Here is a 48,658-nt window from a genome sequence, read left to right as displayed (position 1 = left end):
ATTTTGATATCAAAACAGTATCCGCCAAAAGAGCCATTAACTGCAAAGGGGGAAGCAGAGGAAAAGAGCCAAACGAGGTTATTGTGAAGAATTATTGATGTAATACAGAGCGTTCCAAGATACTAAAAAACTCCCTTAAAGCTGCCACATACCAGTCTCACCATAAAAAAACCGCCCCTATAATGAGAGGGGCGGCCTTATACGGCGTAATACTACCTACATATCAATGAGCGCGCGTCATCTCCAAATAACGCTCCCTGCGGGATGGCAGCAAATCCTCTTTAGGGATTGCCTTCACAGCGGCCAAAGCCTCTGCGATGGCCTCACCAACACGGTCAATCGCCTCGGCAGGCATACGCTGTGCACCACCAACAGGCTCCTCAATAATCTGATCAATCAGCCCTAATTTCTTCAAATCATGAGCTGTCAATTTCAAAGCTTCAGCGGCATTAGGGGCCATCTTCGGGTCCCGCCACAAAATAGAAGCCGCCGCTTCTGGCGAAATAACCGAGTAAATCGCATGTTCTAACATCAACACACGGTCCCCTGCGGCAATGGCAATCGCCCCACCAGAGCCACCCTCACCAATTACGGTAGCAATCAACGGCACTTTTACTTGCAGGCATGTATCAATCGCCCGCGCAATCGCCTCGGCCTGACCGCGTGCCTCAGCATCAATCCCCGGCCATGCGCCAGCAGTATCCACAAAAGTGAGAATCGGTAGGCCAAAACGCTCTGCCAGACGCATCAAACGCTGCGCCTTACGATACCCCTCTGGCCGTGCCATCCCAAAATTATGACGCAAACGGCTCTCTGTATCAGAGCCACGCTCTGTGCCAATCACCACAACAGGCTGACCCCGAAAGCGCGCAAGCCCCCCGATAAGAGCTTGGTCATCCCCAAAAAGACGATCCCCCGCAAGAGGGGTGTATTCTGTCATGAGGGATTCGATGTAATCCAAAGCGTGAGGCCGCTGTGCATGGCGTGCAACTTGTACCTTCTGCAATGGCGTTAATTTGCCATACAAAGTGCGAAGCTGCTTATCCGCCTTTTCAGACAGACGGGTCATTTCCTCATCAATATTCAGACCATCCAGGCCGGCCCCATTTTCTTGGCGGCTAACCTGACGAAGTTCACCGATCTTGGTCTCAAGCTCGGCAACTGATTTTTCAAAATCTAGGAACTGGCGCATACCCTGCCCGATAGCACGCCAAGAGAGCCTAAAATAGCCCTTATTTGCATTTCCTAACGAGAAACTCGTCCCCTCATCCCCCTCGTCCTAAGGGATGATATTGCCGAACTGTTTCTTTCAACCGTTCTGTCATCACCTGTGTGTAGATTTGCGTGGTCGTAATATCAGCATGACCTAACAACATCTGTAACGCTCTAAGGTCAGCACCGCGATTGAGCAAATGTGTGGCAAAGGAATGACGCAATACATGCGGACTAACCCGTTGCGGGTCTATTCCCGCTTGAAGCGCACAAGCGTGCAAAATCTTATCAAAACCCTGCCGGGTTAAGGGCTTTTGGGGGTTACGACCGGGGAACAGCCACGGGCTATCCAACACGCTATCATAAGCTATCAAGGCCTCTGCCGCTTCTCGCGCAGCATGAGAGAACGGCACAAGCCGCTCCCGCCCGCCTTTGCCGCGGATGGGCAACATCCCTCCCTTATGACGCACTGCCTGCGCAGGAAGGGTGAGGAGCTCGCTAATCCGCAGGCCCGTTGTATAGAGCAGCTCTAACGCTACGCGAGCCAGTAAATCGCGCCGCACATCAGCATGGCCACGCGTGCCTTTCTCTAACAGTTTTTGCACCTCAGCTTCGCTAAGCGGATGAGGCAAGCCCGCCTGATAACGTGGCGTTGCTTGGCCTGCTGTAAAATCATCCTCACGCACACCCATTTGAAGCAAAAAGCGGGCAAATTGTTTAAGGGCAGAAAGCCGCCGCGCTTGTGTGCGTGCGGCAAGCCCCGCGCGCCCTAACGCCGCAAAATAGGCGTGAACACGCATTGCTGGCACTACAGCTACGGACTCCGGCGCACACCAACGGGCGAAATCCTCCAAATCAGCGCGATAAGCTTGCCGCGTCTTTTGAGCCGCCCCGCGCTCGGCCAACATCGTCTCCAAGAACGAATCTATAAGAGCCGCAGACTCCACCATAAAAGTGCGATGCTTCAATGCCCTCCAACAGGGGGTAGCTCCGGCAAGCTTGCCCCCCCGCTTATCTGTGCTGGCGCGCTAGGTGCAGCATGGGGCACTAAGTCATGATGAACCATAACAGGAGCAGGAGCATGCTCCCCATGCGTTAAGATATAGCCGCCCCCTGCCAGTATAATCAGGACCAATAAGGCCACAGCCAAACGCACAATGACTTTCATAAAATCACTCCCCAAAGGATATGACACGCTTATAAAGGGAAGAAGCCATTTTAAAAACCCTCCTTCTCCAACATGCTCTTAAACATAGAGGAGACCTACCCCCGCCTCTTTAGCCGTGATAGAAAAACGCTATGTCGCACTCTCCTTCCCCGCGCGCTTCGTCAGAGAAGCCCCCTTTTCATATTATTGTGCTTGTTGGCCTCATGGGGGCTGGCAAAACCACGCTAGGCCGCCAACTTGCCCACTATTACGGTATCCCTTTTATCGATACTGATGCCGAAATTGAAAAAGCAAGCCGCCAAAGCATTGCAGAAATCTTCTCCCAACATGGAGAGGCCCATTTCCGTGCGGGAGAGCATCGGGTCATACGCCGCCTCCTCAAGGGGGGGCCATGTATCCTTGCCACAGGCGGCGGAGCGTGGATGCACCCACGCACCCGCGCCCTTAGCCATAAACGAACAGACATTTGCACTATATGGTTGCATGTCCCCATGCCAACCCTCCTCAAACGTCTCCTCCATAATCGCCATAACCGGCCTCTCTTAGCCCAAGGCGACCCAGAAGCAACCCTCCGCCGCCTCGCCCAAGAGCGTTACCCTTATTACGCAGAGGCCGACCTTATCATCGAATGTGGAGATGAAAGCGTGGAACACGCCACACACACCATCACAACCCAACTCGCCACAGCCACACCACCGCATCATGTTCCCGTTACATTGGCAGGCCATAGCTATGAAGTACTCACCGGCCCTCAGCTTTTGCATGATGCAGGCTTACGCATCCGCCCTCACCTGCCCAATAACCGCGCTGTTATCCTCACAGATAGCACGGTCGCCTCCTTGCATCTCGCTGCGCTAGAAGAAAGCCTCACCCGCGCTGGCATCCATTTTGCCACCATCACCGTACCGCCCGGGGAAAGCAGCAAATCCCTCAAGCGATTTGAAGACGTCATTGAAACGATTCTCGCCCAAGGGATAGAGCGCGGCACAACCATCATAGCCTTTGGCGGTGGTGTTGTAGGGGATCTTGCTGGCTTTGTTGCTGCAAGCATTTTGCGCGGCGTACCCTTTATCCAAATCCCCACCACATTGCTTGCTCAAGTTGATAGCTCTGTCGGCGGGAAAACCGGCATCAACGCAAAAGCCGGGAAGAATCTCATCGGAGCCTTCTGGCAGCCTAACCTCGTTCTAGCTGATACAACCGTGCTGGACACACTCCCCCCACGCCAGCTCGTAGCGGGGTATGCAGAAATCGTTAAGTCAGGCTTAATTGCGGATGAAAGATTATTCGCATGGTGTGAGCAACATGGCCATGCCGTCTTAAAAGGCGACCCTGCCGCTCTAGGCGAAGCGGTACGCCGTGCCTGCCTCTTTAAAACCGGAGTCGTACAAGACGATGAGCGGGAATCTGCCCACTCTGGCGGGCGCGCCTTGCTTAATCTGGGCCATACCTTCGCCCACGCTTTTGAGGCCGAGTTTCATTATGATGGGCGGCTCTTACATGGGGAGGCTGTATCTATCGGCCTACATATGGCTCTTGCTCTTTCGGTCAAAATGGGACTCGCCCCACAAGACGATCTCGCACGCCTAGATGCCCATCTACATAAGCTCAATATGCCTGTAGGAAAGGCCGACTTGCCCCATAATCTCAGTACAGCGACTCTTCTGGCACATATGGGGCGGGATAAAAAACTCCGCGAAGGAAAAGTAACCTTCGTCCTCCTCCACGGCATTGGCAAAGCCTTCACCTGTCGTGATGTCGCCTTGGAGGATGTTCGCGCTCTCCTTCTTGCCGAAGGGTTCGCCCCTTAATCAATCTGTGTTCAATTAGACACAGTATCTACTTCTTCGCAACAGAGATGCCTAAAAGCTCTTAACTTTGAGGCATCTTTCCCCTAAATCAGACTCATCGGCCGCGCTGGCTTCACACGGTGATCATTCCGATGCCCGCCAACCGTAATGGCCGTATGTTACACAATGTTAAGGACTGATGAAGTAAATGCGTATTCGTAATGCACTTCTCGCCATGACCTCGATGGTGGCTCTGCCCTCCCTCGCCATGGCCAGCACGATCACCGGCCCGTATGTCGATATGGCAGCCGGCTATAACCTGGTTCAGCACCAGAGTGCCCGCGTTGGCACAGGCCGCAGCATCAAGCGCGATGCTACGCAAGACTACGGCAAAATGCACTCCGGCACAGGCTTTAACGGCTATCTGTCCGCTGGTTATGGCTTCGGCAACGGCCTGCGTGCTGAGGTTGAGGGTAACTACAACCAGACGCATATCAATCGTCTGACAGGCACCTTCGCTGATGGTGGAACACGTCACGCTCATGGTAAGAGCGAAGGCTATGGCGCGTTCGTCAACGTCCTGTATGACATTGACCTCGGCATGTTCGGCCTGAACAACTTCCCTGTCACACCGTTCGTTGGTATCGGTGCTGGCTATATGTGGCAGAACTACCGTAAGGTTTACAACCGCGGCACAAACTATCCTAACTTCAACAACACCACAGGTGGCCTCGCTGCTCAGGGTATTGTTGGTGCGGCTTACGACATCCCAGGCGTTCCCGGTTTGGCTCTGACCACCCAGTATCGTTTCATCGGTCAGGCTGGTTCTTCAGGGGGGGGCTCCAACGGCCGTCACTACCTGCATCATGACGGTGAACGCGGTGATCGCGTTGGTTATGGCACACGCTATACCCACCAGTTCCTCTTCGGTGTTCGTTACGCCTTCAACAGCGCACCGCCAGCTCCGCCTGCTGCACCGCATGTTGTCGTTCCGCCGCCGGCTCAGGCTGCTCGCACTTACCTCGTCTTCTTCGACTGGGATAAGTCCAACCTGACAGGTCGCGCTCGTGAGATCGTTGCTCAGGCTGCTCAAGCTTCCACACACGTCCAGACAACACGCATCGAAGTTAACGGTTACACCGATAACTCCGCTGCTCATCCTGGCCCGCGTGGTGAGAAGTACAACATGGGTCTCTCCATCAAGCGCGCTAACAGCGTGAAGGCTGAGCTGGTCCGTCTCGGCGTGCCTGCTACAGCTATCGACATCCACGGTTACGGCGATGCCAAGCCGCTGGTTACAACAGCTAAAAACACACGTGAGCCGCAGAACCGTCGTGTTGAGATCATCCTGAAGTAAGTTCAGATGAACACTCAGCGGACCATCTAAGGTTTGTGAAAGAGGGCACCTCCGGGTGCCCTTTTTTGTGGGCTTTTTATCTCTAAAACCGTTCTAGAAATCCTTACGTCTAGAGCCAAGCTATGCTAAGCCCCTAGCTATTCCATCCCTCACAGCGTTGGCACCTAAAAGAAGCAATGCACCTCATCAAACAAAACTGGCAAAAATATTATCCCCTCCTCCAACGGTTCTTCTATTTTGGTATCGTTGGTGCGATAGGCTTCCTGGTAGATTGGGCTACATTATCGCTCTTTCGTCATGCCCTTGGCCTGCGCCTCGCCGCTTTGCTTGCTTATATTGTGGCCTCTAGCAATAACTGGTTGTTAAATCGTTATTGGACATTCCGCGACCGTTGCCGCGAAAGCTATACACTTCATCACCAATGGGGACGATTCATCCTCGCTAACTTACCCGGATTTATCATCAATCGCGGAATTGTGCTGGCTCTGTTCAGCCTCTGGCCCCTTACACGCCATTATACTTTTATCGCCCTTCTTTGCGGCACGGCTGGCGGCATGTTCATCAATTTCGCCTTCTGTCATCATTTCGTCTTTCACAAAAAGAAAGACTAATCCGACTAAGAATCCTGCCATTTCCAATAACGCGGGAATCCTCTAACATACGGAAAGCATTCCTCCTTTCCGCCCTTCGGACTTATAGGCTCATGATCAGCACCAACGATATCCGCTCTCAATTCCTCAGCTACTTTGAATCTCACGGTCATCAGATTCTACCCTCTGCGTCTCTTGTGCCACAAAATGACCCATCCCTTCTTTTTACCAATGCGGGGATGGTCCCTTTTAAAAACGTCTTTACCGGGCAAGAGAGCTTACCCTTCAAGCGTGCAACAACAGCCCAAAAAGTCGTCCGGGCGGGCGGGAAGCATAACGACCTTGATAATGTTGGCTATACAGCCCGGCATCATACTTTCTTTGAGATGATGGGTAATTTCAGCTTTGGAGACTACTTCAAAGCGGAAGTGATTGAATTCGCTTGGACACTCCTAACCAAGGGCTTCTCCATCCCTGCGGAAAAGCTGCTTGTTACTGTCTATGCAGATGACCATGAAGCCGCAGAATTGTGGAAAAAAATCGCAGGTCTTACGGACGAAAAAATCATCCGCATTGCTACCTCTGATAATTTCTGGCGCATGGGCGATACTGGCCCTTGTGGCCCCTCCTCCGAAATCTTTTACGACCACGGCCCCTCTGTTGCTGGGGGCCCTCCCGGTAGCCCTGATGAAGATGGCGACCGCTTTGTCGAGATTTGGAATCTCGTCTTTATGCAATTCTTTGAGGAAGGTGAGGGCAAACGCTCCAACCTCCCCCATCCTTCTATTGATACCGGCATGGGGCTAGAGCGGTTCGCTGCCGTTATGCAGGGTAAGAAGGATAATTACGATACAGATACCCTCCGCGCTTTAATTGAGGCCTCTGCGGAGTTAATGCATCAAGATGCTGATGGGCGTTTTAAAACCAGCCATCGCGTTGTGGCTGACCATTTACGCTCTACAGCCTTCCTCATCTCCGATGGTGTTCTCCCCTCCCGCGAAGGGCGCGGCTATGTCTTACGCCGCATTATGCGCCGTGCCATGCGCCATCTCCATCTCATGGGCGCGAAGGAGCCCGTTTTTTATCGCCTCCTCCCCGCGCTCATCCAACAGATGGGCCATGCCTACCCAGAGCTAAACCAGCATAAAGCCCTCATTGCTGAGACCATGAAAGGCGAGGAAGAACGCTTCACCGCCTTACTTGGCCGTGGGATGGCTCTGCTGGAAGAGGAAATGGGACGACTCTCCAGCAAAGGGCAGCTCCCCGGTGATGTGGCTTTTAAGCTTTACGACACATTTGGCTTCCCGCTGGACCTTACCCAAGATGTCCTCCGTGAGCGCGGCCATAAAGTGGATGAGGCAGGCTTTGAAAATGCCATGGCTGAGCAACGCCAACGTGCCCGTGCGGCCTGGGTGGGCTCTGGCGATAGTGCTGTAGAGACTGTGTGGTTTGATGCGCGCGACCGCTTCGGGGGGACGGAGTTCCTCGGCTATGTAAGTGAAGCCGCGGATGCCCAAGTGCAAGCTATCTTCCGCGGTAGTGATGAACTCGCCGAGGCAAAAGCGGGTGATGAAGTCGCTATTCTTCTCAACCAATCGCCTTTTTATGGGGAGAGTGGTGGGCAAGTGGGCGACCACGGCACGCTCACAGGCCCCGGTTTGAAAATCGACATCACCGATACGCAAAAGAAGAACGGCACGCTCATCGTGCATTATGGCCGCGTGGTGGAGGGTGTCCTCAAACCCGGTATGGATGTCCATGCCGAAATCGACCATACACGCCGGACGGCCGTGCGCGGGCATCACTCTGCCACACATTTATTGCATGAGGCCTTGCGCCGTCACATTGGCGAGCATGTCACCCAAAAAGGTAGCCTCAACACGCCGGATCGTTTGCGGTTTGACATCAGCCAGCCCCGTCCCCTCACTGAGGAGGAGCTAAAGCACATTGAGGCTGAGGTTAATGCGCGCATCCGGCAAAATAGCCCGGTTGAAACGCGCCTCATGACGCAGGAGCAAGCCATTGAGAGCGGGGCTATGGCCCTCTTTGGTGAGAAATATGGCGACGAGGTGCGCGTTGTCTTCATGGGGGATGAGGATGAGAAAAACCGCCAAGCCTACTCCATCGAGCTTTGCGGCGGAACGCATGTAAACCGTCTGGGTGAGATTGGCCTTTTCCGCATCCTGTCCGAAAGCGGGGTCTCATCTGGTGTGCGCCGCATTGAGGCCGTATGTGGGGCCGCAGCAGAACAGGCTATTCGCACTAGTGAGGACCGCCTTGCCGAGATGGCCGCTCTGCTCAAGGTCACACCGGCTGAGGCTCCCGCTCGTCTTGCCGCTTTGTTAGAGGAGCGCAAAGCCTTAAATGCGCAGATTTCCTCTCTGCAACATAAGCTAACAACGGGGGATGGTGCGGCATCAAGCGAGACAATCAACGGTGTTACGCTTGCAGCCCGCTTCTTGGAGGATGTAAACCCCAAGGACCTCAAAGGACTAGCTGAGGGGCTGCTCAAACAGATTTCCTCCGGCGTTGTCGCGTTAATCTCCGGGGCGAATGAGCGTGGCAGCATCGTCATTGCCATTAGCAAAGACCTCACCACACGTTTTGATGCTGTAGCCCTTGTCCGTGAGGCTTCTGCCCTCATGGATGGTAAAGGTGGCGGTGGCCGTCCCGACATGGCCCAAGCCGGTGGGACTGAACCCGCTGCTGAAGCTGTGTTTGAGATGATTCGCCGTAAACTTACAGAGGGTTAAGGTCTTTTCAGCTAGACGGAGATTAAAAATCTTTTTAAGGGTGCGGAGCGATAGGGCTGTATCTCTCTATCGCTCCACCTGCCATTACGCCATCTTTTATTTTTGTATGAGGCGTCTTAACCGGGGAAACAAAAATATGGTCTTTCACCGTAACACTCTGCTAGAGCTGCTGGATGGCGTGCAGACTTTCGAGAGCGAAGTGTATCCACAAAAGCAGGATCTATTCCAGAGTCTAGCTTACGATCAGACCCCGCCAACCTTGTTCATCACCTGTGCGGATAGCCGCATCAGCCCTAGCCTGATTACACAGACAGAGCCGGGTGAGCTGTTCCTCATCCGCAATGTCGGTAATATCGTCCCCGCCTATGGCAATATGGTTGGGGCAATCGCCTCAGCCATTGAATATGCTGTCGGTGCGCTCAAGGTAAAGAACATCATCATCTGCGGTCATTCTAACTGCGGGGCTATGTCGGCTCTCATCGACTTAGCTACGGAACCGGACAAGCTAAAACATATGCCCACCGTCCGCCGTTGGTTGCATAATGCAGAGGCCGCCGCTGCGACTATTAGTGACCTCCGTGCCGAAGATGTCGGCCCTAAGGATGTGCGCGACCTTGCGGAAGCAAATGTTCGTTTGCAGATTACACATCTAAAAACCCATCCCATCGTTGCCAAAGCCCTCTCCCGTGGGGAGCTAAATGTACAAGGATGGTATTACGATATTAAGAAGGGCCGTGTTTATATTCTTACTGAGGATGCCAAAACAGAACATTCCGTCAAAGAGGCTATCGCTATCCTTAGAAAAAATAAAAACCCCAATGATGTTTAATCATGCCATCATGACAAACTATAAAAACCGCCTGCGCGCGCTCGTAGGCGGTTTTTTATGTGCCATGCTCTTTGGCTTCCTCTCATCCGCTCAAGCCTCTACCCCGCTTAAACTCACAAGCTGGAATATGGATTGGCTCACCCTCCGCCCCGCTAATGACCCCGCCTTACCGCCCAACGTCCCTACCCGGACACAGGCCGATTTTGCTGCCTTGCGCGCTTATGCAGAGAAGCTCCAAAGCGACCTTATCGCCTTTGAGGAAGTCGATGGCCCAGACGCAGCACGACAGGTTTTCCCCCCGCAGGATTATGATCTGTTCTTTGCGCCTGACCCCATCATCCAGCAAGTCGGCCTTGCTATGCGGCGCGATAAGGGGCTGACAGCAACCCTCAACCCGGAGCTTACGGCCCTCAATATACTACAAGAGGGCCATCACCATCCCCTAAGAGGGGGGCTAGACATCACCATCCATCATGGGGATGCCCATTTACGCCTCCTCATCCTGCACTTAAAAACAGGCTGCTGGGCCCAGCCACTGACCTCTAAAAAACGGGCTTGTCGGCTGCTTTATCAACAATTTCACGTCATTGAAAATTGGATTTTAGACCGTCAAGATGACGGTATCCCTTTTGCCATTCTAGGCGATTTTAACCGCCGCCTCACCCCGCTCGACCCACTTATGCAAACCCTGCAAAGCGATGCCCCCCTCACCCTGACCACTGCTGGCTTCTCCAGCCCATGTTTAGGAGGGCGGCAATTTATCGACCATATTATCCTCGGCAACCAAGCGCGGGAGTGGCTTATTGCCGATAGTCTAAGGGTTATGGTCTTTCCCCATACAGCACGGGGCATAACCCTCTCGGATCATTGCCCCGTTTCTGTCCAGCTAGCTTTGCCTTAAGCCTTCTCAACAAGCCCAATCTGCTTAATATCATGGAAGCTGAGGGCCTCATTCATCTCCATAGCGCGATTCATCATAAAGCCTGAACCAGCGAGAAAGACGGGGTCTCCATCCAAATCATCAGCCATGGCACTACGATTGACAGCCGTAAATTGCTCCAACGCCGCCTTTTCGCCCGTAACCCAACGCGCTAGAGTGAAGGGCGTGCTCTCAAAACCAACAGGCACGTTATATTCAGCATTCAGGCGGGATTGTAGAACATCAAGCTGCAAGGTACCCACCACCCCGACAATCGGCGGTGCTCCATCTTGAGGGCGAAAGAGCTGGACAACCCCTTCCTCTGCTAATTCAACCAATGCTTGGCGGAGTTTCTTGGCCTTCATAGCATCATCTAAACGCACACGGCGAAGAATTTCTGGTGCAAAATGAGGCACACCGGTAAAGCGCAGCTCCTCGCCATCGGTTAATGTATCCCCAATCCGCAATGTGCCATGGTTCGGGATGCCCACCACATCACCTGCAAAGGCTTCCTCCACCAACTGACGGTCTTGGGCGAAGAAGAATTGCGGCGTGTGCAGGGCGAATTGTTTACCAACCCGCACATGTTTAAGGCGCATACCACGCGTTAAACGGCCAGAGCACACACGCGCAAAGGCCATGCGGTCCCGATGGTTAGGGTCCATATTGGCTTGAATCTTAAAGATTAAGGCCGTGACATTCTCCTCCGTTGCCTCAACCTCACGCGTCTCAGAGGATTGCGCGCGCGGTGGCGGCCCGTACGCAACAAGCGCATCCAGCAAATCCGTAACGCCAATTTCCTTCATCGCGGAGCCGAAAAAGACGGGCGTTAAATGGCCCTCATCAAAAAACTCTTGCTCAAAGGGGGGCAATACGCCCTCAGCAAGCTCTACCTCCTCCCGCATCAGCTGCAAGCGTTCATCATCCTCTGCTAACTCCCCTTTGAGATGCAGAGATTTGGTGCGGATATCATAAATCCCGGCAAATTTTGCAGCACGCCCAACCGGCCATGTCGCAGGGGAGACATCCAACGCCAATGCGCTAGAAATCTCATCAAGCAGCTCAAAGCAATCTTGTGCCTCACGGTCCATCTTATTGATGAAGGTGACGATGGGAATATCCCTCAACCGGCAAATCTCAAAGAGTTTCCGCGTCCGTGCCTCAATCCCCTTTGCCGCGTCAATCACCATCACGGCGCAATCCACCGCCGTTAGCGTGCGGTATGTATCTTCAGAGAAATCCTCATGGCCCGGTGTGTCTAGCAGGTTAAAGACACAGCCCCCGTAATTGAAGGTCATCACCGAGGTAACAACAGAAATACCACGGTCCTTCTCAATGCTCATCCAGTCCGAACGGGTGCGCCGCCGCTCCCCCTTGGCCCGCACATTCCCAGCTAGCTGAATCGCCCCACCAGCGCGAAGGATACGCTCTGTCAACGTGGTTTTACCAGCGTCAGGATGGGAGATGATGGCAAATGTGCGCCGGCGTGACACCTCCGCTGCAATATCACCAGCTTTAGGAGACTCGGACATAGGGACTTTCCTCACTTATGAGCATGAAACAGCAAACGCCGGACGGTACAAACCGCCCGGCGTCTCTTATACGGCTCAAAAACCGTCTCTTAGCGGGAGTAGAACTCGACCACCAGATTCGGCTCCATCTGCACCGGATACGGCACATCGGAAAGCTGCGGCACGCGGATGAAGGTACCCTTCATCTGGCGATGATCAACCTCGATATATTCAGGCACATCGCGCTCAGCACTCTGGACGGAATCCAGAACAATCGCGAGCTGCTTGGACTTCTCACGCACCTCAATCACATCCCCTTCCTTCACGAGGTAAGAAGGAATATTGACGCGCTTACCATTCACCAACACATGGCCGTGGCTGACAAACTGACGTGCAGCAAATGGCGTCATAGCAAATTTCAGGCGGTAAATAACCGCATCCAGACGACGCTCCAACAGACCAATCAGGTTCTCAGACGTATCACCCTTGCGGCGCACAGCCTCATCATAATAACGGCGGAACTGCTTCTCGCTGATGTTACCGTAATAACCCTTCAGCTTCTGCTTCGCCATCAACTGAACAGAATAGTCAGATGGCTTCTGACGGCGACGCTGCCCATGCTGGCCGGGGCCATATTCACGGCGATTAACGGGGGATTTTGCACGGCCCCACAGGTTAACGCCAAGGCGGCGGTTAATTTTATACTTGCTCTCAAGACGTTTTGACATCGGTTAAACCCGTATTCTCTCTCAGACGTACCGATTCTGCGCGGCAGCCCTTTGTTGCACCGGTAGGCTCTCTCCCCATGTTCAACAATGGTTAGACAGAACGGAATCGCCTACGACCATACGGAAGAACAACGCCACAGCGCGCTGCCTCCCAGCCAGACCATCCACATTCCCGGCAATGAGGTTGCGAGTACATGAAGGGATGAGGAATGTCAAGAAACAGGAAGCAATCGCTACCATCGCCTTATAAAAACTATAAAATTAAGATGCGTTTTTATAAGTCCATCTTGGAAAACGCCTTCGCTATCCCGTAATATTGCCCCATCATACCTCTTTGTCATTAAGGGAGAATGCTTCCTCATGGAGCAAACCCAAACCAACACCGGGCCACAGCTTACCCCACCACATGGGTTTGCCCCGGCCATTGCAGCCCTCATGCTGGGTACCTTCACCATTGGCACGGGCGAATTCGCCATGATGGGCATTCTGCCCGCCTTCTCCAAGGCACTTCATATCTCTGTCGAGCATGCAAGTTCCGTCATCTCCGCCTATGCCTTAGGGGTCGTCATTGGCGCACCTGTAATGGCGATTACTGGGGCGCATCTATCACGCCGTACCATTCTGCTTCTCTTGCTCACCCTCTTTTGCATCGGCAATATCGGCACTGTTCTTTGCTCCGCTCTACTTCCGATTGAGGTCATGCGCTTTATCACCGGGCTTCCACACGGGGCCTATTTTGGTATCGCCGCCTTGACCGGGGCTTCCATGACCGTACGCGCCCGGCGTGGGCGAGCCATTGGCATGGTCCTCTCCGGGATTATGATTTCCACCGTTATTGGAGCTCCCCTCAGCACCTTCCTCTCCCATTATATCTCATGGGAGGTCATTTATGGGGCTTTGTCCGTCCTAGGCCTGCTCTGTATTGCAGGAGTATGGGGTCTCATCCCGGCCGATAAACCGCGCCATGATAATAATGCCCTCTCAGAACTTACTGCCTTTAAAAACCCTCATGTTCTGCTCACCCTCCTTACAGGGGCTATCGGCTTTGGAGGGATGTTTGGGGTTTATACCTTCCTCACCTCCGCGCTTGCCCAAGTTACGCATCTAAGCCCTTGGATGGTTACGCTGTATCAAGTCATCTGGGGCTGTGGCATGGTCGCTGGCAATGCCTTTGGCGGGGCCATGATTGATAAAAACCTCGACCTCACAACCATTTTCAGCCTCATTGCTAGCATTATCTTCATGCTTGCCTTCTGGGTTTTTCTCCCATCCCCTGCGGCAATGGTTGTGATTTGTTTCTTCCTTCCTGCCGCTACGATTATCCTAAGCCCTGCTATGCAAGCGCGCCTTATGGATGTTGCAGGGAATGCGCAAACACTCTCCGCCTCGCTTAATCATTCCGCCTTTAATATTGCTAATGCATTAGGGGCATCCTTTGGGGCGTTCCTCGTTGGGCATGGGCTGGGGATGAATGCAGTCGGCTGGGGCGGGGCCATACTCTCCGCTGGAGGGCTGGTGATTTACCTTCTCACCCTCCATGTTGGCCGCCGCCATCCCCTTTAACCCCAAAACGCAGCGCGTGCCTTACGGATGTTGTGTTGCAATGGGCACTGGCTCTGGTGCTGTTTCAGCCAAAGAGCCTTCAATATCCGCCAAGGCTGCGCTGCTGCCCAACGTCCCTGCTGCATAAGCGAGGGATGCAGCAGCACTCAACATACCGTAATAGCTGTCAGAAACGGAAAGACGCGCATTAAGAAGTGTATTTTGCAGCTCTAGCATACGCGTCATCGTCCCATCACCAGAACGGTAAGCGGTCAGAGCAGCATCAAAGCCCGTTTGGCTAGCCTTTTGCAAGCTAAGAGCCGCTTGATAGGCGGTAATCCCCGTATGGAGCATCGCCTCCGCGCTCACGATAGTTCGTACTGCGTTATTTTGTGCATCTTGCAGCGCAGCACGGGCACTATCCTCGCGCTCATGAGCTTGCCGCAAACGGTTACGGCGTAGCCCACCATCATAAATTGGGACAGAAATCCCCGCCGTGATCGTACTCCCAAAGGCATGGATACGGTCATTCAAAGACGCAACCGGCCCTAAAGGTAAATCGCGAAAATGCAGGTCATCAAAATTATACCCCACATTCCCATTCATGAAGATTTGTGGCCGATAACTCGCCCGCGCCCCCTCAACAGCACTTTGTGCCGCCCGCAAACTTGTATAAGCAGCCAAAACATCCGGCCTGCGTGAGACAGCTTGATGAACCATCTCCTCACTAAGGCGAATATCATCAACCTTAATATCGCGCTTATTATCTGTCTGCACATGCAAAGGTTGCGAAGGATTCAACCCAACGGCTGTAAGCAGCTCTAGCCGATAGGTTTCGACATCGCCTTCCGTGCGTGCCAGAACCAACTCCGCCTCGGCAACGGCTTGTTCAGCCTGAGACGTATCCACCACAGTCCCTTCGCCATTGCGTAAATTAGCCGCCGCAGCGCGAGAAATCTCATGCGCGTTCTCAAGCGATTGCTTCACTAAGGCAACGTTATTTAACGCTGCAGAATAGCGATAATACGCCAACGCTACTTGATGAATAACCTTCTGATGCTCACCAGTAAAAAGAATATTCTTACCTAAGCTAATCTGGCTGGCTTCCTCCATCGTGGCACGACGTTTGCCGAAGTCGAACAATAGCCATTCCAGTCCCACTTGTTGCCGCTCGATTGTGCCATGAATCTTCGTATTACTATTCGTTGAGGCGTCACCGCGAATCCTGTTATGCGGCTCCAACACCATATATCCCCCCATAGCACTTGCCGTTAAATGAGGGAGATATTGCGAGCGCGCGATGCCTGTCTCCGCCGCGCTCTGACGTGCCGCATCCCACGCCATACGCGTTGAGGGGTTAAGGGACTGCGCTGCATCAATCAAATCCGCCAAATTATAAGCGTGATCGACCTGAACGGAAGCTAAAGCAGGAGCCTGAGGCATACTATGGTCCGCCGCCAACCTAAATCCCGCTGGCATACGCAAGCCCCGCGCGCCACGCTCTGCATGAGGGGTAGCCTCTCCCCCTGCAAGGAGATGACCTTGCGCATTAGTCCGCTGTGCCCAAGGGCGGTCTGGTGCCGTGGGCGCATCCTTCATCGCCCCTGTTTGGCAACCGCTAAGAGCTGTGCTGCCTACCAACCATGCACACAGCCACACCGCCTTGCGCCACCGCCCGCCCGGCGCGCTATATTGGCAAGATGACACAACTGGCCAGCTTTGTGCCTTTTGTCCTTTATTATGCCTCATGCGTTTTTCCCAATCCCTGCCCATCATCACGATTGCCCCTCTCCTTGTGCAGGGGCTGGCGCATCTTCTTTTAAAATCTGGTCCAACCGAATGACCTTTTTCTCCTGATGCTCTGCTGTGGCCCCAAATAAGCATCCTGCATTCATAACAGCCCGCCGTAAAAACACCTTATATTGCCGCAGCCTATGTTGTGTTGGGCGCATATAAGAAGGCTCTAACATAGCAGAACGCAACGAACTCATCGCACCACTAGCAGCCTCCTGCACCCGAGCGGCCTGAAGCATACGTTGGTCATGATTCCACTGCGTTACGTCTTGCCCTAATAAAGCATCTAACGCTTTGAGCTTTTTCATCGCCCCTGTCATCGCACTGCATGGCCAAAAGACCGTGTGCACAACAAAGGTAATGGTTAGTCCAATCAAAATCCCGATAATACGATCGCGCGGGATGGTAAGATCTGTCGCTGGGGCAAATTGCACAAGGTCCGATAAAGCAAAGGCTATGATCATCTGCAAACCCATATAGGAAATCCGCTGATCACCGGCCTTTACCCACGACCCGATAAAAATCATAATCCCAACAACGATCAATAATTCTGCCACACTCGTCAGGTGAGGCATCACCCACACGATGAGCCCCATCGCCATACTACAGCCAATCAGTGCCCCAAAAATACGAAGCCGCTGCTTATCCAACACAGCCCCCATTGTTGGGAGAGACACAACAAAGCAGGTGATGATGCACGTATGCACCCCTGTCCAATTCAACTGCTTATAAGTGATAATCGCTATACAGACAGAAACAGTCCCCTTGACGGCAAAGCGGACATTCTCCTTATCCCAAAACGCCCCCGGTATAAAGAAACCCGGCTTTTTGGGAGGGTTTTTTGCTGGCGGCTGATTAGGAGGGAGCTGGACCTCCTCTGCCGTGAGCGGTTGCGTAAACGCCTGAATTAATCGCTCTATCTCTTGCGCTAAAGGACCAGAGCAAACCGTTTGCTCGTCTATCTCGGTTGGTCGCCTATTCTCGGCAAAACAATCCCCCAATGCCTTCACCTTACCAGCAAGATGAGCGCAATCCTCATCGCTGATAGGCGCATTATTCGTCAAACATTGCTCAACGACTTGCAAAATACCAAAGCTATTTAAAGCAGCACGCCGTAGATAAGAAAGATCCATCCCCGTCCAGCGATGCTCTAACGCTGCAAGGCCGAGAACGCCAAACATACCGCTTACACCCTCACCGACACTATCGGTGATTGCCTCTTGCAAACCTATCGGAATTGGCTGGCCTTTTGCACGGCGGGTTAGGCATTTTGCTGATAAGAACAACCGCTCCACAATCTGATCGGTCAAAACATGCTCTGGCGAGGGCGAAAGCCAACTCCCAATGAACCCTATCAATCCCCCAATAATGAGGAACACACGCCACGCATAAAGTACAAGACGAGCAACTGCATCGCCTATTTGCATACTATCTAAGGTTACAAGCAGGTAAGACAACACCAACCCACCCACAACACTAATGAGACCTAATATGGTGGTGGTACTCAAAAAGAAAAACACAAAGCTCAGCAACAAGTTAAACACCAATGTTGCAAAGAAGTTGTTGATAGTTGTCGCCACACCAACGTAAAGGACACCCGTTACGACCGAGAAAAAGACCACATACATCACGGCGACTTTCATATTCGCCACTCTGTTATTCTGCCATAAGGCGGCCAAGCTCAAGGTAAGCAGGCTCAACATTGGCAGCTGCCATATCTCACCAATCAGCACAGCCCCCATACAAATGAGAGCATTGCGCAAGGCCAAAGCAGTGCGGCCGCGTGTCGGCCTAATCGCCAACCGCCATACCCGCAAAACCGCATCAATGTACGGTTTAAGCATGGCAAGCAGCACCATGGAGAATCTCCACATTGGCCGTCGCCCCTAATCGTAATAAATGTTGGTTTTCAGCGGCATGCTCAATCCGTATCCGCACAGGGAAACGCTGCGCAATATGCACCCAGTCCATTTGCCGCTCCACATACGGAGCCCCGCGGTCATTTTCCTTCATGTAATCAGTCAACACACCCCAACCGACACTCTCCACAACCCCACGGAGTGGGTGGCTACGGTCGATCATGGAATACACAGTGGCACAATCCCCTTCATGAATCGGGGCAAGATTGATTTCACGAATAGGGGCAAGAGCATACCATTGGTCTTTTGATACCAACGTAAACAGCACCTGATTGGCCGCAAGGACCTCCCCTTCCCGCACGCCTAGGCTGGTTACAAAGCCATCAAGATTCGCTGTAACGCGCGTTTGGCGTAGTTCATAACGAGCATGCTCCACCGCTGCGACAGCTTCTTTGAGAATCGCTTCAGCATGCTTCACATCACCAACGGCGACTTGGCTCGCCTGCTCGGCATGTTGGGCTTCGGCCAAGGCATCAACAGCCGAGTTAAACCGCGTCACAGCTTGGTCATAAACCTGCCATGAGACATAATGTTGCTCAGCCAAAGGTTTAAGACGCGTCACCGTGCGCCATGCAAGGTCTTTCTCATCCTCTGCTTGATGGTGCCTACGTTCACTTGTTGCAGCCTCTGCCATACGCACAGCCAAAGCACGGCGGGCGTCATTAAGGTCTGCCTCGGCTTGCGCTTGGCTCGCCTCGGCCCGATGCAAGGCAATCTCGTAAGGTTCAGGGTCGATTTGATAAAGCAAATCCCCCTTATGAACAGGCTGGTTAGGCTCCACAGCCAGATGCTGCAAACGCCCCCCTACCAGAGCTGCAACATGAACGCTCTCTGTATAGATAATCGAACTATCACTATCAGGATGCAGCCCTGATTCATGATCCACATACAGGGCCACAAGCAACGCCCCCACAAGGGCAGAAAGGGCCAACACGCTCCCCACAGGGAAGCTGCCTTTAATTCGTTCTGTTTTCATCAAAGCACCCTTACTGCCCAAAAAGCACCAGCCAGCCTATCAGACCGACCAATGACCCAAGGGAAAGATACGTCACCAAATGAAAGCGCAATAAGCCATCCACATGCAAAGCAAGGAAGATTGTCCGCAGCAAAACCGCCCCGATCCCCCCAATAACAAGGCAGATTAACCAAGCGGGGAAATACGCACCCACTATGGGAAAACTAGGCGCACCCACCCATGCCCATCCTTTTGATGGAACAAGACTTAAAGACACAACCCACCATGGTATGCCATCACGAGAGGGAAAAGCGACCTTAGGCAACTTCATACAAGATTCTACTCCAACCATCAGAAAAATACATACTGTCGCAATATGGGGTGCTTACCCTCTTGGATGAATACGCTACAGCGACCACACACGCTTTGTTCACTGAATTATATATGTTTTAGCAGGTACGATGCGTTAAGGATATAGAGGACCAAGCCGTCTTTCAAACAGATTGAACCCATCACATACACAAACCCTACCCCCTAAAGCCCTTCCTTATACAGTCCCTATAACGCTATGACGATACGCTCCCAACACGGCGATAGAGCAGCATATAGAGGCGTAACCCTAATGCCACAGCAGTAACCCCTAGCCCTGCTGCAAGGCCAATCCACAAACCTTTAACACCATAACCCTGACAAAAAGCCAGCCAATACCCCAAACCAATGCCGACCAAGCCATAAGTTACAATGCTAATGACCATGGGTACCACCGTATCACCACAGCCACGCAAGGCACCGTTACACACTGCTTGTATCCCATCTACAATCTGGAAAATCCCCGCTATTTTTAAAAGCAGAACCGTTGTTGCAAACGTCCCAGCATCGGGCGGCGTCCCCGTATAATAAAGCCGTGCAATCCAATCCGGGCTAAGCATCAATACAAGGCCTGTCAGAATCGTCCACAACAATACAAGCAGCAACGCCCCGCTAGAGGCCCGGCAGGCTTCTAATGGTCGTTTTGCCCCACGCCAATAAGCCACCCGCACATTCGCCGCTTGCCCAATGGCTAAACACACCATGAAAAAGAGGGAAATCGTGTTCAATGCCACTTGGTGCGCTGCCAGACTATGCGTCCCTAACCGCCCTGCATTTAATGTAGTGATTTGAAAGAGCAAAAGCTCTGCCGTGGCGGTCACCATCATCGGCAAACCAAGGTGCAAAAGCTCCTTAATAAGCGACAGACGCACCTTCATAGGCTTCAATAACGCCCGTAAATTGGCTTTACGCAGGCATAGCCCCAACAAAACAAGGCTCGCCCCCCACCCTGTGAGCATGGTGGCATGGGCCGAGCCGAACAGCCCATAAGCCGGTAGACCAAACCAACCATGAATTAGAGCCGCATTCAGCACCCCATTGCACACGGCCATAATCGGCATTGTCCATAATAAGAGCGATTCTGCTCCCAAGGACGGCAAGGCCACACGGCATAACCCTAACAGAACGAGATTCGGCAATAGGGCATAGAGCAATACATCAATAAACCGCCCCCCTTGCGTGACGACAAGGTCGGGCTCTCCCATCCATGTGAAAATCGGGCTGGAGCATAATAAAATCAACAAGCACGGTATAAAGGCCAGCAAGGCGACCATAACCCCAGCACTGATGATGCTACGTTTATCATGCCCTCCATGATGGCCATGCTCCACCCCACCACGCGCATGGGAGAGCAGCACGCCGACTCCACCCAACACCGCTTGGAAGGAAATCATGGTCGTAAAAAAGAAATTGTTGGAAATCCCACCAATGGCAACCGCATCGACCCCTAAACTCCCGAGAAGGATCGTATCTGTCACCCCCATGGCCATCTCTGCCAACTGAGCGAGGGCAAGAGGCAAACTAACCTGAATGAGAGTGCGAATATGCGCGGACATCCCTACTCTAGGGTGTTTTATGTGGATTTTTGATGCAGACATACCATTCTCTTAACGCATATAACCCAAGACGCAACTATGAAAGTCGTAATTCCCCTGTTGCACCAGACGCATCTCTGTCGCATTGAACAGATTATGACTACGAAGCAGAGCCACATCACCGTGCCCCCCGCCTTGTTCAGCCTAAAGCTGCATGACAGCCACCGCCGTGAGACTGTCCCCTTTCTTCCCGAAGACCCGGCGCATATCCGCCTCTATTTTTGTGGACCAACGGTTTATGACCGCGTCCATCTGGGCAATCTGCGCTCTATGCTTAGTGCAGATATTATGGTGCGCCTGCTTCATGCTCTTTATGAGCGCGTCACTTACGTCCGCAACATTACTGATATTGATGATAAAATCATTCAACGTGCCGCAGAGAATGGGGAGGACATCACCCACCTTACCGAACGCACAACAAAGGACTTCCACCAAGACCTCGCTGCACTAAATATCCTACCCCCCACTATTGAGCCGCGTGCTACGCATCATATCCCTGACATGCTGGCGATGATTGAGCGTCTCATCACCCAAGGCCACGCTTATGAAGCTGACGGGCATGTGTTGTTTGATGTTACCTCCTTCCCCAGTTACGGCGCGCTCTCTGGTCGGTCGCTAGAGGATATGCAGGCCGGAGCACGTGTGGAGGTTGCCGATTATAAACGCCATCCCGGTGATTTTGTCCTCTGGAAGCCTTCCAACGCAACAGAACCCGGCTGGGATAGCCCCTATGGGCGCGGGCGGCCCGGCTGGCATATTGAATGTTCCGCCATGGCAGAACGCTATCTAGGGGAGAGTTTTGATATTCATGGCGGGGGCAATGACCTCCTATTCCCTCATCATGAAAATGAGCGTGCCCAATCGCTTTGCTGCCATCCTCATAGCCATTTCGCCCGCCATTGGCTCCATACGGGGATGCTGCTCTCTGGTGGGGAGAAGATGTCCAAATCGCTGGGCAATTTCCATACAATCCATGAGGTGTTAGAGCGCGCACCCGCAGAGGCCCTCCGCCTGCTTTTCCTTGGGGCGCATTATCGCTCTACTCTGGACTTCACATGGGAGAAGCTGGAGGAAGCACGCCATATTATGGACCGCTTCTACCGTGCTTTGGAGAAAACCCCCACCACGAAAGACGATTCACGCCCTGTTGATGTCCTTAATGCGTTATGTGACGACCTCAATACACCACAGGCACTCAGTATTCTGCATCGTTATGCTGATGCGGCGTTAGAGGGCCAACAGGAGGCCGCTAATCAGCTCCTCGCAGGGGGGCAGCTTTTGGGCCTCTTTACCATGAGCCCGACTGAATGGTTCCAAGGGGGAACAGAGCTAGACCCTGCTACGATTGATGCCCTCATTGAAAAACGCCTCGCAGCGCGTAAGGTGCGCGATTTTGCCCTTGCCGACCAGATACGCAATGACCTCGCCGCCCAAGGGATTCTGCTCGAAGATGGCCCTAACGGCACCACTTGGCGCAAAGGATAAACAACAATGACAGGCCGTAATGGTGGGGCAGACCTCGCCCCACCCGCTCCATTCGACCCCGTTATCATCCTCGTGCGCCCGCAATTAGCGGAGAATATCGGCACCACAGCGCGCGCTATGGCTAATGGGGGATTATTTCACCTCCGCCTTGTTGCCCCGCGTGATGGCTGGCCCCAAGCACGCGCATGGTACGCGTCCTCTGGGGCTGACCGCATCTTAGAAGCTGCAACTGTTTTTGATACAGTCGATGACGCGATTGCAGACCTTCACCGTGTTTTTGCCACCTGTCCACGGCCTCGCCACGTCATTAAACCGGTGATGACAGCCCGTGGAGCGGCGGCTGAGTTACGCGCTATCAGTTCCCGCCACCTTAAAGCGGGCATCCTTTTTGGGCCAGAGCGCGCAGGGTTGGATAATGAGGATATGGCCCGTGCCGATACGCTCATCCGTTACCCGCTGAATCCGCGCTTTATGTCGCTTAATCTGGCACAAGCGGTCTTAGTCATGGCTTATGAATGGTATCTTACAGAAGATACCGTACCTGAGCGTTATTTTATGACGAATGAAACACACGTCGCCACAAAGGGGGAGGTTGAGACCTTTATGACCCACCTCATCCACGACCTTGACGAATGTGGCTTCCTCCATCATGAACAAAAGCGGCCCGGTATGGTCCGCAATCTCCGCCATCTCTTTGCCCGTGGCGAAGTGACTGAGCAAGAGTTACGGACCCTCCATGGGGTCGTCAGTGAACTCTCCCGCGCGCGTAAAGCCCGCCACTTGAAAAAGTAACGCTCTCTTTATGTTCTTCCAAAGCCCGCATGACCTCCTCCTACGTTATAAACAAAAGCGGCAACAACAACGCCCTCCGGCACAAAGTAGTTTTCTCTCGCAAGATAATATCTTTAACATCCCTGTAAAAAGGCGTACGGGGGTACGTCTCTTAGGGGACCTATATCATATCAGCCTAAGCATAGGCTGGACTGCCTTTTTTGCCGCCACCACAGGGGCTTATTTCTTCATCAATCTCCTCTTTAGCCTTTGCTTTTTTTGCCTACCCCATGGGGTTAGCAACGTCCAAAAGAACGATTTTTGGGCGGATTTCTTCTTTAGTGTGCAAACGCTCTCAACTGTGGGGTATGGTTACCTCTACCCGCAAGGCTATCTGGCGAATGCCATTGCCTCTATAGAAGTATTCGTTGGCGTGGTGTTTACCGCCATCATCACCGGCTTAGTCTATGCACGCTTTTCCCGCCCTCGTGCAGCCGTCCTCTTTAGCCGCGTGGCCACGCTTTCCCAGCGGGGCGAGCATATGTGCCTCAATTTCCGTGTTGGTAATTTGCGGCGCACCCCCCTCATCAATGTAGAGCTTGAAGCAATTATCGCCCGCACACAACAAGATGATACAGGCCGGGAGACCCTCCAGCTAGACACATTGCCATTAACCCATGGCCATATTCCGCTGCTCCCTGTTAGCCTCTCCTTCACCCATACCGTTACGGAAGAAAGCCCGATTTATGAGCGGGATAAAGAGGCTCTGCTGCAACAACAAGCGGTCATCCTGCTCACCCTCACCGCAACGGACCCCGTATCCGCACAAAGTGTGTTTTCATACCGCATGTATAAAGCCGATGACCTTCTCCCAAAGTCACGCTTTGTTAGTCTGCTCCAGCCAAATAATGATGGTGTCTTAGAGGTCGATTTCAGCCTCTTTCACTCGACCATCCCTGATGGCACAAGCGATACAAACAACGCACCTTCCCCACAAGAGCCGGTGGAGGCCCAGCAGCAACCAGAAGATGCTCCTACTCCTCCCTCCGAGCCGCAGGGATAAATTATCCCTGCACCGCGTCCTCTAAGCGTTGCAGCACACGCCCGCGGCCCATAAGCGGTAAAAGCGCAGCAAGCTCTGGCCCAGCATCCTCACCTGTTAGAGCCAAACGTAAGGGCAGGAAGAGCTTCTTGCCTTTACGGCCTGTCTCAGCCTTTATGAGGTCGATCCAGCGTTTCCACACTGTTTCATCCCACGGCTCTGCGGGTAAAAGCTGTGCTGCTTGGCGGAGGAACGCGCCATCTTCAGGCTGCGAGGGCGCGACAATATCCCCCTGCACCACAGCCCACCAATGTGCAATTTCTACCGCAAGGTCGATATTCCCACGGATGGCCAACCAGAATGCCTCATCAGCCCCCTCTGGCAAACGTGGCCGGATTTCCTCATACGACATGCTATGCAACACGCGCCGGTTCAACCCCAAAAGCTGTGGAACATCAAACCGTGCGGCAGAGCGTGATACATGGCTAATATCATAGCCTTGAATAATCTCCGCCATATCTGCCACTTGCGGGTCGTCCGAACTTCCCAACCGGGCAAGATAAGCCACTAAGGCCCGTGGCTCTATCCCATCATGCCGCAAGGTGGAGAGAGACAAACCGCCTAAACGTTTGGAGAGCTTACCGCCATCCTGCCCCAAAAGCAGCGGCAGATGCCCAAAGGTGAAATGCCCCACTTTGGTGCCGATAGCCTCGGCAATATCCAACTGCACACCCGTATTGGTCACATGGTCTTCCCCACGCAGAATATGGGTGATGCCCATATCCACATCATCAATAACAGAAGCCAATGTATAAAGGATGCTCCCATCCGCACGGACCAATACCGGGTCGGACACGGCACTTAACTTTACATGGCACTCCCCCATCACAAGGTCTTGCCATGTCCGCGTTGTCCCGCTGAGCTTAAACCGCCAATAAGGCACCTTGCCATTTGCCTCGGCGCGAGCGCGTTGCTCCTCTGTCATCCGCAGCATCGCACGGTCATAAAGCGGGGGCTTCCCCTCTCGCAGACGTTGCTCGCGCTTATATTTCAGCTCCAACTCACTCTCAAAACAAGGATATAACCGCCCATCAGCTTTAAGCTGAGCAATGACTTCCTCATAACGGGCTAAACGCTCAGACTGCCGAGCATATTCGTCCCAGTCTAACCCAAGCCATGTGAGGTCCCGGCCAATCCCCTCCTCATACGCTTTGCTGCCGCGTTGTGTATCTGTATCATCCATCCGCAGCAAAAAGCGGCCCCCATGCCGCCGCGCGAACAGCCAATTCGCTACGGCAAGACGTGCATTACCAACATGGAGCTGCCCTGTGGGCGAAGGAGCAAAGCGTACTTTCATAATCATTCCGTCTTTTGGTCTCATAAATCTAAAAACTAAGGGGCGGCGTTAGGGTTAGGATTCAGCCTGCTTGCGGCGGATGATTTCCGTCACAAAGGCCTCGTCATCATCCTCATCAGCAAGGTCATCATCATGCGCAGTGTCCGAAAAACCCTCAAGAGCGGCTTCATCAACAAGGCGGCGCGGGTCTAAGGCACGCCAATCACGCTCCATCGGAGTGGCAGGGCTGGAGACAAAATCATCCAGCTCCGTGCTGGCCTTCCATCCATCCTCACCAGCATCCACAACCTCAGCATTCTCCCCAAAGGCGAACCAACTTTCCAGCACATCGCGCTCTGCAGCCCCGGGGATACGGCACCGCTCTATACTATCGCGCACATAAGCACGCGCAAAAGCATTGGCATGGGCGAGGTCTAAAAAACCTTTGACCTCCTCCACCACGTCATCATCACCCGCACTCGCCCCGGATTGGTCGAGGATACGCACCACCCAGCCAGTCTCCCCCGGCTTGGCAGTGGCGGCTTGCTCTGGCTCCTCCCCTTCGCTCACTTCCCCGCGAATACCAGTGATGAAAGCGCGCTGCGCCTCTTTATCAGCCTCATCCATCATTTGGCTCTCTCCTGAAGTTTCTGCAAAAGGAACTCACGGCCAATCTTCACCCGTGGCACCTCATCATAAGCAACAATATCCGCCGTTGCATAAGTCTCCGACCAGCGATCAGGCAGAAAAGACCCAGTGCCCACAATATCAATCGGGGCAGACGCATCATGCATGGCTGTGCATTTAGCAATGCCAAAGCCAGAGGAGACAATAATCTTTACCTTTGTAAAGCCTGCCTCATCCAACGCTTCACGCATCCGCCATATCGCTGCGGCAGAGACCCCCGTCCCCACCAAATAACGCAGCTCTTTCTCCGAGCGATAACGCCGAATCGTACCCGGCGTGTGACGCTCCAACACTTCATAAGAGCGTTGCGGGTCTAACCCTTCTAAAAACCGCCCGCCATGCGTATCTAGCCGCACACTCACATTCCCCGCTGCTGCACGCTCTGGGAAGCGGCGGCAGACAGCCAGCGCATCGCTCACCTCTTGGCCAAAATAATCAACTAGAACGGTTAAACCTTCATCGGGGAAGCGTTCCACATACATTTCTGCGGCCCGCAAGGTAGAGCCTGCATAGCCAATAAAGGCATGTGGCATCGTCCCTAGCCCACGCTCCTGCCCAAAAAAACGTGCCGTATCGTGATTCGCATTGCCGATAAAGCCAACAGCCCCTTCCTTCTGCGCGGCGCGAGAGCCCACAGCGGCGGCATAAGCCATAAGCTCTTGCATCTCCGCCCCCGCGCAATGGCGTGCATCCATCGCGAGGAAGGGCACTTTGGGTAAGGCCAAAGCCATTTGATACGCGTTATGTGCCGCAACACAAGCCGCCCCTGTTTTTTGGAGCAACAATGTCTCTAACGGCGCAAGGGCCTCCAACGAGCCTGTAAGGTAAAAGAGCGGGTCACCCGCCCCAACCCATGTCCCCTCTGGATGGACCTCTGTAATCTCCACCGCAAAACCTTGATGCTGGGCAACATTCTCTACCCAGCGCAGAGCCAAGCCATAAGCCGCCACAACCGGGCGACGGATAAAGACGGCATAGGTTACTCGACTATCCCCAAACTGGCGGACAATATCGCGCATTCTTAAAAAATACGCATCCGTCCGCCCCTCAATCTGGGCCGTCTCCAACTCTTGCCGCGGGGTTTTTGCCTGTTTGAGGGCCTGATTCCAACTGCTCACACGACCACTCCCTTATAAAGAGCCCGCCAGCACGCGATGGGCTGGCCGTTCTGCTCACCCTTTTGCAAAGATACGCGCCATCCGCTCGGAGAGCTGGAAGGCAATCTCCAAAGATTGCTCCGCATTCAACCGTGGGTCACAGAATGTTTTATAGCATGTTGGCAAGTCAGCATCGGTCAAACCACGCGGACCGCCGGTGCATTCTGTCACGTTATAGCCTGTCATCTCCAGATGAATCCCGCCAGGGATACGCCCTGCTTGCTCAAACACATCCATAAAGCCGGTAATCTCCCCCAATACATGCTCAAACGCACGCGTTTTATACTTATTGGAGGATGTCGTGGTGTTACCATGCATCGGGTCGCACACCCATGTCACACGGCGGCCTGTTTGGGAAACAGCCTCCAATAAAGGCGGCAGAAGCTCCCGCACCTTTTGATGCCCCATACGGGAAATCAAGGTAATGCGACCGGCCTCATCCTCTGGGTTGAGAATATCTAAGAGTTTTTTCAAATCCTCCACTGTGGTGGTCGGCCCGACCTTGATCCCAATCGGGTTATCCACCCCACGGAGGAACTCCACATGCGCGCCATCAGGCTGGCGCGTGCGATCCCCAATCCAAAGGAAATGAGCCGAGAGGCCATAATGCCGCCCGGTCGTCTCATCAATACGTGTCAAAGCTTGCTCATAAGGCAGCAGCAATGCCTCATGAGAGGTAAAGAACTCCACCTCATCATATTGAGGGGCATTATCATCCACACCACAGGCCTTCATAAAAGCAAGGCTGCCTTCAATCTGGCTGGCAAGCTGCGCGTAACGCTCCCCTTGGGGGGATTGCTGCACATAATCCAACATCCAGCGATGCACATCATGCAGATTAGCAAAACCGCCATGGGAGAAAGCCCGCAGTAAATTCAACACACCAGCGGCTTGAAAATACCCCATCTCCATACGGGCTGGGTCTGCTTTACGCGCTTCAGCGGTGAAGTCCGGACTATTGACGTTATCCCCGCGATAGCATGGCAGCTCCACCCCATCGCGTGTCTCGATATCAGAAGAGCGCGGCTTCGCATATTGCCCGGCCATGCGTCCGATTTTCACCACAGGCACTTTGGCTGAAAAAGTCAGCACGGCAGCCATTTGCAACAGAACGCGGAAGGTATCGCGAATAATATCGCCGGTGAACTCCCCAAAACTCTCCGCACATGGGCCGCCTTGCAAGACAAAGGCCTCCCCGCGTGAAGCCGCTGCTAACCGCGCTTTGAGCCTGCGCGCCTCCTCCCCAAAAACGAGTGGTGGATAGCGATGCAACCGCGCCTCAACCTCGGCAAGAGCGTTCTGGTCCTCATAATGCGGGGCTTGGCGGATGGGCCGCGTGCGCCAACTCTCGGGAGACCATGAAGCTTTGCTCTGCCTATCTGACTGCTGCATCTTACTCTCCTACAACATGGGGAACGGGGCGGATTTACCATACCTTTTAGGGCATGATCAGGCTGTTGGCACCTTGTTTTATGGCTGAAATACGTTGCAAATGGTAGAGTTTGCAGCAAATTAATCGGCTATCTTCACGCAGATCTGCCATCTTTCTCTCTGAAAAAACTTGATTATTACGCCCCATATAGCGAGTATAATGCCCTAGAAGTAGCTTTACCACGCAGGACGTAATCACATATGGCTTCGCGCTTTTCTTTCCCCCTCATGCGGCTGACAACACTCGCAGCCTTGGGGCTTGCCACCTCTCTTAGCTCTCACGCTGTTGCGCAGAGCGTCCATTTTAGCACCCCTTATCAGGACGACTCCTCCAGCAAAGTTAGCAGCAAAAAATCGACACAAAAAACCACAGCACCTACCACCCATGGTGGTGAGCATTTCCACGCTACAGGCCATCGCCCCCCACCGCCGGGTTATCAGGATGTACCCTCCACAGAATTTGAGAATGGGCCAGACCCGGACCACGAAGCCCATCTGCGCTCTAACCGAGATGCTGTCACAGGGAGCAACCTTGGGCATTTCGGTAGCGCGTATCAAGATAGCAACCCCATCCAAGGCGGCAAAATGGGCGATGCAACAGGCAATGGCTGGGTTGCCCCGCGTGGCAACGGCTTTTAATCGCCCTGTGCCTCTCTAAAAGCAGGGCGTTACCCCCGATTACGCCCGCGTGCGAGTAGGAACTCATATTCTTTACGGAAGAAGTTTCTACTCGCCATATATTCAAAATGAATAATCCGCAACGAGCCAATCCCCACGGCTAGATCATGCCGTGTTGTACTTGTACTGTGGCTTTGCTGGTATTTTTCTATTAGGAACTGTTGTTCCTCTAAAAAAGCTTTACTGGTAGAGCGCGGAAGATGGCCGCCTGCTTCTGTCAGATGGATAATATCTTTCACCATCTGCTCACCTGTTTGTAGCGCATTTTCGGGCAATCGCTTTTGCAACGCCAAATCCCGCAAGGTGATGAGATGCCGTCCTACCGTCATCACCGCCAATGTCCCACGGACCATACTATTCACGTCATGCTGGGGTAATTTCCCTGCAAAACGTATGACCTGCTCCATGCGTTGTGTGGTTTGGCTTGTCCAGTCGTTTTGAGCTTTCTTACGGCCTTGCAAAGGCTGTTTAAGCTGGCGAATCTCCTCCACAAGCTGGCGGCGTAACTGCGCCCATGCTTGCTTAGTGGAAAATGGCATTACCGTTTTAAAAATCTGCACCCCACTGCATAACGCCAAAAGCAAAGCAAGGGATTGGTTAAACCACTCCACCTCATTTATGCGCGCCTGATTATCCAACCCCAACACCCAAGGGAAGAAGTTCACATAGGACGCCGCAATACCAATCGTTGGAGGATAGCGTAAAGCCACCCCGCCCAGAAACATAAACACCGCAAAAGGAAGAGAAAATACCAAGTAATTAGAGGTCAGCGGCATTACAAAAAAGACGGGAATAATACTGGCCAATACCGCCCATACCGCTCCGTAAAAGAAGGATTTACTCACTAGGATCATATTATCCATAATGGAGAAACGGGCGCAAACCACAGCCAATAGGCTTAAATAAGCCCACCCGTAGGACCATGCGGTTACTTCCCATATTAATGCACCTAAAATCATCGCCACTGCAGCACGCACCGCATTGGTAAAGGCCAACCTCCCATCCGCAATACGGTGAATATGATGCCGCACCAAGACATGCCGCTTCCGCTTCTGTAACCCCACAAATTGGGATTCCACAGCCGAGCGGAAATCCACCAACATGGCTTCCACCCCCACCCCGGCGATGCTTTGCTGGATGGAATCATCATCATTCAGCGGCAGGCAACGTTCTAATTCCTCCCGATTCTCCTGCAACATAACATCCAACCGCCCCAACCCCGCGACCACTTGGAGAATGTCTTTTTTCAATAAATTGGAGAGGTCATCCATTTCCTCAGCAACACGCTCCAGCCCCTTGGCTAAACGCTCTGGAATATGCGAGGCAGAAGCAAGGCGGGAGCTCAGCCCCACCCCACGCGCAAGAACAAGAGCTACACGCTCTAACGTGACATAAGCGCGGTCCGCATCTTCCCCTGCTAAGCGGGAATCAATACGGATAAACTCTAACTGGTCATTAAAACTTTGAAGTGAGCCAAGCAACCGCGTCAGCCTCTTAATCCCCTCATCATCACGTCGTAAAACATGCCCTAATGCGATGGCTGTTTGGCTCAACAACTCTGCAATACGCTTTTGCAATTCCGCCTGTGCCGCACGGTCCGCCCCCGGTACAGCAATCATTCCCGCGACCATCTCACAAACAACGCCGAGTAAAATATAAGAGCCGCGCGCCATGGCGATATAGAACACATGATCCGGTTGCTCGGCTGAGGCAAGGGCGATAATGGCCCCCGTATAGCCAGCGAGAACCATCGCATAACCACGGAAGTTATCCAGCAAACAGGCAATACCCGTACACCAGCCAACCCATCCTGCTAAAAGTAAGAAGAAAATCCATGGATGTTGCGGGGCAATGGCGATGAGGCCAATCCCCCCCACCATCCCCAGCATGGTCCCAGCAATACGCCACCGCCCTTTAGAGAGACTCATCCCGCGAGAATTCTGGGCGACAATCCACACCGTCATAGCCGCCCATTGCGGCCCGCCCATCTCCATCTTCAAAGCGATGGCAAGAGCGACTAAGCAGGCGATGGTTGTTCTAAGGGAGAAGAAAACGGCACTCAGAGTTGTGGGCTGTAACTTGGGCCAACTCATGCCTATCTCACCCCTTTAATAAAGCCTTATTGCTTATCCACCATACGGGTTGGGGTTCTCATCGTCACGAACTCCTCTGCAGTGCTAGGATGCAAAGCAATCGTTTGGTCCAACTGCTTCTTCGTCAGCTTTGCCGTTACAGCAATAGCCAGCATTTGGATAATCTCTGGCGCATCAGGCCCGACCATATGCGCGCCCAACACAATGTCGCTCTGGCGGTCCACCACCAGCTTCATCAACACCTTCCCGGCCCGTTTCGGCAATATTTGGCGCATGGGGGTGAAGGTGGATGTATAAATAGCGAGGTCATGCTTTTGGGCCGCTTCCTCCTCACTCAGCCCCACAACCCCTATAGGGGAGGAGAAGAACACCGCCTTAGGCAACGTCTCAAACGACCATGTGCGCCCTTGCGGGTTAAAAAGCTGCTCGGCCAACATATGGCCTTCTGCAATCGCCGTGGGGGTTAGGTTATATTCATCACGAATATCCCCAATCGCATAAATAGAAGGGATATTCGTCCGCCCATCAATCCCAGCGACAACATGGCCCTTCTCCATCACTACGCCAACAGAATCAAGGCCTAGCTTATCAATAGCGGCCCGGCGACCCGTTGCCATAATGACAGCATCAACCTCATAAGCTGTGCCATCATCCAACACAAGGCGAACAGCTTTACCACCGCCAACATCCTCTAACCGCACGGGGCTCGTGCCGGGATGTTGCGTAATGCCATATAGGTCTATCAACTCTTTTAGATGAGCGCGGACCTCACCATCAAAGCCGCGCAAGGGCAACGTCTGACGGTAGAATAAATCCACCTGAGAGCCCATACCGGCTAAGATACCAGCAAACTCCACCCCAATATACCCGCTGCCAATAATCGCAACCCTTTGGGGCCGCTCTGGGAGGTGAAATAGCTCATCAGAGGTAATGGCCAGCTCTGCACCGGGAATGTCCAACCGTATCGGGGTCGAACCTGTGGCGAGGACAATCTTCTTAGCCCGCACGCGCTGTACCGGGGCATCCGGTGCAAGGACAGAAGGGCCAATCTCGATCGTATGAGCATCAATCAGACGGGCATCCCCCGTATAAAGGGTGATGCCTGCTTTCTCCAACATAGAGATGTAAATGCCATTTAGGCGTTCAATCTCACGGTCTTTCGCAGCAAGGAAGCTATACCAATCGAATGTTTCAGGCCGTTGGACATCCCAACCAAAAGCTGGGGCATCCTCAATCATACGGCCTGTCTCTGCAGCATAGACCATCAGTTTTTTGGGGACACAACCGAGATTGACACAGGTCCCACCCCAATGACGGCGTTCGGCAATGCCCACGCGGGCCCCGTTCTGCGCGGCAATACGCGCACAACGCACCCCACCTGAGCCAGCACCAATGACAAAGAGATCCAATTCCTGCATAGCGTGTATCCCTCCCCGCAAAGACTCCTGCCTTTACAGCGCGGCTTTACCGCTCTGCAAACGCTTTCTCGACCACATAAGAGCCTTGGCGGCTCATATTACCTTCCTCAAAACCGCGCTCTTCCAGCAGTTTTTGTGTATCTGCAAGCATCTCTGGGGAGCCACAAATCATCACACGATCATGCTCTGGGTCTAGCTCATCAATATTCAGGTCACGGAAGATGCGGCCATTATTGATCAATGCCGTGATACGCTCCTGCACGGGGAACTCCTCACGCGTCACAGCGGGATAATATTTCAGCTTCGCAGCAACATCTTCACCAAGGAACTCATGCTTTGGCAGGATATTGGTGATGTAATCCCGGTAGGCCAACTCCCCACGCTCACGCACTGTATGGGTGAGGATGACATTCTCATAGCGATCATATGCATCAGGGTCTTTAATCAAGCTCATGAAAGGAGCAAGACCCGTCCCGGTGGAGAGGAAATATAGATTCCGCCCCGGTTTGAGATTATCGAGCAACAAAGTGCCAACTGGCTTACGGCCAATCAATACCGTATCACCAACCTTTACATGGCGCAGGCGGGAAGTGAGTGGGCCATTCTCCACCGCAATGGAGAGGAACTCCATCTGATCCTCATAATTCGCAGAGGCAAGGGAGTAAGCACGCAATAACGGCTTGCCCTCTACCTCAATCCCAATCATCGCAAATTGCCCGTTGGAGAAGCGCAAACCGGGGTCGCGAGTCGTGGTGAAGCTGAAGAGCCGATTTGTCCAATGATGCACTTGCTTCACCGTGGCCGGATAAAGATGGCCATATTCTTGCGTTGGGACAGCAAGGCGATATTGGCCCTCATACCCTTCAAAAGGGACGAGGCCCGTCAATGGCTCAGCAATAACAGGGGTCGGAGCTGATTCAGCAGGATAAGGTGTGCTCATGAATCCGTCTTTCTCTCCAAAATGACGCTAGGTCACAATCTTTTATCTCAAGGGGGTGATACTAGCGAGAGGCCATCATTACCACCCATCATGCCCCGTACCATGCCTATCTTTTCCTCTTTTGTCATCACAAACACAGCCATACCCGCCTTTTTGCTTGACTTCCCTACCCACCACTCCCGAAAACACCCCTATGACAGATGCTTCCTCCTCTTATGATTCCGCCAATACAACGCCTCTCTCCCCTGCGGAGTTCGCCTTAACACAGGCTGAAGAAGCCTTTGGCACGCATCTTGCCATCACCCCGCGTGAACGTGCCGCTTTGCTCCGGCAAGTGGCGCGCCGTTTAGGGGCTGATAAAACCAGCATTAATGAAGCCGAGCTCCTCCACGCGCTCTGCCAAGTCCGCCGCCGTGGTTGGGCTAACAGCATGATGAACCATGCTCATCGCAGCGGGGCGGTTTGGGTACGTAAAGCTGATGTCCTCCTCGCAGCGGAACGGATTCACGACCCCCTCATTGATGAGGAAGGCCAAGCCGCCGTGCTGGAAAGCCTCTTGGAGGAACGCTGGCGGGATATGGCCGATACCCCCTTGCGCGTCCTTGATGATGTGCGTGCCGACCTAGCCGATGCGGGAACGTACCTCTCTGGTGCGCAAATTGAGCGTCTCTCCCACAGCATTGCCCGTGCCTTTGGTGGGGTTGATCTCGGCTTTGAAGATGAGCTGATCCTTGAGGAAGAACGCCGCGCACGCGAGCAAGAGGACATCCGCGCCAAAGCCGAGGCCCGCCGTGCACGCGAGCTACAGAAAATTAAAGACTGGGAAGCCACACTTGTCGGGTTTGAGAAACTCCCCGCCCTTCTGCATTGCTCCCGCCGCGAAGCCCTACGTTGGATTGCAGAACAGCGCATCCCCATCGCCAAACGCGACCAACAGCCAGACGGGTTGGAGATTTTCTATTTTGACCCAGCCGAGCTTAAAAAATGCCGCCCGCTCCTCAATAGCTGGCGACGTGGGACAAGCCAAAAACGCGATGAAGAGTATGATGATAGCCCCCAAGCCCGCAAAGGCAATGCAGCTATCGCGCGTGTAGCGGCATTAGACCGCTTTGCAGCGCATTTCCGCACGGCACGCGCGCTTAATCGCCGCATCACGCTTGTGACAGGGCCGACCAACTCCGGCAAATCTCACACAGCGTTAGAGGCCCTCGCCCAAGCAGAAAGTGGGCTGGCCCTCGCCCCGCTGCGCCTCTTAGCCCATGAGTTCCGCGAGGCTATGCTAAGCCGCGGCGTGCCTGCCTCCCTCACCACGGGGGAGGAGCGCATCATCGACCCCACCGCTCGCCATCTTGCCGCTACCGTGGAGATGTGCCCATTTAACAACCCTGTTGATGTGGCCATCATTGATGAAGCCCAAATGCTCAGCGACCCTGACCGAGGTGCGGCATGGACAGCGGCCATTATGGGGGTGCCTGCCCGCCATGTGTTCATCTTAGGCGCGGCAGATTGCATCCCCCTCGTCAAACGCATTGCCGAACTCTGTAATGACCCCGTTGATGAGATCCATCTAGAGCGTAAAAGCCCGCTACGCCCTGCGGGTACGCTTGCCTTAACGGACCTCCGCGCAGGGGATGCCCTCATCGCTTTCTCTCGCCGGGATGTGCTAGACCTCCGCGCCGAGCTAATGGCCCATAACCGCCGGGTAGCCGTTATTTACGGGGCGTTAAGCCCAGAGGTCCGCCGGGCCGAGGCAGCACGCTTTAACCGTGGTGAAGCGGACATCCTCATCGCAACCGATGCGATTGGCATGGGGCTTAATCTCTCCATTCGCCGGGTGGTATTCAGCACGCTGCGCAAATATGATGGGCGGCAAACGCGCAATCTTGTCTCTCAAGAGGTCAAGCAAATTGGCGGGCGCGCAGGCCGTTTTGGTAAACATGAGGAAGGCTTGGTCTGCGTGCTAGAAGGGGCGGGCCGTCCCAGCTTCATCCGCCATATGCTCGAAGCCCCACCAGAGCCTATGCTAGAGCTACGCCCCCTTGTGCAGCCCGATGCTGATATTGTGCAAGCCGTTGCTCAAGAGATGGAATCAGACAGCCTCTATGGTGTGCTAACCCGCATTAAACGGGCTGTTTTACGCCCTGATGACCCCAATTACCGCCTTGCGGATATGGAGCAAGCGTTAGAGATTGCCGCAGCCTTGGAGGGGGTGGATGGGTTAGACCTCTCCACCCGCTGGACCTACGCCATGTGTCCTATCAACACACGCGATAACGGCATCCCCCGCCTTGTAGAATGGGCGGCCCTCCATGCGCGCGGGCAATCCATCTTCCCCCCCGGCACGGGCCGCCTTCCCCAAGCCTCTACCGCCGGGCGTGAAGAATTAGAACGCGCTGAAAAACGCCATCGCCGCCTTGTGACATGGCGGTGGTTGGCAATGCGCTTCCCCGATAATTACCCAGAGCTCATCGTGGCGGAACGAAATGCCGCTATCCTAGATGAATGGATTGAGCATGTCCTCCGCACCCAGAGCCGGATGCGCGAGACCTCCCGCCGCCATCAGGGCCGCCGGGGCGAGCATCATCCAAAACCCCATGCAGGAGAACGCGGCCATCATAAAGCCTCCCATGGTAAGAAAAGCAACTTAAGCTCTAAAAAACCACATCACAAACGCAAAACACATTAACCTCACAAAAAAGGGCGTGCCCAAATGTAGGACACGCCCTTTTTGCGACAACGCTAAACCCTCACCTTACCGGCTCGGAATAGTGACCATTGCCCCCTTAGACGTTGCTGTCTCAGCAATCGCATGGATGAATTGCAGCATGGAGAAAGCAAGCTTACTGGCAAGGTCGTTCTTTGCAATCCAGTACCAAGACCCTTCATACTCCACAGCTGTATAAGCGACATCATCACCCGGACGCGCTGCGCTACAATGGATAAGAATCGCTGGTTGCGGCTCATTCGGACCACGCACAACAGAGGGAGCTGTAATGCCCTTCTCTACCATTTTTTTGGGCACTTCCATCGTACTGGCCACGTCCTCCCAAATGGACAACATGGAACGCGTCACCATTGCCACCTGGCCGGGATGATCCGCCGTACGGCCATAAATAACCTCAGCTTGATCGCTGCCTGCGGGGAGTTGCAAAGCTTGGCGCACTTGGTTCTGCAACTCCGTAATCTCTGGAGAACTGCTCTTAGGTAAGAGAATAAAGGTCCGCTCTGGCTGGGCTGGCTGTGTCTTTGTTGCGGGTGTAGGGGCAACGCTACGGATACTCAACGCATTACCAGCCTGCAATTTACGCAACGCGCGCAGTAAATACGTAAAGCGGATGGAGGCTTCTTTACCCTCCGTCCCTGCAATCGTGCTAGTTGTATTGCTCGCCGGGCCGATAGATTGCATCGTCATTTGCAATAATGTATCCACCGGCAACCCGCTGGAAATCAACGGAAGAAGCGTCTGTGGCGAAATCGGCCGCAAAATATTCACTGAGAATTGCACACCAGAAACAGGCTGATACGTCACAGTCGGGCTATCACTATAGGAATAGCCTAAAGAGCCACCCAGCGACCCACCTGCCCCTTGAATCCACGGCGTACCGCTAATATTCGCGCTAGAACTCGTCTCAGCTGTGTAAGCCGAGATGATTTGTGTCGTCTCAATCAAGGTCGGCGACAGAGAATAACGGAGCTGCACAATGTTAAAGAGCATCTCCTGATTCTGCTGTCGGCTCATTTCCCTTTCATAATCCAAGCGGTCCCGCCGCATATTATGCGGACCGACTGAAGACGCGCAGGACGTAAGAGCAAGCGCACTAACCACCAACACACGCCCCATAGAACGAAGCAAGGTCATACTTTATCCCGAAAATATAACACTGAGGATATACCACCCCCGGTGCATCAAAAATTATAATGCTGTTAACTTATCACAGCCCCTTATAAGCCTACCAGCAAAAAGAGGAACAAAAACAAGGGGTCGCACACGTCACCTGCATAGGTTACGAACGAATAACATCAATACCCCCCATATAAGGGCGCAAGGCCTCCGGCACGATGATGCTGCCACCCTCCTGCTGATACACTTCCATCAGGGCAATCATCACCCGCCCCACCGCAAGACCGGAGCCATTTAGTGTATGCACAAAGGCAATCGTCTTCTCCTTACGCAAACGGGCATTCATCCGCCGCGCTTGGAAGTCCCGCGTATTGGAGCAAGAGGAGACCTCCCGCCATGCTTGCTGCCCCGGCAACCATGCCTCTAGGTCATATGTTTTAGCCGCCCCAAAGCCTGTATCACCCGCACAAAGCAACACACGGCGGAAGGGCAGGCCCAGCCGCTCCAACACGGTCTCGGCTGCACGGGTCATGCGCTCATGCTCTGCCTCACTCTCCTCTGGTGCGACAATGGAGACAAGCTCGCATTTCGTAAATTGATGTTGGCGCAACATACCCCGCACATCCCGCCCCGCAGAGCCAGCCTCAGAGCGGAAGCAGGTGGAGAGGGTTGTCATGCGCCGTGGCAAACTCTCCGCCGTGAGAATCTCCCCCATAACTGAGGCTGTCAGCGGCACTTCCCCCGTAGGGATGAGCCAACGATCATCATCTGTATGGAACGAATCTTCCGCAAATTTGGGTAATTTATCCGTGCCATACATAGCCGCTTCATTCACCAAAAGCGGTACAGTGACCTCCTCATAACCAAACTCCCCCGTATGCACATCGAGCATAAACTGCCCTAAGGCCCGCTCTAGCCGCGCTAGGGCTCCACGCAACATCACAAACCGCGAGCCTGCAATCTTACCCGCCGCGGTAAAATCCATCAGCCCCAAAGCTTCACCAAGCTCAAAATGTTGTTTGGCCTCAAACGCAAAGGACGGCACCTCCCCGCGTTGATGCACCACGACATTATCGCTCTCATCCTTGCCATCAGGCACGGAAGCATCAAGCTGGTTTGGCAAGCGTTGGAGGACACCATCAATGCGCGCTTGGATTTCGCTCGCGCGGGCCTCTAACGCAGCAATCTGTTCCCGCAATGCCGCACCGCGGGCCTCGATGGCGGTTGTATCCTCCCCTGCCCGTTTGGCTTGGCCAATCTCTTTTGCCAAGCCTTTCCTTTGCCCTTGGGCCTCCTGCAATGCAGCTAAAGCCGCCCGGCGTTGTTCATCCTCTTTCACCAAACTCTCCGCCACAGCAGGGAGGTTACGCCGTGCCAAAGCGGCATCGAAAGCAGCAGGATCAGCGCGTAGGGCTTTAAGGTCGTGCATAAGGTCAGATACTCCGTATAAGCTCTTAATTATGGGAGGGTGGATGAGGTCTCATCGTCATCATCAGCGGTGATAGGCTTAGGCTCTACCAAGCGAGCGGTTAGGATAGAGACCTCATACAACCCTACAAGCGGGATAGCGAGGCCCAGCATCGTAATTGCATCCGGCGGGGCCAATACCGCTGCAACCGCAAAAGCCGCCACATACGCATAACGGCGAACACGCCTTAGCTGCCCCGTCCCCACAAGCCCGGCCCGGACAAGGAGTGTTAATATCACAGGAAGCTCAAAGCAAATCCCAAAGGCCATAATCATCTTGGTGACAAGATTAAGATATTCCGAGACACGCGCTTGCAGCTCTATGCCCATCTGATTCGCCCCCCCTAATTGTTGGAAGGAGAGGAAGAACTTCCACGCAAAGGGGAAGACGAGGTAATAGGCCAACGCCCCCCCTGCGACAAACAACACCGGTGTGGCAATCAAAAAGGGCGCGAAGGCCTTTTTCTCATTCTTATACAAACCCGGTGCGATGAATATCCATGCCTGGATAGCAATCATCGGGAAGGAGAGGAAGAAAGCCCCAAAAACCGCTACACGCACATAGGTAAAAAAAGCCTCATAAAGGGCTGTATAAATCAAATGCGGTTGCTCACCCTTCTGCCGCATAATGCTCGCTAAAGGGGCGGCCAGAAAGCGGTAAATCTCACCCGAGAAGTGATAACATAGCAAAAACGCCACTACGAACGTCGCTAAAGACCAAATTAACCGTCGCCGAAGCTCCATCAAATGCTCCAGCAACGGCATGGGCTTATCCTCTACAGCCCCATTATCCTGCACTTCTGCTGTGGGGAGGGGTTGGGAGGTCGGCTCACTTATTTTAGAGGGGTCATGCTGGGTCATGAGGTCGCTGTCTCCCTCGTTTTATGAGGCTGTGATGGCGCAAGAATGGTCGTACGTTTACCATGATGCAAAGCAATTTCAGGCGGCAAGAAAGCAGGACGATGCCAATAACGTGCTTCTTCAATCAAGCGTAGAGCCGTCGTCGGGGGGAGGAGTGCGGGCGCGCGCTCCAACGCTGCGGCTTGCTCTTGCATACGGGCATTATGCGGCTGGGGGTTTGTATAAGAACGCGGCTGTCCTAACTCCTCACTCCCCGGTGCAGGCGGCGGAGGCGGGGGTGGTGGAGGGGGCGGCGGTGCCATAGGCATCCCCTCCTGAGGGCTACCTCCCATTTGCCTTTCTAATGTGCGGTCAGGATCAATCGCCTTGCGTAACTGCTCGCGTGGGCTAAATTGCCTAATCTCTCGTAATTGATCTCGTGCTTCACTGAGATCGGCCTCTTTAACCATCTCATCAATATGATGCTGAAACTCCGCCCCCATCTTCCGAATGGCTTTAAGCGTCTTAGAGAGCGTCCGCATCGCCACGGGGAGGTCTTTAGGGCCAATACAGACGAGTGCTACAATCACCAATAAGGCAATTTCCGTCCAGCTCAGGTCAAACATCGTCCCATCTCCCCCTTATGAAGGCCGAATGGTTTCTTCTAGCTCACTTCCCCCCTCATCGGAAGGCGGCTCAAAGAGCAATTCTTCCCGTCTGGGGAGGTCATTAAGGCTCGCAAGGCCAAAAATCCGTAAAAATTGTGGCGTTGTCCCCCAAAGAACAGGCCGCCCCGGCACCTCTTTACGCCCTTTAGGGGTTATCAATCCCTCCTCAAGCAATGTATCAAGAATACTTTGCCCAAGCCGTACCCCGCGTATTGTCTCAATCTCCACCCGCGTGCAAGGCTGATGATACGCCACAATCGCCAAAGCCTCCAACGTGCCTTGGCTCAACCGCCTTGGTCGCTCAATCACCCGCGCAAGGGCGGGGCCAAACATAGCGCGTGTCCGTAATTGCCAACCACCAGATACCGCCTGAAGCTCCACCGCATGGCCTTTATAACGCTGGGCCAGCCCATCAAGAACAGCACCGGGATTATCTGCCTGTTCCTCTAACCCTTGCTCCCGCAATATCGCCACAATAGCACTAGCAGAAACCGGCCCCGCATTGGCAAATAGCAGAGCCTCTACAAAGCTAACTGCCATTGCGGCTCTATCATGCTCCACCATGTCCGGCGGAATCTCCAGCATGGTTGACGGCATCTCACGCTCACTCATGCCCGCTCTCCTCTCTCTGCCGCCATTCTATGACGCCAAACGCATTTTCCTGCCGTAACTCCACCTGCCCCCCACGGGCCATCTCCAACCCAGCCATCAAAGCCCCAGCGAGGGCGGCGCGCTGGCTAAGGGGGCCGCCTTCTGTTAGCTCTGGCAAAACAGACGCCAAAGATTGCCACCCGGCCACATGCGCCCGCCCTAAAAGCCGTGCGAGTGCAGAGCGCGCTTGCTGGATGCTCCAATACCGCGCCACGCGTGGAGAATAAGAGCGTTTGCGCCCGCTCCGCCGCCGCGCAGCAAGATAAGCCAGAACCAAAGCCAGCATATCCCCCTTGAGCGGGGCCATCTCAATACGCGTATGATTTTCCGGCTCTGGTCGGGCAAACACATCACGCCCTAAGCGCGGTTGCTCCTCCAACCATGCCGCAGCACGGTGCATCTGTTCTAGGTCAATCAACCGCTCATGCAACTGCCCAGCGGCATCTTCCGCCTCATCATCCTGCGTAGCAGATGGCAGCAAAAGGCGAGATTTTAACCATGCGAGCCACGCCGCCATGACCAACCAATCCGCCGCTATCTCCAACCGTAACGCCTCCGCCCCACGGCGGGCGCGCTCTACAACATCCAGATATTGCTCTGTGAGTTGCAGAATGGAGATTTTCTGGAGGTCCACCTTCTGAGAGCGCGCAAGGTCTAAAAGGAGGTCCAACGGCCCCTCAAACCCCTCCAACACCAAATGCAATGCGTCACTCACAAGCGATAGGCCATTGCGTTAGTTTGTCACCACAGCACAAGCCTGCGCTTGCGCATGCAGCTTCACACAGAATTGCCGCGCCGCTGCCCGGTCAGCAAAGCCTCCCACCCGCAAACGGATGAAGTGCTTACCATCGCGCTCCACCGTCCGCAAAATAGGCTCACGCCCGCCTAAAAGGTCTGGCAAGCGGTTACGCAGATGCGCCCATTCCTGCCGGGCTTGCGCCTCATTTTGTAAAGCAGCAAGCTGTACTTCATATAATGTCGCAGAGGCCGGGGCTGGTGCTTCGGCCTGCGCCGCCTTGGCCTCTTTCCCCTGCCCTGCTGCATTATCGAGTATAGCCGGTGGCAAGGGAGCAACTTTTGCCGGGGGAGGAAGCTCCCCTTCCTGAACGGCTGAGGTTTGCGCTGCTGGAGCTTTCACAGCCTCTTGCTTCGCTTCAGTCTTTGTTTCCCCATCCATAGGGGAAGCCCCTGCATTATCTGCCCCAGACGGCGGCTTCGTTTCCGACAGTGACGAGGCTTCACCCTCTTTATGAGCGGTAGCGTCAGAGGCCGCTACTTTCTCCTCCCCATTGGTTGCAGGCTGGTCCAACCGTCCCGCAAGCAAGCCCGCATCGGGCTGTTCTGGCGGGGGGGCTAAATGCACCGCACCGCGACCGGTAACGTCACTTTTGGTTGTATCATCCCCCATAATCATCATACCGCCGGGGTCAGCGGGGCGATCCTTCACAGCATAGGGCGGCGGGCCAATCACAGGCACACCAGCGGGATGACTGCCCACAACCCAATTCCACACCCCGCCAATCACAAGCAGCAAGACCGCTCCCGCAAGGGCAAGAATCATCAAACCACGCGTGCCGAATTGACCTGTTAGAAATGATGAGACAAACCCCGCACGACCCGCCGCATCGCCATCACGCACGTTGCGCTCTCTGCGCGGCGGCCGCTGCGCCCCACCAGCTAAGCGTTCGCGCCCTTGTGGGGGTGTGTCATCCTCATACTCATCATCCGGCCTAGCCATGGCTTAGCGTAGCTCCTCTACCGCCTCAACACCTAGAAGCCCTAGCCCGATGCGCAATGTCGCCGCAATGGCCGCAACAAGAGCCAAGCGTGCCTTGCTTGCCTCTGGGGCATCATCTTGAATAAAGCGCAAGCTCGTCTCCTCACGCCCGCGATTCCAAAGCGCATGGAAGTCCGCCGCAAGGTCAATGCAATAGGTTGCAATACGGTGCGGCTCCCGCGCGAGAGCAGCGGCCTCGATCTGGCGGGGCAATTCTGCAATGCGGCGTAAGACGGCTAATTCCTCATCCGCTGTAAGGGAAGATAAATCCTGCCCTGCAAGGGCGGCCTCTGTCATAGCCTCCGCCCCGTAACGCTCCTCCCCCAACCGTAGAACAGACCGACAACGTGCATGAGCGTAATTGACGTAAAAGACCGGGTTATCCCGCGTCTGCGCAACAACGGCATTGAGGTCGAACTCCATCTGCGCATCGGCCTTACGGGTCAGCATGGTAAAGCGCACGGCATCCTTGCCGACTTCATCAATCAAATCCCGCAAGGTCACAAAGGTGCCAGCCCGTTTGGACATACGCACTGGCTCGCCATCTTTTACGACACGCACAATCTGGCACATCACGACTTCAAAAGCCGTCTTACCCTCCGTCAACGCCGTAATGGCTGCACGCATCCGCGAGACATAGCCGCCATGGTCAGCCCCCAATACGTCAATCAAAAGGTCCGAACGGGATGCTTTATCAGCATGATAGCCGACATCATTGGCAAAATATGTGTTCGACCCATCAGACTTCCGCAAGGCGCGGTCTTGGTCATCCCCAAACTCTGTCGAGCGGAAAAGCGTCTGAGGGCGCGCCTCCCAATCCTCGAGCTTCTTACCCTTTGGAGGCTCTAACACGCCTTCATAAAGCAGGCCGCGCGCTTCCAACTGAGCGATGGCCGCATCCACCTTCCCGCTCTTTAAAATCTCTGCCTCACTGCTAAAGATTTCATGCTGAATCCCTAAAGCTGCGAGGTCCTCTTTAATCATCCCCATCATCTGGGCGAGAGCTTCCGCCCGCACAGTCTCAAACCACGCATCCTCTGGGGCAACACCCCCATCAGCCCCGGCAAGGGCACGGCCATGTTTTTTGGCCAAAGCCTGCCCCACAGCAATGAGATAATCACCTTGATATTGCAAACCACTCGGGGCCAACGCCCCAAACTCATCAGCCGGAATCTCCGTACCAATAGCCTGAAGATACCGCCAATAAGCCGCCCATGTTAGCGCAATAACTTGCGCCCCAGCATCATTAACGTAATATTCCCGCGTGACGTTAAAACCCGCTGCTGCTAGCAGGTTCGCTAGTGCATCCCCCACCACAGCCCCACGGCAATGGCCAACATGCATCGGCCCGGTCGGATTAGCCGAAACATACTCCACATTCGCACGTTTCCCCGTCCCTAAGCGGGACTGCCCATAAGCCGCCCCGCGCTTGAGAACAGCTTTTGCGACATCATGAAACAAAGCAGGCTTTAAGGTCATATTCACAAAGCCAGGGCCTGCCATCTCTACATGGGCGATGTCAGGCAAAGCCTCTAGCTGCGCGACAAGCTCTTTAGCAATCTCAAAAGGTTTCCGCTTAGCTGGCTTTGCTGCCAAAAGGGCCGCATTCGTTGCCATATCCCCATGGGACGCATCACGCGGAGGAGTGACCTCCACACGGGCAGCAACATCATCTGGCAGGTCAGGCAATACGGTCTTGAGAGCCGCAACGACCTTCTCGCGCATGACGGAAAAAAGACAATCTGGAGATGATGCTGTCGGGGCAAGAGCTGCCATAATCTATATTATTCCCTTTAAAACCTGCCAAAGCCCTTCTTACGGCTTGGTCTTTCTTCCGTCCCTGATACCGCACTTACCCTAAAACGGAAATATCCATCAGCCGGCGATGTTCCTCCATCGCAAAACGATCCGTCATCCCTGCAATATAATCAGCAACTACACGGCGCGAGGCGGCCTCGTACCCTTTTTTCTTGCTTGGCAAAGCTTGCTCCCGCCATGGCGTTGGCAGTAGCTCCGGCTCATTACCCAAAATAGTGCAAATATCTCCCAAAGCGATACGCGCTTTACGGGTCATCCGCTGTACACGCCAATGCCGATACATCCGCGCATAAAGGAACTTGCGTATCTCCTTATTCCGCTCGGCCATTTCAGGCGAGAACTCCACCATCGCCCGGCCTGCATGGCGCACCTCATCCGCATTTTGCGGGTCTAACGCGGCTAAATTCTTCTGGCTTTGTTCAATCAGGTCACTCGCTAAGCGATTAATCACCCGTCGCACCGTCTCATGCCGAATACGCTGGTCACGGTCAAACGCCCCATGACCGGACCAATCCAGCGCACGCGCTTCCTCAAGGCAGGTTTTTAAAAGTGGGACGGATTCAATATCCTCAAAACTGAGCAAGCCCGCCCGCAAGCCATCATCAAGATCATGCCCATGGTAAGCGACATCATCACAAATAGCGGCAATCTGCGCTTCTACAGAGGCATAACATTCCAACTCTAACGGGTAACGGTCATCAAAACTCACCAGCCACGGGGAGGGTCGTTTTACAGGGCCGTGATGTTTTGCCAGCCCTTCCAACGCCTCCCATGTCAGATTCAAGCCATCAAAACCATTATATCGCGCTTCAATCTCCGTCACTTGCCGTAAGGACTGGATGTTATGGTCAAACCCACCCCAATCCTTCATCGCCTCTTGCAACGCATCCTCCCCAGCATGACCAAAAGGCGTATGGCCAAGGTCATGCGCGAGGGCGATAACCTCTGTTAAATCCTCATTCACCCCTAATGTCCGGGCAATAGAGCGGGAGATTTGTGCGACTTCGAGCGAATGGGTCAGCCTTGTGCGGAAAAAATCACCTTCATGATTCAAAAAAACTTGCGTCTTATATTGCAGCTGACGAAACCCCGCCGAATGTAACACACGGTCACGATCACGCTGCCACGGGGTGCGGGTAGAGCTTTCCTCCTCTGCAAATTGTCGCCCGCGCGCGCCTTGCAACTGTACAGCGTATCTAGCCATTATGCTCTATTGTCCCCATATCCATATGTAGGCTGCTATAACTACACAGCCTTTCAGCTTTTGATTCTTGGCGTCCAATTTTATAGTGTCAACCGTTCCGCAACCATTTCTGCCGCGATGGTAAGCGTTTTTGTGATGATAAGGAGCATATCTCATGGCCGAGTTTGGCATTTCCCCCGCGGCAGCGGCCCGTATCGCAGAGATTATTAGCCAGCAACCCCAGCCTGAAAACACCGCCCTGCGTGTTGCCGTACTCGCGGGCGGGTGCAATGGCTTCCAATATCAATTTAAGCTTGTGCAAGAGCGAGAAAGCGATGACCATTTAATTGAAAAAGACGGCGCACGCGTCTTTGTTGACCCTACAAGCCTAGACCTCCTCGAAGGGGCAGAGCTAGATTTTGTTGATAAACTCATGGGCGCGCATTTTACAGTTAAAAACCCCAATGCGGCCTCATCTTGCGGGTGTGGCAGTAGTTTCTCCCTCACCTAACGCCCTTTTTGGAGACCTCACACCCTATGTCCCTGACCTTTGCCAGTTGGAACATCAACTCCATCCGCACCCGTGCCCATCTGGTAAAAGACTGGCTGGACCGCAATGAAGCCTGTACCTTGCTCTGCTTGCAAGAAATTAAATGCGAAGCCCACCAATTCCCCCCTCTCTTTGAGGAGGCTGGCTTTCATGTCGCTGTCGCGGGGCAGAAGGCTTATAACGGAGTTGCCCTCATCAGCCGCGCCCCTCTAACCATCACGACCGACCACCTCCCCGGTTTTGAAAGTGACGAGGCCCGTTACATCGAGGCTGAGCTAGACGATGTGACCATTGGTAATCTCTACCTCCCCAATGGCAATTCTGGCGGAGAGGCCGGCTTTGCTAAGAAGTTAAACTTCTTTGACGCCCTTTATCATCGCGCCCGTGCTTTGCAGCAAGGGGGACGCTCCTTCGCCTTTATTGGTGATTATAATGTCTGCCCAACGGATGAAGATTACGCCCCCAAAGCTCTCTCCCCCGATGATGCCCTCCTCCACCCAGAAAGCCGCGCAGGCTTCCGCCGTCTGCTATGGTCCGGCCTGACAGACGCACTGCGCTGCCTACACCCTACCGGGCAACATTATACATTCTGGGATTATCAGGCAGGGGCATATCAACGTAATTCCGGCTTACGGATTGATCACGCCCTCCTCTCCCCCCGCCTTGCCGACCGCCTCACCAGCTTCACCATCGACAAAGACGAACGCGGCCGAGACAAACCCTCCGACCATGTACCGGTGGTGGTAAAATTAGACACCGCCCAATCCTCTCATGAATAAACAACCTTTCACTCTAAAAGCGAGGGCGGCGCCATACTCTAAACGCCCCCCTGCTAAGATGGACAAATAATTACAAGACAGTAAATATCGCTTGTTCGCTCCACCCAAATAAGCCATCATATTCGTGATGTTATGGTGAAGGGACGTTCAAGATGAGCTCATTAATTTTATATAGAGAACATAACAAAGCAAAAGAAGGGCATAATCACAGTAACATCCTTCAAAATGAAGCTTTTAACAAACTCTTTCATCTCATCAGTATGCAGCTTCAAACTGTTGAAAATTTTTCACTACCTAGCCAAGATGCCCTCTCCCACCATCATACCCACCAAGCCATCCTTATTGAGGGCGGCCGTGGTAGTGGGAAAACCACATTTCTCCTCAATGCTCTTCATGCACTTGATGGGAAAGAAGCATTCACAAATGAGCAAAAGCAAGCTTATACATTCCCTGATGATCTTAGCAAAAAATCACATGACTTAGCTGGGAAGGTTTGTGTTTTACCTATCATAGACCCTACTCTTATTGAGACGAAACAACATATCATCATTGTAATAATCGCAATGATTGATAAAATCTTGGACCGTCACTGCTCCCCTATGTATACAGAGACTGACCAATATAAAGAAGTTGATAAAGCACGGGAGGACATGGCTGAAGGCTTAACGCTCATTGATGGCATCGGTCGGGCTGAGCCTTATGGCGAGGCGAACTGGGAAGACCCTCTATGGATTATGAGCACTGGCCTACGCAAGGCGAAGAAAGGGTCTTTCTTTGAGAAAGCTTTCCAAAATTACATTCATCACGCTTTAAAGGTTTTAAATAAGAAAGTCTTTATCCTCGCTTTTGATGATATAGATACCAATTTCGAGCATGGCCATAGTATTCTCGAGGCCATCCGTAAATATCTTACAACCCCTCAACTTGTTTTAATTATTTCCGGCGATCTAGATCTCTATGGCCGCCTTGTTCGTAGCAGTATTTACGATACGCTGGGAAAAAATATTCTAGATCA

Annotated in this window: 42 protein-coding genes (1 of these 42 cut by a window edge); 15 read left to right on the top strand and 27 right to left on the bottom strand. The window is 53.6% G+C overall.

All coding sequences use genetic code 11. From position 1 onward, the window contains the following. Positions 1-223: 223 nt before the first annotated feature. From NQF89_RS04595 to NQF89_RS04585, 3 genes are all read right to left on the bottom strand, one after another. Entirely contained in the window at positions 224-1,192 is a 969-nt protein-coding gene (locus NQF89_RS04595; RefSeq protein WP_099026123.1) for an acetyl-CoA carboxylase carboxyltransferase subunit alpha, read from the bottom strand. Positions 1,193-1,265: 73 nt separating this feature from the next. Next, complete coding sequence (locus tag NQF89_RS04590) at positions 1,266-2,162, bottom strand: tyrosine recombinase (RefSeq protein ID WP_155579272.1); 897 nt, start codon at positions 2,160-2,162, stop codon at positions 1,266-1,268. Between the two features lie 14 nt (positions 2,163-2,176). Then, a complete protein-coding gene (locus NQF89_RS04585; RefSeq protein WP_266137620.1) occupies positions 2,177-2,380 on the bottom strand; it encodes a hypothetical protein in 204 nt (67 codons plus the stop codon). Between the two features lie 131 nt (positions 2,381-2,511). On the opposite strand from NQF89_RS04585, the gene aroB reads away from it, so the two are divergent. The 6 genes from aroB to NQF89_RS04555 all read left to right on the top strand — a co-directional run bounded on the left by aroB (position 2,512) and on the right by NQF89_RS04555 (position 10,600). Continuing rightward, on the top strand, positions 2,512-4,191 hold the full coding sequence (aroB, locus tag NQF89_RS04580) for a 3-dehydroquinate synthase (protein ID WP_266137619.1): 1,680 nt from the start codon (positions 2,512-2,514) through the stop codon (positions 4,189-4,191). Between the two features lie 187 nt (positions 4,192-4,378). Beyond that, the gene (locus tag NQF89_RS04575) at positions 4,379-5,527 is read left to right on the top strand and encodes an OmpA family protein (protein ID WP_155572929.1); all 1,149 of its coding nucleotides are present in this window, start codon (positions 4,379-4,381) and stop codon (positions 5,525-5,527) included. A 176-nt stretch (positions 5,528-5,703) separates the two neighbouring features. Next, positions 5,704-6,138, top strand: a complete 435-nt coding sequence (locus NQF89_RS04570) for a GtrA family protein (protein WP_155572928.1) — start codon at positions 5,704-5,706, stop codon at positions 6,136-6,138. Between the two features lie 92 nt (positions 6,139-6,230). Then, positions 6,231-8,870: an alanine--tRNA ligase gene (gene alaS / locus NQF89_RS04565; protein WP_155579159.1), complete on the top strand. Its 2,640-nt coding sequence runs from the start codon at positions 6,231-6,233 to the stop codon at positions 8,868-8,870. A gap of 136 nt (positions 8,871-9,006) precedes the next feature. Then, on the top strand, positions 9,007-9,699 hold the full coding sequence (locus NQF89_RS04560; RefSeq protein ID WP_155572926.1) for a carbonic anhydrase: 693 nt from the start codon (positions 9,007-9,009) through the stop codon (positions 9,697-9,699). A gap of 10 nt (positions 9,700-9,709) precedes the next feature. Beyond that, entirely contained in the window at positions 9,710-10,600 is an 891-nt protein-coding gene (locus NQF89_RS04555; RefSeq protein WP_230873251.1) for an endonuclease/exonuclease/phosphatase family protein, read from the top strand. Here NQF89_RS04555 and NQF89_RS04550 read toward each other — a convergent pair. The 3 genes from NQF89_RS04550 to NQF89_RS04540 all read right to left on the bottom strand — a co-directional run bounded on the left by NQF89_RS04550 (position 10,597) and on the right by NQF89_RS04540 (position 13,097). Beyond that, positions 10,597-12,150: a peptide chain release factor 3 gene (locus NQF89_RS04550; RefSeq protein ID WP_266137618.1), complete on the bottom strand. Its 1,554-nt coding sequence runs from the start codon at positions 12,148-12,150 to the stop codon at positions 10,597-10,599. The two genes, NQF89_RS04555 and NQF89_RS04550, sit on opposite strands and share 4 nt — an antisense overlap. A gap of 89 nt (positions 12,151-12,239) precedes the next feature. Beyond that, positions 12,240-12,857: a 30S ribosomal protein S4 gene (gene rpsD / locus NQF89_RS04545; RefSeq protein WP_043560719.1), complete on the bottom strand. Its 618-nt coding sequence runs from the start codon at positions 12,855-12,857 to the stop codon at positions 12,240-12,242. 81 nt (positions 12,858-12,938) lie between these two features. Then, positions 12,939-13,097 (bottom strand): hypothetical protein, encoded by a 159-nt coding sequence (locus NQF89_RS04540; protein ID WP_266137617.1) that lies wholly within the window; start codon positions 13,095-13,097, stop codon positions 12,939-12,941. A 120-nt stretch (positions 13,098-13,217) separates the two neighbouring features. Between NQF89_RS04540 and NQF89_RS04535 the strand changes: the two genes are divergently transcribed. After that, positions 13,218-14,420 carry an MFS transporter gene (locus NQF89_RS04535; protein ID WP_266137616.1) on the top strand — a complete coding sequence of 401 codons (1,203 nt, stop codon included), beginning with the start codon at positions 13,218-13,220 and terminating at the stop codon, positions 14,418-14,420. A 21-nt stretch (positions 14,421-14,441) separates the two neighbouring features. Here the strand turns inward: NQF89_RS04535 and NQF89_RS04530 are convergent, their stop codons facing one another. The 5 genes from NQF89_RS04530 to NQF89_RS04510 form a co-directional block, all read right to left on the bottom strand. Further along, positions 14,442-16,148 (bottom strand): TolC family protein, encoded by a 1,707-nt coding sequence (locus NQF89_RS04530; protein ID WP_266137615.1) that lies wholly within the window; start codon positions 16,146-16,148, stop codon positions 14,442-14,444. A gap of 26 nt (positions 16,149-16,174) precedes the next feature. Continuing rightward, the gene (locus NQF89_RS04525; RefSeq protein WP_266137614.1) at positions 16,175-18,037 is read right to left on the bottom strand and encodes an FUSC family protein; all 1,863 of its coding nucleotides are present in this window, start codon (positions 18,035-18,037) and stop codon (positions 16,175-16,177) included. Continuing rightward, positions 18,030-19,088 carry a multidrug transporter subunit MdtN gene (gene mdtN / locus NQF89_RS04520; RefSeq protein ID WP_266137613.1) on the bottom strand — a complete coding sequence of 353 codons (1,059 nt, stop codon included), beginning with the start codon at positions 19,086-19,088 and terminating at the stop codon, positions 18,030-18,032. Before mdtN ends, NQF89_RS04525 begins: the two co-directional genes overlap by 8 nt. 10 nt (positions 19,089-19,098) lie before the next feature. Then, positions 19,099-19,398: a YtcA family lipoprotein gene (locus NQF89_RS04515; RefSeq protein ID WP_196424581.1), complete on the bottom strand. Its 300-nt coding sequence runs from the start codon at positions 19,396-19,398 to the stop codon at positions 19,099-19,101. 235 nt (positions 19,399-19,633) lie between these two features. Further along, positions 19,634-20,992, bottom strand: a complete 1,359-nt coding sequence (locus tag NQF89_RS04510; RefSeq protein WP_155579270.1) for an MATE family efflux transporter — start codon at positions 20,990-20,992, stop codon at positions 19,634-19,636. 135 nt (positions 20,993-21,127) lie between these two features. Here NQF89_RS04510 and cysS point away from each other — a divergent pair, with 135 nt between their 5' ends. Genes cysS through NQF89_RS04495 form a run of 3 tightly spaced genes read left to right on the top strand, consistent with a single transcriptional unit; the run spans position 21,128 to position 24,350 of the window. Continuing rightward, positions 21,128-22,516, top strand: a complete 1,389-nt coding sequence (gene cysS / locus NQF89_RS04505) for a cysteine--tRNA ligase (protein ID WP_266137612.1) — start codon at positions 21,128-21,130, stop codon at positions 22,514-22,516. A 6-nt stretch (positions 22,517-22,522) separates the two neighbouring features. After that, complete coding sequence (locus tag NQF89_RS04500) at positions 22,523-23,308, top strand: RNA methyltransferase (protein ID WP_155572918.1); 786 nt, start codon at positions 22,523-22,525, stop codon at positions 23,306-23,308. A gap of 10 nt (positions 23,309-23,318) precedes the next feature. Beyond that, a complete protein-coding gene (locus tag NQF89_RS04495) occupies positions 23,319-24,350 on the top strand; it encodes an ion channel (RefSeq protein WP_155572917.1) in 1,032 nt (343 codons plus the stop codon). A gap of 1 nt (position 24,351) precedes the next feature. Here the strand turns inward: NQF89_RS04495 and gltX are convergent, their stop codons facing one another. The 4 genes from gltX to NQF89_RS04475 form a co-directional block, all read right to left on the bottom strand. Further along, complete coding sequence (gltX, locus tag NQF89_RS04490; protein ID WP_155572916.1) at positions 24,352-25,686, bottom strand: glutamate--tRNA ligase; 1,335 nt, start codon at positions 25,684-25,686, stop codon at positions 24,352-24,354. A 54-nt stretch (positions 25,687-25,740) separates the two neighbouring features. Further along, complete coding sequence (locus NQF89_RS04485) at positions 25,741-26,295, bottom strand: hypothetical protein (protein WP_230873250.1); 555 nt, start codon at positions 26,293-26,295, stop codon at positions 25,741-25,743. Then, positions 26,292-27,371, bottom strand: a complete 1,080-nt coding sequence (locus NQF89_RS04480; protein WP_196424609.1) for a nicotinate phosphoribosyltransferase — start codon at positions 27,369-27,371, stop codon at positions 26,292-26,294. The genes NQF89_RS04485 and NQF89_RS04480 overlap by 4 nt, the downstream gene beginning before the upstream one ends. Before the next feature lie 153 nt (positions 27,372-27,524). Beyond that, positions 27,525-28,901 carry a class II 3-deoxy-7-phosphoheptulonate synthase gene (locus tag NQF89_RS04475; protein WP_155572915.1) on the bottom strand — a complete coding sequence of 459 codons (1,377 nt, stop codon included), beginning with the start codon at positions 28,899-28,901 and terminating at the stop codon, positions 27,525-27,527. A 240-nt stretch (positions 28,902-29,141) separates the two neighbouring features. Between NQF89_RS04475 and NQF89_RS04470 the strand changes: the two genes are divergently transcribed. After that, positions 29,142-29,579, top strand: a complete 438-nt coding sequence (locus tag NQF89_RS04470) for a hypothetical protein (RefSeq protein ID WP_230873249.1) — start codon at positions 29,142-29,144, stop codon at positions 29,577-29,579. 29 nt (positions 29,580-29,608) lie between these two features. Here NQF89_RS04470 and NQF89_RS04465 read toward each other — a convergent pair whose 3' ends face one another. From NQF89_RS04465 to NQF89_RS04455, 3 genes are read right to left on the bottom strand one after another with little or no spacing between them, the layout of a single operon-like run. Then, entirely contained in the window at positions 29,609-31,711 is a 2,103-nt protein-coding gene (locus NQF89_RS04465) for an FUSC family protein (RefSeq protein WP_155579157.1), read from the bottom strand. Positions 31,712-31,737: 26 nt separating this feature from the next. Continuing rightward, the gene (gorA, locus tag NQF89_RS04460; RefSeq protein WP_266137611.1) at positions 31,738-33,129 is read right to left on the bottom strand and encodes a glutathione-disulfide reductase; all 1,392 of its coding nucleotides are present in this window, start codon (positions 33,127-33,129) and stop codon (positions 31,738-31,740) included. Positions 33,130-33,175: 46 nt separating this feature from the next. Further along, positions 33,176-34,069 (bottom strand): ferredoxin--NADP reductase, encoded by an 894-nt coding sequence (locus NQF89_RS04455; RefSeq protein WP_155572912.1) that lies wholly within the window; start codon positions 34,067-34,069, stop codon positions 33,176-33,178. A 193-nt stretch (positions 34,070-34,262) separates the two neighbouring features. Between NQF89_RS04455 and NQF89_RS04450 the strand changes: the two genes are divergently transcribed. Next, the gene (locus NQF89_RS04450; protein WP_266137610.1) at positions 34,263-36,755 is read left to right on the top strand and encodes a helicase-related protein; all 2,493 of its coding nucleotides are present in this window, start codon (positions 34,263-34,265) and stop codon (positions 36,753-36,755) included. A gap of 66 nt (positions 36,756-36,821) precedes the next feature. Here the strand turns inward: NQF89_RS04450 and NQF89_RS04445 are convergent, their stop codons facing one another. From NQF89_RS04445 to NQF89_RS04405, 9 genes are all read right to left on the bottom strand, one after another. Next, complete coding sequence (locus NQF89_RS04445) at positions 36,822-37,928, bottom strand: hypothetical protein (protein WP_266137609.1); 1,107 nt, start codon at positions 37,926-37,928, stop codon at positions 36,822-36,824. Between the two features lie 145 nt (positions 37,929-38,073). Next, positions 38,074-39,339, bottom strand: coding sequence for a serine--tRNA ligase (gene serS, locus NQF89_RS04440; protein ID WP_266137608.1), 1,266 nt, complete (start codon positions 39,337-39,339; stop codon positions 38,074-38,076). A 29-nt stretch (positions 39,340-39,368) separates the two neighbouring features. Next, on the bottom strand, positions 39,369-40,142 hold the full coding sequence (gene tatC / locus NQF89_RS04435; RefSeq protein WP_230873269.1) for a twin-arginine translocase subunit TatC: 774 nt from the start codon (positions 40,140-40,142) through the stop codon (positions 39,369-39,371). 92 nt (positions 40,143-40,234) lie between these two features. Then, positions 40,235-40,843, bottom strand: coding sequence for a Sec-independent protein translocase protein TatB (tatB, locus tag NQF89_RS04430; RefSeq protein ID WP_155579154.1), 609 nt, complete (start codon positions 40,841-40,843; stop codon positions 40,235-40,237). A 15-nt stretch (positions 40,844-40,858) separates the two neighbouring features. Next, the gene (gene scpB, locus NQF89_RS04425) at positions 40,859-41,497 is read right to left on the bottom strand and encodes an SMC-Scp complex subunit ScpB (protein WP_155579153.1); all 639 of its coding nucleotides are present in this window, start codon (positions 41,495-41,497) and stop codon (positions 40,859-40,861) included. Next, positions 41,490-42,251 (bottom strand): segregation and condensation protein A, encoded by a 762-nt coding sequence (locus NQF89_RS04420; protein ID WP_266137607.1) that lies wholly within the window; start codon positions 42,249-42,251, stop codon positions 41,490-41,492. Before NQF89_RS04420 ends, scpB begins: the two co-directional genes overlap by 8 nt. 18 nt (positions 42,252-42,269) lie before the next feature. Next, positions 42,270-43,274 carry an SPOR domain-containing protein gene (locus NQF89_RS04415; RefSeq protein WP_266137606.1) on the bottom strand — a complete coding sequence of 335 codons (1,005 nt, stop codon included), beginning with the start codon at positions 43,272-43,274 and terminating at the stop codon, positions 42,270-42,272. A gap of 3 nt (positions 43,275-43,277) precedes the next feature. Beyond that, positions 43,278-45,089, bottom strand: coding sequence for an arginine--tRNA ligase (gene argS / locus NQF89_RS04410; protein ID WP_407652349.1), 1,812 nt, complete (start codon positions 45,087-45,089; stop codon positions 43,278-43,280). 76 nt (positions 45,090-45,165) lie between these two features. After that, positions 45,166-46,335: a deoxyguanosinetriphosphate triphosphohydrolase gene (locus tag NQF89_RS04405; RefSeq protein ID WP_155572903.1), complete on the bottom strand. Its 1,170-nt coding sequence runs from the start codon at positions 46,333-46,335 to the stop codon at positions 45,166-45,168. A 154-nt stretch (positions 46,336-46,489) separates the two neighbouring features. Between NQF89_RS04405 and NQF89_RS04400 the strand changes: the two genes are divergently transcribed. The 3 genes from NQF89_RS04400 to NQF89_RS04390 form a co-directional block, all read left to right on the top strand. Then, a complete protein-coding gene (locus NQF89_RS04400) occupies positions 46,490-46,825 on the top strand; it encodes a HesB/IscA family protein (RefSeq protein WP_099026155.1) in 336 nt (111 codons plus the stop codon). A 26-nt stretch (positions 46,826-46,851) separates the two neighbouring features. Continuing rightward, entirely contained in the window at positions 46,852-47,643 is a 792-nt protein-coding gene (gene xth / locus NQF89_RS04395) for an exodeoxyribonuclease III (RefSeq protein ID WP_266137605.1), read from the top strand. 152 nt (positions 47,644-47,795) lie between these two features. Beyond that, on the top strand, positions 47,796-48,658 hold the start of the coding sequence (locus NQF89_RS04390) for a hypothetical protein (protein ID WP_266137604.1). 2,086 nt of this gene lie beyond the right edge of the window; only the first 863 of its 2,949 coding nucleotides appear in the window; its start codon is at positions 47,796-47,798; its stop codon lies beyond the right edge, outside the window.

Origin of the sequence: Bombella pollinis (assembly GCF_026385485.1) — a bacterium.
Classification (GTDB): domain Bacteria; phylum Pseudomonadota; class Alphaproteobacteria; order Acetobacterales; family Acetobacteraceae; genus Bombella; species Bombella pollinis.
This window is presented reverse-complemented; position numbering and strand designations above follow the sequence as displayed.

Bases quoted from the DNA above. Each gene is read 5' to 3' on its own strand.
- NQF89_RS04550 (WP_266137618.1), bottom strand. From the start codon at position 12,150: ATGTCCGAGTCTCCTAAAGCTGGTGATATTGCAGCGGAGGTGTCACGC.
- gltX (WP_155572916.1), bottom strand. From the start codon at position 25,686: ATGAAAGTACGCTTTGCTCCTTCGCCCACAGGGCAGCTCCATGTTGGT.
- NQF89_RS04575 (WP_155572929.1), top strand. From the start codon at position 4,379: ATGCGTATTCGTAATGCACTTCTCGCCATGACCTCGATGGTGGCTCTG.
- argS (WP_407652349.1), bottom strand. From the start codon at position 45,089: ATGGCAGCTCTTGCCCCGACAGCATCATCTCCAGATTGTCTTTTTTCC.
- NQF89_RS04540 (WP_266137617.1), bottom strand. From the start codon at position 13,097: ATGGTAGCGATTGCTTCCTGTTTCTTGACATTCCTCATCCCTTCATGT.
- NQF89_RS04400 (WP_099026155.1), top strand. From the start codon at position 46,490: ATGGCCGAGTTTGGCATTTCCCCCGCGGCAGCGGCCCGTATCGCAGAG.
- NQF89_RS04455 (WP_155572912.1), bottom strand. From the start codon at position 34,069: ATGAGCACACCTTATCCTGCTGAATCAGCTCCGACCCCTGTTATTGCT.
- NQF89_RS04485 (WP_230873250.1), bottom strand. From the start codon at position 26,295: ATGATGGATGAGGCTGATAAAGAGGCGCAGCGCGCTTTCATCACTGGT.
- cysS (WP_266137612.1), top strand. From the start codon at position 21,128: ATGACTACGAAGCAGAGCCACATCACCGTGCCCCCCGCCTTGTTCAGC.
- NQF89_RS04405 (WP_155572903.1), bottom strand. From the start codon at position 46,335: ATGGCTAGATACGCTGTACAGTTGCAAGGCGCGCGCGGGCGACAATTT.
- NQF89_RS04475 (WP_155572915.1), bottom strand. From the start codon at position 28,901: ATGCAGCAGTCAGATAGGCAGAGCAAAGCTTCATGGTCTCCCGAGAGT.
- NQF89_RS04470 (WP_230873249.1), top strand. From the start codon at position 29,142: ATGGCTTCGCGCTTTTCTTTCCCCCTCATGCGGCTGACAACACTCGCA.
- NQF89_RS04510 (WP_155579270.1), bottom strand. From the start codon at position 20,992: ATGTCCGCGCATATTCGCACTCTCATTCAGGTTAGTTTGCCTCTTGCC.
- tatC (WP_230873269.1), bottom strand. From the start codon at position 40,142: ATGCCGTTGCTGGAGCATTTGATGGAGCTTCGGCGACGGTTAATTTGG.
- NQF89_RS04495 (WP_155572917.1), top strand. From the start codon at position 23,319: ATGTTCTTCCAAAGCCCGCATGACCTCCTCCTACGTTATAAACAAAAG.
- NQF89_RS04445 (WP_266137609.1), bottom strand. From the start codon at position 37,928: ATGACCTTGCTTCGTTCTATGGGGCGTGTGTTGGTGGTTAGTGCGCTT.
- NQF89_RS04530 (WP_266137615.1), bottom strand. From the start codon at position 16,148: ATGAGGCATAATAAAGGACAAAAGGCACAAAGCTGGCCAGTTGTGTCA.
- scpB (WP_155579153.1), bottom strand. From the start codon at position 41,497: ATGAGTGAGCGTGAGATGCCGTCAACCATGCTGGAGATTCCGCCGGAC.
- gorA (WP_266137611.1), bottom strand. From the start codon at position 33,129: ATGCAGGAATTGGATCTCTTTGTCATTGGTGCTGGCTCAGGTGGGGTG.
- NQF89_RS04480 (WP_196424609.1), bottom strand. From the start codon at position 27,371: ATGCGCGATATTGTCCGCCAGTTTGGGGATAGTCGAGTAACCTATGCC.
- NQF89_RS04415 (WP_266137606.1), bottom strand. From the start codon at position 43,274: ATGGCTAGGCCGGATGATGAGTATGAGGATGACACACCCCCACAAGGG.
- rpsD (WP_043560719.1), bottom strand. From the start codon at position 12,857: ATGTCAAAACGTCTTGAGAGCAAGTATAAAATTAACCGCCGCCTTGGC.
- NQF89_RS04500 (WP_155572918.1), top strand. From the start codon at position 22,523: ATGACAGGCCGTAATGGTGGGGCAGACCTCGCCCCACCCGCTCCATTC.
- xth (WP_266137605.1), top strand. From the start codon at position 46,852: ATGTCCCTGACCTTTGCCAGTTGGAACATCAACTCCATCCGCACCCGT.
- aroB (WP_266137619.1), top strand. From the start codon at position 2,512: ATGTCGCACTCTCCTTCCCCGCGCGCTTCGTCAGAGAAGCCCCCTTTT.
- NQF89_RS04560 (WP_155572926.1), top strand. From the start codon at position 9,007: ATGGTCTTTCACCGTAACACTCTGCTAGAGCTGCTGGATGGCGTGCAG.
- NQF89_RS04595 (WP_099026123.1), bottom strand. From the start codon at position 1,192: ATGCGCCAGTTCCTAGATTTTGAAAAATCAGTTGCCGAGCTTGAGACC.
- NQF89_RS04590 (WP_155579272.1), bottom strand. From the start codon at position 2,162: ATGGTGGAGTCTGCGGCTCTTATAGATTCGTTCTTGGAGACGATGTTG.
- NQF89_RS04525 (WP_266137614.1), bottom strand. From the start codon at position 18,037: ATGCTTAAACCGTACATTGATGCGGTTTTGCGGGTATGGCGGTTGGCG.
- serS (WP_266137608.1), bottom strand. From the start codon at position 39,339: ATGCACGACCTTAAAGCCCTACGCGCTGATCCTGCTGCTTTCGATGCC.
- NQF89_RS04535 (WP_266137616.1), top strand. From the start codon at position 13,218: ATGGAGCAAACCCAAACCAACACCGGGCCACAGCTTACCCCACCACAT.
- NQF89_RS04515 (WP_196424581.1), bottom strand. From the start codon at position 19,398: ATGAAGTTGCCTAAGGTCGCTTTTCCCTCTCGTGATGGCATACCATGG.
- NQF89_RS04450 (WP_266137610.1), top strand. From the start codon at position 34,263: ATGACAGATGCTTCCTCCTCTTATGATTCCGCCAATACAACGCCTCTC.
- NQF89_RS04585 (WP_266137620.1), bottom strand. From the start codon at position 2,380: ATGAAAGTCATTGTGCGTTTGGCTGTGGCCTTATTGGTCCTGATTATA.
- mdtN (WP_266137613.1), bottom strand. From the start codon at position 19,088: ATGAAAACAGAACGAATTAAAGGCAGCTTCCCTGTGGGGAGCGTGTTG.
- NQF89_RS04555 (WP_230873251.1), top strand. From the start codon at position 9,710: ATGACAAACTATAAAAACCGCCTGCGCGCGCTCGTAGGCGGTTTTTTA.
- NQF89_RS04570 (WP_155572928.1), top strand. From the start codon at position 5,704: ATGCACCTCATCAAACAAAACTGGCAAAAATATTATCCCCTCCTCCAA.
- tatB (WP_155579154.1), bottom strand. From the start codon at position 40,843: ATGTTTGACCTGAGCTGGACGGAAATTGCCTTATTGGTGATTGTAGCA.
- NQF89_RS04465 (WP_155579157.1), bottom strand. From the start codon at position 31,711: ATGAGTTGGCCCAAGTTACAGCCCACAACTCTGAGTGCCGTTTTCTTC.
- alaS (WP_155579159.1), top strand. From the start codon at position 6,231: ATGATCAGCACCAACGATATCCGCTCTCAATTCCTCAGCTACTTTGAA.